The organism is Pseudomonas sp. TH39(2020) (genome assembly GCF_016650715.1).
Classification (GTDB): domain Bacteria; phylum Pseudomonadota; class Gammaproteobacteria; order Pseudomonadales; family Pseudomonadaceae; genus Aquipseudomonas; species Aquipseudomonas mandelii_C.
In genome coordinates this window covers 57100-114157 of record NZ_JAEKFF010000002.1, presented here as the reverse complement: position 1 = coordinate 114157, position 57058 = coordinate 57100, and the positions used below count along the sequence as shown (strand labels likewise).

Below are 57058 nucleotides of genomic sequence, written 5' to 3'. Positions count from 1 at the left end.
CATGCCTGAAACTCGCCCCCTTCAAGTTCATTACCTCAAGGCCGCGTGCTCCAGCTGCAGTGTGTTGGAATTGTGCTTGCCGATTGGCCTGAGCGGCGCGGAAGTCGAGCGACTGGATACGCTGATCGTGCAACGCTTCAAGGTCAAGAAGGGTGCAGCGTTGTACCGCACGGGTGATCCATTGCGTTCGCTTTACGCGGTCCGTATCGGCTCATTCAAGACCAGCGTGCTGTCAGTCGATGGTCGTGAACAGGTCACGGGTTTTCACATACCCGGCGAGATGCTCGGTCTGGACGCCATCAGCGCCGATGAGCACGCCTGCAATGCGTTTGCCCTTGAGGACAGCGAAGTCTGCCCCATCCACTTTGCGCAACTGGAGAAACTCGCGCAAAGCCTGCCGTCGCTGCAACACAACCTTAACAGGCTCCTGAGCCGTGAAATCGTGCGTGATCACAGCATGTTGATGCTCATGGGCAATATGAACTCGGATGAGCGGCTGGCGGCTTTTCTGCTGAACCTGTCGCAACGTTTTAGTATCCGTGGCTATTCCTCCAGGGACTTCGTGCTGAAAATGCGTCGTGAAGAAATCGGCTCCTACCTGGGGCTGCGACTGGAAACCATCTGCCGGGGTATTGCGCACCTGCGGGATCAGGGACTGGTAGAAATATCGGGCCGAGACGTCAAAATCCAGAACATGGAAGGGCTCAAGCAGCTGGTCGCGGGCTGTCATCGCTCCCCACGCTGACACCCGCACGTCTGGAGAATCCTCATGCGTGCCATGGTTCTGCATATTCCCGGCCAGCCGTTGCAACGGGAAGAACGCCCCATCCCGACACCCGGCCCACACCAACTGCTAATCAAAGTCCTGGCTTGCGGCGTGTGCCGCACCGACCTGCACCTGGTGGACGGTGAGTTACCACAAGCGGTACTGCCGCGGGTGCCGGGGCATGAAATCGTCGGTGAAGTCACCGCAGTGGGCGCCGAAGTTACACCCGACTGGATCGGCCAGCGGGTGGGCGTTCCCTGGCTTGGCTGGACCTGCGGCCAGTGCGAGTTCTGCCGCTCGGGCCGGGAGAATCTGTGTGATCAAGCGCAGTTCACCGGTTGTCATCTGGACGGTGGTTACGCCGAGTACACCGTTGCCGACAGGCGTTTCTGTTTCCCTATTCCCGAGGTGCTCTCGGACATTCAAGCGGCACCGCTGCTATGTGCCGGGCTGATCGGCTTTCGGGCCCTGCAAATGGCCAAAGGCGCACGCCACCTGGGCCTTTATGGTTTTGGGGCCGCGGCACATTTGGCCATTCAGGTGGCGCGGGGCCGGGGGCAGCAGGTGTATGCCTTCACCCGACCGGATGACAACGAAGGCCAGGCCTATGCCCGATCACTGGGCGCCGAATGGGCCGGCCCTTCGGATCAGCCTCCGCCACACCTGCTCGATGCCAGCCTGATTTTCGCCCCCGTCGGCGCGCTGGTGCCGGCGGCGCTGGCCGTCACAGTCAAGGGCGGCTGTGTGATTTGCGCCGGTATTCACATGAGCGACATCCCCGCTTTTCCTTATCACCTGCTGTGGGGCGAGCGCAGCGTCCGTTCGGTGGCCAACCTGACCCGCGAAGACGGCACGAGGTTTTTTGAAGAGTTGCAGCACACTCCCGTGCACTGCGACATCACCCGTTTTGCTCTGGACGACGCCAATCAGGCACTGGCGTACTTGAGGGCCGGTCGGTTCAATGGCGCGATCGTGCTCACCCCCTGATACGCGACCTGACCGCCAGAATACTGCCCGGCACCGAATACAGCGCCCGTTCTGTGTTGCTGCCGATCAATCGGTCGATCCCCACCCGGTGCACGGTGCCCATCACCACCACATCGGCCAGGTATTGCTCGACAAACTCGCTGATCACCGGCACCGGCAGGCCCATGACAAAATGCCGACGCTCCGGTGGAACGCCGTAACGATCGGCCAGGGTGACGAAGGCCAGATGCAGGGATTCACGCAGCTCCTCAACGTAGTCCACGCTCCAGCCACCGCCGACCAGCGGCGCATCGCCATTGAAGGCTGGCGACAAGTCATAGGCGTAAAGCAGGTGCAGCGGCGCGTCGCATTGCAAGGCCAGTGCGTTGGCGTTCTGAATGATGGTGTCGTTCAGGCCACTGATTTGTGTCGACGGATCAAACGGGTCCACCGCGGCGACGACCCGGTGCGGCAAACCGTAACGGGCCTGATTGACCAGGTGCACGGGGATCTGGCATTCGCGTAGCAAGTGACAATCGAGCGGAGTGATGAACACCCGCTTGAGCACAGGCTCAAGGGTGACATCCTTGATCAGCAGGTCGGGCTTGAGATCTTCGACCGCGTTCAAAATGTCCAGCAGCGGATGGGTCGTGAAAACGACTTTGACCGTCACCTCCAGCCCCAGGCCGCTAAGCCGCTCGACCTCTTCGACCTCCCAGCGGCGATAGCGGCGCAGATAGCGCTGATACCCTGCGTCGTCGACTTTCTCTTCCCACATATGCACGATCGGCGCCGGTTCGACAAAGGCTCGCACATCCAGCACGGCCCCGCTCGCCTTGGCCAGCGCGACGGCACGCAGCAAGGCTGGGGACTGATGCAGGGTTTGGTCGGCGATCAGCAACAAACGTTGATATTGACCCATCACACACCTCGACTCGACACCGGTCGCTAAACGCCGGAAGTTTCAAGATGCGCTTGTTGCCCACTCCCCCAGGTTGATTTACATCAAACACGCGCAAATGAATGCCCACATTACGTCTCTCTGATCCAGATCAGATTCTGGCGGTGCCGGCGGCGTAAAAAGGAATGAACCGCGGGGCTCATCACCCTGTGCCAACTTTTCAAACCGGATGGAGGATCACCCCATGCTCACTGTCAAAGACCACAATGATCGTGCCGCTGCCGCCTACGCCGCGGTCACCGGACAACACTGGATTGAAGCGCTCAAGGATGGTCGTCACGTGCTGATCCGGCCGCTGGCGGAAAAAGACCGCGAGCGTGAATACGCTTTTATCAAACGCCTGTCACCCGAGTCCCGGCACATGCGTTTTCTTGCACAGATCAACGAGCCCGGCGCCGCCATGCTCAATCAGTTGATGGACACTGATAACAAACAGCGCATGGCCTATATCGCGCTGGTCCACGAAAACGGCCAGTTGATCGAGATCGGCGTCAGCCGCTATGCGGCCACGGGCGAGCATGAATGTGAATGCGCCGTGACAGTCGCCGATGAATGGGCGCATCTGGGGCTGGGTACATTACTGATGGAGCATTTGATCAAGGCCGCTCGCAAAAACAACTTTCGACAGATGTATTCGGTGGACGCCTCCAGCAATGCACCGATGCGCGACCTGGCCAAATCCCTGGGTTTCGAGACGCACAATGATCCCGATGACAGCCGTCAGGTCATTCATCGTCTTTCCCTGTAAAAAATCGCCCCGCGATGTGCCGGCCAACGGTTCATTGCGGGGCGATTCAAGTTCTCAGGATTGCAGAATCTTGCCTGGTTTTATCGCCAGCACACTGCACGGCGCCCGATGCAGGAGTTGTTCGGCGGTGGTCCCCAGTAGCTTGTTCAACCCCTTGTGCTGCACCGTTCCCATTACGATGACATCGGTGCGATGGTCTGCGGCAAATTCACAAATACTCGACACCGATGCGCCCTCGATGAAGTGCCGACATTCCGGTGGCACGCCGTGACGCTCTGCCAGGGCCGCAAATGCGTCGCGCTGAGCCACGCCCAACGCTTCATAAATCCCGGTGGCCAGCGGCAGCGCACCAAATCCGATGTCCTGCGCATACACGGCCGTCCAGTCAAAGGCATGCAACAGCTCAAGCCGAGCGTCACACTGTTCAGCCAGTTTCGTCGCGGCGTCGATAATCTGGTCGTTGAACACGTGGTCCTGATCTTCACTGCGCAGCACATCGATGATGGCCAGCACATTGCGTGGTCGTGGGTTGAGGGCATTGGTCACCAGATGCACTGGCACCGGGCAATCGCGCAGCAACTGCCAGTCCAGCGGCGTAAAAAACACCCGTTTCAATGCCGATTCTTCCTGGGCATCCTTGATGATCAGCGTCAGCGGCATCTCATTGACGAAGTGCAGAATCTCCTCGTAGGGGTGCTGTACCCACACCACCTCGCTGGTGACCTCGACCCCGTGTTTGCTCATCAGCCCGGCTTGCTCCGCGAGCCACTGCCGATGGGTTTGCAAATACCCGTCCCGGGCCAGGCTGATTTGTTCAGGGGCGAACAGGCCGGCTACCGCCAGGGCCTGCAAATAATCGAACGCCACGATGTGCAACGGCAATTGCATGGCGAGCGCCAGCGCGGCAGCGCGGTCGAACGCGGGCGTGCGGGTCATGGCTGGGGGGGCTATTAACAGTAAACGCTGAGTCTGCGACATGGGACACCTCGGCACGCAGCCATCTGGATGAAGTGAACAGGCATCCAGATTGAGGCGTTCCTGCCGGAGGCGACTTGATCTTTATCAGAAACGACGTCCCGTTTGACCCTGATTACGGCAGATAAGGTTGATCTTGATCAACAGATTCCCTCCTCCATCGCCCTAGCCTGAATCAAGGCTTAACGCGTCAATGGCAATGTCGGAGGGGCAATGATCGAATATGACCAGCAGTTGTTGGTAAGAGCATTGGATGCTGCGACAAATCCGGTATTGATCACAGAGCGGACGGGGTGCATCGTCTGGATCAATAAAGCGTTCTGCCTCTTGAGTGGCTATACCAAACCGGAACTGGTGGGGAAAACCCCGCACCTGCTCTCCTCGGGAAGACAAAGTACTACTTTCTATCGGGACCTATGGCTGACGCTCCTGGCGGGCCTGACCTGGCAGGGAGAAATGGTCGAGCGACGCAAGGATGGCGGTAGCTGTATCGTCAATCAGGTCATCACCCCCGTGCTCGATCATCAAGGCGTGGTGACGCACTTCATCGCCATCTTGCACAATTTCAAATTGATGGATGACGAGCGCGCCAACATGCAGCAGCTGGCGTTCCATGACACCCTGACCGGGTTACCTAACCGCAGGTTGTTTCTGAATCTGCTCGATCAGGCGATTGACCACGCCACGAAACATCAACAGTCGTTGGCGTTGATGTTTATCGATCTGGATCGCTTCAAGTCGGTCAACGACACGTTGGGGCACGCCTGTGGAGACAAGCTGCTGGTAGCGGTGGCCGAACGCTTGGGCCGGTCCGTGCGCAGATCCGACGTTGTCTCTCGTTTAAGCGGGGACGAGTTCGCGATTCTGATCACGTGCATGGATCAAGTCGGCCAGCTTGAGGCCTTGGCCCATAAACTCATCGTCGCCATCAATCAGCCCTTCATGATCGAGGCACAGAGTATCGAAATGCGCATAAGCGTCGGTATCAGCCTGTTTCCCGCTGATGGAGTCAGCGCCGAAGACTTGCTCGGGCAAGCTGACGGCGCGATGTACCAGGCAAAAAAAGCCGGTGGCAATACCTGCCGTTTCAGCCTGCTGACGCCACCCTCTGATTGAGAACTCAATGCACGACCTCAGTGCAACAAGGTGCCCGCCCACATCGCCAGCGTCAGCAATGTCACGGTACTGGAAGCAAACCCGGAAGCGATGGCGCTGATCGCATAGCCGTAACGGCTCCCCGCAATGACGGACCGGAGGCTGATAATGGTCAACCATTTCATGATGGGCTCGGCGCGACTAACCGCACGTCGGACAGTATTTTCCCATCCCCCGCCTGTTTGACAAAAATCAATCTCGCCTCCCCGGCCAGCGACAGGATCAGCCTAAGGCTTCACTGCCCACACGCACCGTTGCCATTGAGCACAAGCGTTTCTGGATTACCCACGGGAGATTTGTCATGTCTGAGCAATCACGTTTGATGCTGGTCGTCTCACCCTTGATGGAAAACAGCCCCGCGTTCGACCGGGCCGCGGCGTTGGCGAAGGCTTCGGGGGCGGCACTGCATATCGTGGCGTTCGATTACCTCGAAGGGTTGGCGACCGCCAGCATGGTCAACGAACAGGCGCTGGAGCAGATGCGCCTCGGGTATGTCGAGCGCCATCGCCAGTGGCTGGAAGAACAGGCCCGTCCCTTACGCAAAATCGGAGTGCAGGTCACCACTGAAGTGGTTTGGGTGGAAAGACCCTTGCAGGAAATCCTCATTCACCTCAAAGAACAGCCGATGGCCGCACTGATCAAGGCACTTGAGTACGAATCGCCGCTGTCACGCCTGATGTTCACACCCCTTGATATTCATTTACTGCGCGAATGCCCCGTGCCTTTGCATTTTGTCAGTCATGTGCAGCACGCCCTCCCGCGCAAGATCGTTGCAGCGGTTGATCCGTTCCATTGTGCTGGTCAGTACAAAAGTTTCAACGACCGGATTCTGCACGAGGCCGCAAAACTGGCGAGCACCTGTAATGCGACGCTGGATGTGATCTATGCCCATGACCTGTCCTCGATCAGCGCCGACGAGTTCGGCTTCGACAACGCCTCTGCATTCTTTTCCTCAGGTACCGCCAAGACGCTGTTCGATGCACAGGGCGATGCCTTCCGCGAACTGGCAGAGCGCAACGGGATCCCGCCAGAGCGCCAGCACATGATCATGGGCAATCCGACCAAGGTTCTTTCCAGCTACGCTGACGCCTATGACATCGACGTAATCGTCATGGGCCGGGTCGGCCATCGTGATATTGGTCGACTGATCGGCAGTACGGTGGAACATCTGCTGTACAAAATGCCGTGCAGCGTGTGGGTGGTTTCACCGGAAGAACTGGCTGAGTGAAATGTACTGCTCGGGTGAGATCGAGCAGGCATACGACAAGCACCTGGGAGGCGTCAGCGACACGAACAGGAAGCGGTTCAAGCTCTATGCGCTGCCTTAACGGCGAAGGAGAAAGCGCCAGTCGCCAACCTCTTGGCAGAAGGACTTTACGATGCGTATCGTCATTGCTCTGGGCGGTAACGCCCTGCTCCGCCGTGGTGAACCCATGACCGCGGACAACCAGCGCGCCAACATCGTATGCGTAGCAGCATCCCAAGCAGCGCGGCAGCGAACAGGCACGCGAAAACGATGGCGCCGATGATGATGGAGCTCAATGTGTGATCTCCCTGGTCATTGCCTGCCCGACCAGAGACGGGACAAACAGCAGCCCCACGCCAGTGGCTGCCTCGATGATCGCGGCGAAAACAAGCAGTCCGTTCATCACGTGGACGCTCCGTCTCGGGCTGTGCGGCCACGTACCTGCACTACCCGGGGAATGGGTTAATCCGATTGCGACTAATACTTAGTGCTTATCGTGATTAACCTCGGTGGAAAGTTCCGGTCCAGCAGCAATACTCCACTCTGCTTCGAAAACTATTCGAGTATAGCGTGGGGCAATAAGTCATGAACTTAACCGTCTCCGAACTTAAAGCATCTCGATTCTCGTTAATAAAGCGATGCCTTCGCCAGCCGTTACTGCATTTTTTAATCGCCGGTTTTGCACTCTTTTTGCTGTACGGAGGTTTGCACCGTTCCACTGTCAATCAAGATCCGCAACGCATCGAAATCACCCCTGAAGTTGTTCAGCGGATCGCGATTTCCTGGCTGGCACGATGGCAACGGCCTGCATCGGAGCAACAGTTGCAGGGCCTGATTGATGAATATGTGAAAGAGGAAATCCTCTATCGCGAAGCACTGAAACTTGGCCTGGATAAAGACGACACCATTATTCGCCGCCGACTGGCGCAGAAAATGGATTTCCTCGCCGAAGATGTCGCATCACTTCGCGAACCGGCACTTGGTGTACTGGAGGCCTGGTACAACCAGCATCAGGACCAATATGCCCCGCCACCACTGGCGACCTTCCATCATCTGTTCTTCGCGCTGGACAAACGCGGTACGGATGCGCAGGCCCAGGCTCAGACCGCGTTAAGTGGGCTGAGTGACAAGAACAGTGGTGAAGGCGATGCCTTCATGTTTAAAAGCGCCTACACAGAGCAATCACAGGATCAAGTGGCGCGAGTCTTTGGCTCAAAGTTCGCCCTTTCATTGTTCAAGCAAACACCGGGTAGTTGGGTGGGGCCTGTGGAGTCAGGTTTTGGCTGGCATCTGGTGTGGGTTGATGCGCTGGCCAAGCCACCGGCACCGCCCTTCGAAACCGTGGCCCAGCAGGTCAAGTCCGACTGGTTGTCCGAGCAACGCAGCGAGTCGAAACGCACGAGTTTCGATGCGCTGAAAGCACGCTATGAGGTCGTGGTGATGATGCCGGCGTCCACCAGCGGAATCGCCGCCACGCAAACGGAGCCGCCGTGATGAGGTGCAGAGTCTGGCTGCTGTTGCTGCTCTGGTTCATGGGGCTGACGGCCATGGCCCATGAGTCCCGTCCTGCTTACCTGGAGCTCAACGAAACGGCCGCCGGGCGCTATGACGTACTGTGGCGCACGCCGGTGCTTTCCGGCATGCGCTTGCCGATTGCGCTGAGGTTTGCCGACGGTGTGCGCACTGTCGTTGAGCCGGTTGAAAGTGAACTGAACGATTCACTGATCGAGCGCCGGACCATTGATGCGGGCGCCACAGGACTGGTCGGACAACGCATCGAATTCATCGGTCTGCAAGCGAGCATCACCGATGTGCTGGTGCGTGTCTCGCGCCTGGACGGCAGCCTGACGACCACCCTCGTCCACCCCGCGCAACCCTGGATAGACATTGCTGCCACGTCGGGAGCGTTCTCGGTGGCCGGTGCATTTTTGGCCCACGGCATCCAACACATCCTGGGCGGGTTCGATCACCTGCTGTTCGTCTTTGGCCTTCTGCTGCTGGTGGGTAATGGCTGGATGCTGGTGAAAACCATCACCGCGTTTACCCTCGCCCACTCCATCACCCTGGCGCTCGCGACATTGGGTGCGGTGCGGCTTCCCGGCCCGCCTGTAGAAGCGACGATTGCGCTGAGCATTCTGTTGCTGGCGGTGGAAATCGCCCGCAAGAACCGTGGTGAAACCAGTTTCACCATCCAGTGGCCCTGGGTGGTGGCGTTCTGTTTTGGCTTGTTGCATGGCTTCGGTTTTGCCGGCGCGCTGGCGCAAATCGGTTTGCCGCAGCGTGACCTACCGCTGGCGCTGTTCACCTTCAATGTCGGCGTCGAGATCGGCCAGTTGATGTTCGTCGCCGTCGTGTTGAGCCTGCGCGCACTGTTGCTGCGTTGTCGACTGCCACGGCCCGCGCTTCTGTATGCCCGACCGATCGCTTCTTATGGGCTGGGTACGTTGGCGGCCTTTTGGTTTTTTGAACGAGTCTCGAGTTTCTGGTCCTGAGTTTCACCCTGTCACTGCCGTTTTCCGGAGGCGTGGAATATGAAAACCCCTGCACACTTCACCGCGTCAGCACTGATCGGTTGCGCCGCACTTACTGTCAGCACGCTGGCATTGGCAGAGGGCAACCTGGATCGAGAGGTTTACTTTGGCCAGACGCACTCCCACACCTCCTGGTCGATTGATGCCTACCTGATCGGCAACCATCAGGTCGATCCCGAGCAGGCTTACCAATACTCACTTGGGATGCCGGTCAAGCATCCGATGGGGTTTGAAGTGCAGCTCAAGGGCCGACCGCTGGATTTCCATGGTGTGACCGACCATTCGGAATACGTCGGCGTGATCGCCCTGGCCAACGATCCGAAGTCAGACTTCAGCAAGCTGCCCATTGCGCAAAAGCTGATTGTCAAAACCCCGGAGGATTTCAACCGGGTGTTCAAATGGATCGCCAGCAGCTTGAACAATCCCATCAAGGAGCTGATTGATCCGAAGGTTGCCGGCAACATTTGGCAGCAGAACATCGCCATCGCCGACAAGTATTACAAGCCCGGCAAGTTCACCACCTTCGTCGCCTATGAATGGACCTCGGCACCCAATAATCAAAACATGCACCGCAACGTGTTTTTCCGCGATTCGAAGAAGGTGCCGGACCTGCCCTTCACCGCACTCGACTCGAACAAACCGGACGACCTGTGGGGCTGGATGGACGATCAACGCAAAAAGGGCAACGAGGTGCTGGCGATTTCCCACAATGCCAACCTCAGCAACGGCCTGATGTTCCCGGTGGACGTCGATGAGCGTGGCCGCCCCATCGATGCCGCCTGGGCGGAAGCGCGGATGCGCAATGAATCCCTCACCGAAATTCATCAGGTCAAGGGCACCTCCGAAACCCACCCCGAACTGTCGCCGACCGACGAATTTGCCAATTACGAAATCATGAGTTTCCTGCTTGGCATCGACAACAGCACGTCGAAACTCAATGGCAGTTACATCAGGCAAGCCTGGCAAAACGGCATGGCCCTGCAGGAAGCCCGCGGATACAACCCCTACAAAATGGGCGTGGTCGGCGCCAGCGACTCGCACAACGGAGTCATCCCCTATTCGCAGAACAACAACTTCGGCTCCCACGGGTTTACCGACAGCACCCCGGCAGCGCGCATTTCCGGCAAACAGAACTCGGGCATGGTGGCCTTGCAAACCAGCACGTCGGGTTTGGCTGGCGTGTGGGCTGAGGAAAACACCCGTGAATCAATCTTCGATGCCATGAAGCGTAAAGAAGTCTACGGCACCAGCGGCGTGCGCATTCCCGTGCGCCTGTTTGGTGGCTGGGGCTTCGACAGCAATGTGTGGAACGAGAAAGACTGGGTGCATGCCGCTTACGCCAAGGGCGTTCCCATGGGCAGCGACTTGCCGACAAAAACGGGTAAACAGGCGCCGTCCTTCGTGGTGTGGGCGGTCAAGGATGCCGACGATGGCAACCTTGACCGAATCCAGATCATCAAGGGCTGGACCAAAAACGGCCAGACCTTCGAGAAGATCTACGACATCGCCTGGTCCGGTGATCGCCAACCGGACCAGGCCACCGGCAAGATCCCGCCAGTGGGGTCGACGGTCGATGTGTCCAAGGCGACTTACACCAATACCATTGGTGCCACCGAGCTGAAAAAAGTCTGGGTCGATCCGGATTTCGATCCGGCGCAGCACGCGTTCTACTACGCCCGCGTGCTACAGATCCCGACACCGCGCTGGAGTACCTACGACGCGGCCAAGCTACAAATACCACCGCCGGCCGGCGTCTCGGCCACCGTCCAGGAACGCGCGTGGACCTCGCCGATCTGGTACACACCGAATGCCGAGGACAGCAAGTCTATCGCAGGCGGTAAAACCATCGATCAACTGAAATCCGAAGGGGCCAAAGCGCTCACCAACGAGCAGTTGCAAACCTACGTGGTGGGCAAAACCATCAAGGTGCGCAATACCGTCACCGGCCAGACCTTCGAGATCATCTATGGCACCGACGGCCAACGCCTGGTCACCAGCGTCGATGGTAAGCCGCCCGCACAAGGGGAATACCTGAACATGCTGCATGACGGCCAGTTTGGCGTGCCGGCCAAATATGAAATCAAGGACGGACATCTGGTGACGACACTCGGCGGCACGCCCTTCGAGGCCACGGTATTCGAGCAAAACGGCAAATACATGACGGCCCGCAGCAACGAGTTTGGCTACGTGAATTATGAGGTCGAGGAGGTCAAGTAGTGCGATGGGGGTTCCATCGACGGTGTAGGTGCTACTGCCCTCGGCGATGGGAAAGATCCAAACCATTGGATTTAGAAACCCAAAACCACTCAGCTTTCGTGGACTGAGCAGTCTTGGGGCTGTCTTGCGACAACTCGTTCAGGGCTGTGCTTCTAACTCACGGGCATACCCCTTGTGCAATTCGGCCGCTAGCTTCTCTTCGTCCAGCGCCCCTTCCCACTTGGCAATGAACAGGGTGGCGACACCATTGCCGATGACATTGATCAACGCCCCGCCCTCGGAAATAAACCGGTAGACCCCAAGCACCAGCACCAGCCCCCATGCCGCCAAAGGCCCCCAGCGGCGAGACATACATTACGAAAAAAAGACTGTTTAAGACGCGAGTAGCGTTTGCAAATCCGATGTCACGCAGCAACTTTTAAACCGCCGCTATCTATCCGTGAATGAAGCACCCCATCGGTTGCATCCAGCCTTTGAGGTGCAATTCATCAAACCATCAAGAGCGCCCTACGGAACCTGTGACCGGTAGATTCCCCAGCAAGTGGAGCCCGGTACTCTTCACGAAAGCGTCATAGTCCATCGGTCTCTCGATACGGGTTTCAGCGTTGGGTAGTACGTAAGCCCAGGCACGCTTGGACGATGCGTCGTAAACCAGCTTGAATAGGCGGCTCGGCACCCAGACCTTGTTGTCGCCGATGGTGGTGTGGCCTGAGTCAAAGAGCGGGCCGGTAAAGACAAAAACATTGCCATCGGCTCGCTTGGCAAATTTTCTGACATCCGCCTCGACCTTGCTCCAGATCTTCCGGTTGTTGGTGGGGTCTTGCGGCACCATGTTCGACAGCGCAAAGGATTGGGCCATTGCATTAGGGTTCGGTGCATCGGCTGCCGGGGATTGATGGCCACGGTCCACGGCCGGATGTTGGCTACGGTAGTCGCTCAACTCTGCCCGCCCACTCTTGGGGATGCGTGGGTCCGGGTAGAACTGGTTGGTGCGCTCCTCCCCTTTGGCATCTTGCAGCTGGGCGGCATTAAGGCGTTCGACCACTACCAACGGCGTCTTGCTGGTTTGCGAGTACAGCACCGCGAAGTTGTCGGAACACAGGGCCAGGGGTTTCATGGTTGCGGGCACAGTGGCCATGTTGATCGGTTTGGCTGCCGGGAACAGATCTGCACAGCCGTCGAACGATGCCTGCTTCTGCTTGTTTGAATAGAGGTCCAGCGCCGCGTTCTGGCTGATCGAGCCCGAGTGGGACGCTTGTTCCTGATGCTGGGTGGGCGGCTTGAGGAGATCCAGCAGACTGCGGGCTTCTGCCCCGGTCGAGAGCAAAACAAGGGCCGACAGCCCAACTGCAATTTTGCGTAGGTGCATGCTTTTAATCTTCGAATTGGATTGAGGGGTAAACGTACGGCGAGTCCCGATTCACGGAACCAGGTGGCGGCGGTTGCTGATTATCTTGCGGCGAGCATGCGTTCACTGTCCTTGATCAAAATGCCGATGCGGATCCGGTCGGCTCCGAGCAGTACGACCGCTGACGGTCGTGCGGGATTAATTGACCATGACAAGTCACATAAGTGCTGAGCAGCGTTTAGATTCTATTGGCCAATGTCTAAGCGGGCTCCTTAACTGGCGCGAAGCGTTGCGCGTACTCCTTTGGACTCACCCCCATGCGTCGCACGAAGGCTTTTCTTAGCCCGTCGACACTGTGGTAGACGCATCGGCGCGCAACCTCTTCCATCGACCGCCTTCCCAGCTCTATTTGCCGACTGGCCGCTTCGACCCGTACGTCCTCGACGTACTTTGCAGGCGTTGCACGCCTTCATGCGGTGCACAAATTTCATCACCAAATCATCCCTGAAAATAGCCTGATCGCCGCTCGGCGAGCTAATCGAAGAACGGATCAACCGACGCCCGACTGCCGACAAAAAAGCTGTCGGCGACCAGTCGCAGCGGCTGGAGGTCCAGGTCACTGGCCTTGTCGCCAATCAGCTGTTGAAAATGCCGATACACCGCCGCGTACTCGCCCTCCTCCGATACGGCTTGGCGCACGCCGTCAATACTCAACAGTGCGCCACCGTTGTCCAGTCGCAGGATGCCTTCAGTGCAACGAATCTCGATGCTCCAGAGTTCCTCATGACCGTGATCAAAATCGAACTCCGCGCGGACATCGAGGTGGCGCGCGTCAGACATCTTGATGGACGCGGCAATCGGCGACTGGCAGTTGCTGGGGACTCGCAGTTCGGCAGACTCGACAAACAGCGGCAGCGCCAGCAGATGGGTGGCTATCGACAAGGCATTGATGCCGGGATCGAAGACGCCCAGGCCTCCGGGTTGCCAGATCCATGCCTGGCCGGGGTGCCACTTGCGCACGTCTTCCTTCCAGTCGATCTGTACGCTTTGCAAGGTGCGGCGGGCCAGCCAGTCACGAGCCGCTTCGATGCCGGGCGCGTAGCGTGAATGCCAAGCGAACAAACCGCTGACGCCTTGCTCCCCAACCTGAATCACCAACGCCATCGCTTCACCCAACGTGGCGCACGGCGGTTTTTCTACCAGCACGTGTTTGCCAGCGGCCAGCGCTTGTTGCACCAGAGCGAATCGTCCTTGCGGTGGTGTGCAAAACGCAATCGCATCGACGTACGGGCCGTTTTCGAGCAGCTCGCTCAAGGACTGAAAGTTCTCTACCCCGGCGCAGGGCTGCCCTTGCGTGGCGACAGACATCAACTGGAACGCGGGATTGGCATTAATAGCGGGGACGTGTTGATCCTGAGCAATCTTGCCGTAGCCCACCAGACCGAGACGGATCGGTTGCATCAATGACTCCTGATTATTTTTCTTATCTGGGTAAGCGAGCGGGCAAGGTTACACCGCCCGGATCATTGATCGCAGCCCCCACCGAACCTTTACCCCGCAAACGCCGTCCGAACTAGGGCATCAATGCTCACCCTTCACCGCGAGGTCGCCGTTTGAAAGCCGCCATCATCAAAAAATACCGCCTGATCATCAAGACCATGGGCTATGTGGGCTGGGCGCTGTTCTGGTTGCTGCTCTGGGATATAGCCGTCACCGTGGACTTCATGCTGTTTCTCAACAGCAAGATCAATCTGCCGCTGATGCCTCTGACCTTGCTCGGTTCGGCGTTGGTGGTGCTGATCAGTTTTCGCAACAGCAGTGCCTATAATCGCTGGTGGGAAGCGCGCACGTTGTGGGGGGCGATGGTCAATAACTCCCGTAGCTTTGCGCGGCAAGTACTGACGCTGCTGGATGATCCGGGTAATGAGGTCAATCCGATGAAGTCAACCCTGCTGCGCCGTCACGTGGCGTACGTAAATTGCCTGGCGGCGCATCTCAGGGGCCAGCCGTGCCCGCTCGAAGTACAGGCGTTTATTCCCGCCGGGGAGTTCGCACGCAGCGGCACCACCAATAATTTTGCCAACGATATCCTCAACGGTTCCGCGGCTCTGCTGGCCCAGGAATACAAGGCCGGGCGCCTGGACAGCATTCGCCTGGCGCGGCTGGAGTCGACTCTGGTTGATCTGTCCAACAGCCAGGGCGGCATGGAGCGGATCGCCAATACGCCGCTGCCCTACCCTTATGTCTATTTTCCACGGCTGTTTATTTCGCTGTTTTGCCTGATTGTGCCGGTGGGGCTAGTAGAGTCCCTGGGCTGGTTTACCCCGCTGGCCTCGACAGTGGTGGGCTTCATGCTGCTGGCCATCGAACGCATCGGCACTGACCTGCAAAGCCCGTTTCGCGACAGCGAACACCAGATCCAGATGGAAACCCTCTGCGAAACCATCGAAAAAAACCTGCACTCAATGCAACGCGATTCACTGAGTAGCGATCAACTCAGCGACCCCAGTGCAGCGGTGATTTAACAAAAAAAACGGAGGGTGGTGAATTATTCAGTGTCCTCATGTATCTGAACCAAACAGCGCGCGCCATTAAATCAATGGCATCGAGAGGGTTCAGGGACAGAGTAATTCTCATGAAATCAAGCAAGAAAACCGTCAATCCCATCGGATTGGACGACATCACCATTGTCGACGACGCCAAGATGCGCAAGGCGATCACGGCCGCCGCACTGGGCAATGCCATGGAATGGTTCGACTTCGGCGTCTATGGCTTTGTCGCCTATGTGCTCGGCAAGGTGTTCTTTCCCGACGCGTCCCCCAGCGTGCAGATGATCGCCGCGCTGGCGACCTTTTCGGTGCCCTTCCTGATCCGCCCTCTGGGCGGTTTGTTCTTCGGCGCATTGGGCGACAAATATGGCCGGCAGAAAGTCCTGGCGGCCACCATCGTGATCATGTCCCTGAGCACCTTCGCCATCGGACTGATTCCGTCCTATGACTCAATCGGCATCTGGGCCCCTATCCTGCTGTTGCTGGCCAAGATGGCCCAGGGCTTTTCGGTAGGCGGCGAATACACCGGCGCCTCGATCTTCGTCGCCGAGTATGCCCCGGACCGCAAGCGCGGCTTTCTCGGGAGCTGGCTGGACTTCGGCTCAATCGCAGGGTTTGTACTCGGCGCAGGCCTGGTGGTGCTTATTTCCGCCGTGATCGGCGAAGAGCAGTTCCAGGCGTGGGGCTGGCGCCTGCCGTTCTTCCTCGCCCTGCCCCTGGGCATGATCGGCCTCTATTTGCGTAACGCGCTTGAAGAGACCCCGGCCTTCCAGCAACATGTCGAAAAACTCGAACAAGGCGACCGCGAAGGCCTGGCGCGCGGCCCGAAAGTGTCGTTCAAGGAAGTGGCGACCAAGCATTGGCGCAGCCTGATGACCTGCATTGGCGTAGTCGCGGTCACCAACGTCACCTACTACATGCTGCTCACCTACATGCCGAGCTACCTCTCGCACAACCTGCATTACAGCGAAAACCATGGTGTGTTGATCATCATCGCGATCATGGTCGGCATGTTGTTCGTACAGCCACTGATCGGCTTTATCAGCGACAAAATTGGCCGCCGGCCCTTTATCCTCTTCGGCAGCATCGCGCTGTTCTGCCTGGCCATTCCTGCCTTCATGCTGATCAACAGCGGTAAGCTCGGGCTGATATTTTCGGGCCTGCTGATCATTGCCGTGGTGCTCAACTTCTTCATCGGCGTGATGGCCTCAACCCTTCCGGCCATGTTCCCCACCCACATCCGCTACAGCGCCCTGGCCAGTGCCTTCAACGTCTCGGTGCTGATCGCGGGCCTGACTCCAACCTTGGTGGCCTGGCTGGTGGAAAGCACCAACAACCTGTACATGCCGGCGTACTACCTGATGGTGATTGCCGTGGTGGGCCTGGTGACCGGCATTACCATGAAAGAAACCGCCAACAAGCCCTTGCATGGTGCAGCCCCGGCGGCGTCCGACCTTGAGGAAGCGCGGGAACTGCTGCAGGAGCATGAAGACAATATTGAACAGAAGATCGAAGACATCGACGCGCAGATCGCCGCGCTGGAGGCCAAGCGCGAAACTCTGGTGCAACAGCACCCGCGCATCGACTGACGGGGCGATCCGTCATCAACCCTGGCAACCAACCAGCGAGCTCGCCAATAACGCCTCCAACCCCATCGGCTTGGCAAAATAATAACCCTGGGCCTGCCCTGCGCCGATTTCGCGCAGCAGGTCCAGGGTCGCTGCATCCTCGACACCTTCGGCCACCACACTCAGGTCCAGCGATTCGGCCATCCGCACAATCGCCCGGACGATCGCGCGACTGCGGGGGCTGGTGGTCAGTTCGAGGATGAACGACTTGTCGATCTTCAAGCCGCTGAACCGGTATTGATGCACATAGCTCAGGGATGAAAACCCGGCGCCGAAGTCATCGAGCACCACCGACATGCCGTTGTCGGCCAATTGCTGCATGGTCAGTCGGGCAATGGCCGGCTCAGCCACCAGCGCACCTTCGGTCAACTCCAGGCAGATCCGCGACGGCGCGACCCCGTGCCGCGCCAACAGTGCGAGCACATCACTGGCGAAGTCCGGGCGCGTCATGCTGTAGCTGGAGCAATTGACGTGCACCGGCGGCCAATTGGCGTGCCGGGGTTGTGCGAGGATCACTGCAATGCTGGTGAGCATGTACAGATCCAGTCGACCGATCAGGCGCAAGCCCTCGACATCCGGCAAAAACTCCCCGGCGCGATCACCCGCCCGCCCGGCTGATGCCAGCGGATCAGCGCTTCAAGGGCCAACAATTCGCCGGTTTCGACGCTGACAATCGGCTGGAAATACGGCAGCAGTTCGTCAGTGCGTTTGAGCGCATTGCGCAAGGCACCTTCACGCTCGACCTGGTCCGAGACTTCACGGCGCACTTCCTGGTTGAACACCGCGTAGCTGTCGCGCCCGGCACTCTTGACCCGGTACATCGCCGCATCGGCATCGCGCAACAAGTCGGCTGGCTCGTGATGGAACTGACTGTCGGCGCTGACAATGCCGATACTGCAGGACGAAAAAACCTGATGGCCATTGATGACAAACGGCAGGTCAAACGCCACCAGGATCCGTTCGGCGATGTCGATCACCACGTCCAGCGGTGCCTCGGGAGCGAGCACCGAAAACTCATCGCCCCCCAGGCGCGCCAGCATGTCGGTGTCGCGCAGACAACCGCGTAAACGGTGGGCGGCCTGCCTCAACAGCAGGTCACCAAAATGGTGGCCAAGGCTGTCGTTGACCATCTTGAAACGGTCGAGGTCGATGAACATCACCGCCAGGTGCCCGCCTGCGCTGCCGAACTGCGACCAAGCCAAATTGAGGCGCTGTTGCAGGTAGGTGCGATTCGGTAGCCCGGTCAGCGCATCATGGGAGTTTTCGTGTTGCAACTTGGCATTGGCGTGATCGAGCTCGCGAGTGCGGTTCTGCACCCGGGCTTCCAGCATGAGGTTGGCAGCATGGATCGCTTCGGCGGCGGTGCGTCGCGACAACGCGGTGTCGATGTGCCGCGACACGAACGTCAGCAATTCCTGGTCACGCAGGGTATAGCGCACCTGCGAGGTATAGCTTTGCACCGCCAGCACGCCACGCACTACATCGCCATCGAACAATGGAATGCCCAGCCAGGAATAGGCTTTGACAGACTCATGGGCCATTGCGATTTCACCGTGCGCAGACAATCGGTCAGCTTCGCCTGCATCAATCAGGCAAGGTCGACGCTGACGGATAACGTACTCGGTCAAGCCCCGGCGTCCACGCCGTGCCACCGGGCGGGTCGTCTGCCGCTCATCGATGTAATACGGAAAAGTCACTTCACCGGTCGCGTCGTCGAACAGCGCAATATAGAAGTTCTGCGCGAACAGCAGATCACCGACGATGCCATGCAAGGTTTGAAACAACTCAGCCATGTCGCCAGGCTGGCTCGACAGTTCAGCAATCTGGAACAGCGCACTCTGCAGATGTTCGGCGCGTTCCCGGTCTGCCACTTCCTGCCTCAATGCGTCGTTGAGTGCTGAAAGCTCCAGGGTGCGACGCATCACCGTCTCTTCCAGGTCCGCTCGGTGCAGAATCCGGTCCAGCGCCATGGCCACGTGGCGGGCCACCACCAGAAACAGCGCGCGGTCTTCAGCGCTGTAGGTACGAGACACGTCGTAGACCTGCATCGCCAGCATGCCGAACACCTCATCCGAGGCGTTTTTCAACGGTGCGCCCATCCAGAACTCGGGACGATCACCCACGCAGTAGAAACGCCCCTCAGCCTGGGCCGCGAGAATGCCGGCGGCGTCGATCAGCAACGGCTGGCCAGTGGTCAACACCTGCCCGGTCAACGACAGGTGCGAACGGTCCAGGTATTCGTAGTTCTCGGACTCCAGGGCATCAACGTCGATGATGTCAACGTAATACGGGTAGTCAATCTTGCCACTGTGCGGGTCATACAGCGCGAGGTAGAAGTTCTCGGCGTCGATCAGGCTGGCCAGCAGCCGGTGGACCCCCACCAGAAACACTGAGCGGTCGCGGGTCGAACTGGCCAGGTAGGTAATTTCATACAGCACACGCTGAGTAATCTGCGCACGGGCCAAGGTATTGGTCTGAACCTCAATGCCCAGGCGCTGGGCAAACTCGGCGAGCGTCGGGTCCGCGGCATCATCGACTGGCGCGAGTAACCAACCCAGCACACATTCGCCTCGACCGGTCGGCCAGCGGTGCAAGCGCCGGGTCAGGCAAAAGGCTTCAAACTCATCATTGGCAACGATTGACGGCCACTGCTCCAGGGCGTCGCCCTGTCCGACCAAATGCAGTTGTTCACCGGCGCGGTAAACCACCCACGCGGTGGTATGGGCCCAGTTGCGCGCCGAGTCCAGCAAATGCTCAATCGTGTCCTGGGTGCCGGCGCAGGCCATGCCGACAGTATCCGAGATCCCTTTAAGTTGAGGGACGACCCCGTCGCAATCGTTCGATTGCCACGGGGAGTCAGTCAATGGACGAACACTCATCAGCGCTCCCTGAGCCAAAAACCGGCGATACTCACTTACTGATTGCTAGCAATTTGCCGGCGAGCTTTCCGTTTAAAGCTTATGGGAGTTTTTATCAATAGTTTTATTCGCATAGTGCCAACTAAGGGGCAAACAACGAGTTATTCGCTACTTGTTACCTTCGCCGACGAAAAAAAGCCCCACCACCGAATGCGGTGCGGGGCGAAAATTGGTTGGTTGCGGCCAACCAAAGGAGCGCTGTGAGAAGCGTTTACGGGCCGGGGTCAGATGCAATCCTGCGCGGCGCGTTCAAAACTCGAAGGCAGGAAGTTCGAGGCCAGCAAATGTCGCTCGTAGATGAACACTTTGCCGCCGTTCCCGGCCTTGTAGGCTTCCAGCACGTTGTCCGCCGAAACTTTGCTCGGCACCACGATCCGGTAGCTGCGCTGGGTTTGCGAGACAGTCGGGTTCAACGCACTGCCCTGCAATTTAGGTATGACGCAGTCGGCGTATTGGGCCGGGGTCTTGCTGGTCTGCAAGGTCAGGGTCGGATCGTTCGGCGCGGAGGCACAACCGGCGAGCAGCAAAGAGGCAAACGCCATGGCAGGCACGAATAAAGGGCGCATCGGTCTCATCCTGAAAATAAAAGGTTCGGTTCAACAAGCAACGGAACTGCGTCGAACGTCGTCATTGCCATCGGGTCAATGTCTTCATCACGCAAATTTTTTGAGCCGCGTGTTCGATGGAGGTGATTTTCCGCCTACTGCCGACAAAGCAGAACTTGCGTTTCGTAATGGTCACTATTACTTCTAGCGATAGTTGCGCGCCGTGCAGACGCATGCACACTCAATCACAACCAGAAAAGATTGATGAGGATCTATCCTTGAGAACATTTGACCTGATCCGTGACGCCGTTTTGCCCGATTTCCGAGACCGGGTGGCCGAGTACCTGACCCAATACGAAACCGTACTGTTGAGCGAAAACGCGCCCGACCCGGAGCTTGTACGGGCCACCGCCAATCAGTTGCGTGGCTATTTGCGTGGGTTGAACACCACACGGGTGTTGGGCATGGCGGATTGGGAGGAGCTGGATAGACGAGTGGTGAATACGTGGCTTTAGCCTCTGCGCGCACCTCAATCCAAATGGCCACCGCTCGATCACACAAAAAACTACTTACCGATATGCATAAGCGCAGTCCGCGACGGGACATCCGAAACATGGATGACACCAATGTAAGGATGAGCCATATCGACCACCAGAATCACCGCAGCAGCAATCGACAAGGCGCAGACAAGCATGCCCCCTATGACCGTAGGATTTGCCGGCGCCTGAAGACCGAACGTCGCGAATAGCCAGGCCAGCCAGCAGGTCAGGATGACAAGAAACGCCGTAGGCAGACCCTCCGTATTGCTCTCGACCAGAATCCAATGGGCTTCCGCCAACTGAGTGCTGACTTCCAGTGCGCGGGGTACGTGACTGCACTGCCAGGGGAGTGGGTTAATCCGATTGCGACTAATACTTAGTGCCTATCGTGATTGACCTCGATGGAAACTTCCGGTCCAGCAGCAATACTCCACTCTGCTTCGAAAACTATTCGAGATAGCGTGGGGCAATAAGTCATGAACTTAACCGTCTCCGAACTTAAAGCATCTCGATTGTCGTCAATCAAACGATGCCTTCGCCAGCCGTTACTGCATTTTTTTAATCGCCGGTTTTGCGCTCTTTGTGCTGTCAAGATGTGGAGCGCCATATCGTGGCCACTCCGCATTCACACAGTGCGACAAGGGGACGGGCGACGATTGCTTCATCGCCCTCCTCCAGTCCGTTCGAGGGGCAGTTAGATCACGCTGCTCGACTGCCTCAACGGATACGTTGAACCACCGCGACCGTCAGCCCCTCTTGGGCAGGTGCCGCCGGCCGCCGATGGCTTAAGGCTCTTACTCGGTCACACCAACGATGTGCTCAGGTGCAGGCTCGGCATTGCCGATCGGTGCGTTGAGCAGCAGGAAGTACGCCAGAGCCGAACACAGCGCCACCACCGCACTGATCATGAACGCGGTATTGAACGAACCCGAGTACTGGATGCTGAAGCCGGTGACGATCGGCGCGACGGAACCGGCGATGTAGCCGCCGAAGTTCTGGATCGAACCAAACGAGGCGACCCGGCGGCTGTCGACGATGGTATTGACGATCATCCAGGCCGTGGCGCTGGCCATGTTGATGCTGAACAGCGCCAGGCACAGCAGGATGATGCAACCGGTAAGACCCGTGACATACGACAGCGGCAGGGTGAAGAGCGCAGCCAGCACCAGGCCCGTGATCACGCCGAATTTTCGGCTGGCCAGGATGCTCATGCCACGGCGCACCAGCAGGTCGCAGAAGCGTCCGGCGACGATGGTGCCCACCGCGCCGAAACCATAGGCCAGCGACACCAGCCACGCGGTCTTGTACAGGTTCAAGCCATGCTCACGCTCGAAGTAACCGGGCAGCCAGGTCAGGTGCAGCCACAGCATGTAGATCACGCCCATAAAGCCCAGGACCGCACCCCAGGTGCTGCGGTGCTTGAACAGGTCGAGCCAGCCGGCAAAGTAGGAGACCTTCGGTGCCTGCGAGGTGGCCGCTTGCACTTGGCGCTTTTTCTCGGTTGGCAAGGGCTTGCCTTCAGCCGCGAGCTCGGCCAGGTACCGCGCCTTGCTCTTGTAGAAGGTCAACCAGCACAAGGCCAGAACGATACCGATCGCGCCGGTAATGACGAACATTCCGCGCCAGCCGAAGTTGACCATGAACAGCGTCAGCAAGGGAGGCGCCAAGCATGGGCCCAGGCACGTCGACGACCAGACGATCCCGGTCGGAGTGCCGCGCTCGTTGGCATCGAACCATTCGGACAGGGCTTTGGCCGCCGAAGGAAACATCGGTGCCTCGCCAATCCCTAGCAGCACGCGTAGGCCCATGAAACCGGAAAAGCTGTTGACCATGCCGCACATGGACTGAGCCACCGACCAGGCCAGCAACGAGGCGCCCAGAGCGATCTTGCTGCCCAGGCGGTCGATGATCAGGCCCATTGGCAACTGCGCAAAGGCATAGGCGATGGAGAAGGCCGACAACAGAATGCCCATCTGCGAGGGGCTGATCATCATGTCCTTCTGGATCGAGGTATTGGCGATCGACAGCGCACTACGGTCCAGGTAGTTGACGATGCCGATCAACAGCAGGAAGACAACGGTGATGCTTTGATACTTCTTCAGTGTGTTCATCTGATGGCCTTTATTATTGTTATTGCAGCGGTTTCAATGCCCGGTGCTCCTTCAACCGGTGACACACTCATCCTTGGGGTATGACGAAAAAAATCAGGGCTGACGCGCCGTCACTGCCGCCTCGAGCAGGCCACGCCGACTCAGGCTCTCGATCAGCGAGCGCAGGCCGAAATTCCACTGCGGCGCCTGGTCGCTGGTGGTCACGCGGTTGCTCAAGGTGCCCAGTTGCGCGTTGCTGATGGCCACCATGTCGCCCAGCTTGTGGGTGAAACCGTTGCCCGGCTGGTCGCGGTCCTGCTTGGGGGCGAACAGGGTACCGAGAAACAGCACCAGGCCATCGGGATATTGGTGATTTTCGTTCAGGGTTTGCTGGACCAGGTCGAGCGGGTCGCGACTGATCTGGCGCATCGAACTGTGGCCTTCAAGAATGAAACCGTCCTGGCCTTCGACGCGCAAATCCACTTGCGCGTTACGCACGTCATCCATGGTGAAAGTCTCGTCGAACAGGCGCAACAAGGGACCCAGGGAGGTGGATGCGTTGTTGTCCTTGGCCTTGCCCAACAGCAAGGCGCTGCGCCCTTCGAAGTCGCGCAGGTTGACGTCGTTGCCAAGCATGGCGCCCTGTACGGTACCGTTGCTCGACACCGCCAACACCACTTCCGGCTCCGGGTTGTTCCAGCTCGACTTGGGGTGAATGCCGATGTCGGCACCGTGGCCGACCGCCGACATTGGCTGGGCCTTGGTGAAGATTTCGGCGTCCGGGCCGATGCCCACTTCCAGATACTGGGACCACAAGCCCTGCTCCACCAGTACCTTGCGCAAGGCTTCGGCCTGGGCCGAGCCTGGGACGATTTGCGAAAGGTCGGCGCCAATGCGGCTGGCCAGGGTGTCGCGGATCGCATCGGCCTTGGCCGGATCACCCTTGGCCTGCTCTTCGACCACACGCTCAAGCAGGCTGGCGGCGAAAGTCACGCCAGCAGCCTTAACGGCTTGCAGGTCGATCGGCGCCAGCAGCCACGGCAAGTTTTCGTCGCGCAGGCTCGGGTCGCTGTTGCCCAGCAACGCAGGCAACTCGATCAGGGCCTGGGTCAAGGGTAATGCACGCAGATACGCCACAGGGTCAGCCACTTCAAGCAAGGCCGAGACGGTTGCCACATGGGCGCTGATATCGTGCACGGCGCCGGCCTTGACCAGCACCACTGCCGGCCCCTGGCTGGGCAGCCAAACGCGCCCGACCCAACTGCCGGTATTGAATACGGCGGCGTTGTTGCTCAACTGCAGCGGTGCTTGGGCTCTTGATTCGTTTGTCATGTCTGCACTCTTGTTGTCGTTGTCAGTCATTGAGAAAGCGCTGGAAGCTGCAACTGCCCGGCGCATTGGTTGAGATCATCGATCACCTTCTGCGACAGGCTCACGCCTTCGCGCAGGGCTTGCTCGCGCAGCTTCAGGCCGGCCTGGCCAGGCAAGCGCACCGGGCGCTCGGGGTCGGCCGGACGGCTGGCCAGGATCAGCTTGCTCAGGAACGAACTTTCGTCGGTGAAGGCTTCCAGCCCGCCGAAGAAGCGCGGGTCAATCACCACAGCCGTGGCCGAAGCGCCCCACTGGTCCGGGGCATCCTTGCGCCCGTGGCCAGCTAATCCCGAGGTCAGGGCCTCGACCAGAATCGCCAGGGCAAAACCTTTGTGGCCAAAGGCCTGACCGCCCAGGGGCAGGATGCTGCCCGGCGGGGTGGTGAAGAAGTCGGTCGGGTCGTCGCTCAGACGGCCATCATTGCTCATCAACACCGGGTGAGGCAGTGCGCTGCCGGCATCGCGGCACTGGCCGATCAGGCCCAGGGTTACGGTGGACATGCTCACATCCAGCAGGATCGGCTCGCCTCGGGTCGGGATGCCAGCGGCAATCGGGTTGGGCGTGTAGATCGGATCGATCCCGCCATGAGCACACACCAGCCCCACCGACGGGTCCGAGGAATACACCATCGCCACCAGGCCACGGTCAGTGAACGGTTTCAGGTAAGCGGCCAGGCAACCGATGTGCGAGGCACGACGCACCACCGCGATACCTATGCCCTGCTCCGTGGCGCCTTTGGCCGCGCAGTCCAGGGCGCGGCTGACACAATAAGGGCCGAGCAGATAGTGGCCATCGAACAGAGCCGAAATGCCGCTATCCGAGACCTGCTCGAGCAACTGGGCACTGGCCTTGACCTGCCCTGTCAGCATGCCGCCGATATAGCGGCTCACCAGGTTGAGGCCGTGAGTGCGATGGCCCAGCAATTCACCTTCGAGCAGTACCCGGGTCACCACCTGGGCGACTTCGGCATCAGCCCCGGCTTTTTCGAACAGTTGCTCGACGAACGTGGTCAGCGTTTGTGCGTCGTAGTGTTTGGCTTCAGTCATGCTGGCTGTTCCGTCATCAATTCAAGGCGGCAGTGCTGTTCTCGCCATCGACCAGGCGCTGTATGCCCAGTGGATTGGCGTTCTTCAAGGCATCGGGCAGCAACGCATCGGGCACGTTCTGGTAGCACACCGGACGCAGAAAGCGATCGATCGCCAGCGTGCCGACCGAAGTGCCGCGGGCATCGGAAGTGGCCGGGTACGGGCCGCCATGGACCATCGCATCGCACACCTCGACACCGGTCGGGTAGCCGTTGAGCAGCACTCGGCCGACCTTCACTTCCAACGCACCGAACAGGTGACCAAAAGCGGCCAAATCATCGTTGTCGGCCAGCAGCGTGGCCGTGAGCTGGCCACGCAAGGCCTCGACCGCGCGCAACAGTTGTGCTTCATCCGCTGCCTGAACCACCACCGTGCAAGGGCCGAAGACCTCTTCCTGCAGCAGTTCATCCTGTTCCAGCAACAGGCTGATATCGGCCTCGAACAGCTGCGGCTGCGCCTGGTTGCCCGTTTGCGCGAGGCCGCTCAAGTGTTTGATGCCCGGGTGAGCAAGCAACGCCTGCAAGCCTTTGCCGTAGCTATTCAAGGTGCCGGCATTGAGCATGGTCTGCGGCGCCTGCTCGGCCATGTGCCCGGTCAAACGCTCAATGAAAGTACTAAACGCCGGTGAGCGAATCCCCAGCACCAGACCAGGATTGGTGCAGAACTGGCCACAGCCCTGCACCACCGAGGCAGTCAGTTCCTTTGCCATCTGCCCGCCGCGGTTGGCCAGGGCCTGTGGCAAGACCACCACCGGATTGATGCTCGACATCTCGGCAAACACCGGGATCGGTTGCGGCCTTGCCGCCGCCATGTCGCACAGGGCACGGCCGCCTTTTAGCGAGCCAGTAAAGCCCACCGCCTGGATGCCCGGATGCTTGACCAGGGCCTCACCGACGCCGGCACCAAAGATCATGTTGAACACGCCGGCCGGCATACCGGTGCGCTCGGCGGCACGGATCAGCGCTTCGGCGACCCGCTCGGCTGTCGCCATGTGACCGCTATGGGCCTTGAATACCACCGGACAACCGGCCGCCAGGGCTGCGGCGGTATCACCTCCGGCCGTGGAGAACGCCAGGGGAAAGTTGCTGGCGCCGAATACCGCCACCGGGCCAACACCGATGCGGTACTGACGCAAGTCAGGACGCGCAATGGGGGTGCGTGTCGGCAGAGCCTGGTCGATGCGTGCACCATAGAAATCGCCACGGCGCAGCACTTGGGCAAACAGGCGCATCTGGCCACTGGTACGACCGCGCTCACCCTGAATACGGGCGCTCGGCAGCGCTGTTTCCTGGCAGGTCAATGCGATGAAATCCTCGCCCAAGCCGTCGAGCTCGTCGGCGATGGCTTCAAGAAATTCCGCCCGGCGTACCGCGGGCAGATTGCGAAACAGCGGAAATGCCGCGCTCGCAGCTGCCACCGCCGTATCGACCTCCGCCAGAGTTGCCTGATGGAAAGCGCCTGGCAGTCGTTCGCCAGTGTGGGCGTCGACGCTGTAGACCAGGGTGTCGCCCAGCGCACTGCGCTGGCCGGCAATAAAGTTGTATCCGGAAACTTGCATGTACTTTTCGCCTCGTGAAGGTTGCAGGGCTGTCAATCAGGTCACAGCACCGATCTGCCAGGGCACGAACTCGTTCTGCCCATAACCGTGTTGTTCGCTCTTGCTGCGCTCGCCCGAAGCGATGCGCAGCATCTGTTCGAAGATGAAGGCACCGCGCTCTTCAATGCTGGTGGAACCGTCGGCGATGCCGCCGCAGTTCACGTCCATGTCTTCTTCCTGGTGCTCGAATACCCGGTTGTTGGTCGCCAGCTTGATCGAAGGTGTCGGCGCGCAGCCGTAGGCCGAACCCCGGCCCGTGGTGAAGGCAATCAGGTTGGCGCCGCCGGCGACTTGCCCTGTGGCCGAGACCGGGTCGTAGCCTGGGGTGTCCATGAACACCAGGCCCTTGGCCCGGACCGCTTCGGCGTACAGATACACATCCACCAGGTTGCTGGAACCGGCCTTGGCCACCGCACCGAGGGATTTCTCCAGGATGGTGGTCAGGCCACCGGCCTTGTTACCGGCCGAGGGGTTGTTGTTCAGTTCGGCGTTCATGCGCTGGCAGTAGTCTTCCCACCAGTGGATGCGCGCGATGAGTTTTTCCCCCACCTCGCGGCTCACGGCGCGGCGCGTCAGCAGGTGCTCGGCGCCATAGATTTCCGGGGTTTCCGAGAGAATTGCGGTGCCACCCGCCGCCACCAGGCGGTCAACGGCATTGCCCAGCGCAGGGTTTGCGGTGATGCCCGAGTACCCGTCCGAGCCACCGCATTGCAGGCCGACGATCAAGTGGCGAGCGCTGACCGGTTCGCGCTGCACCTGGTTAGCCTTTGGCAGCAATGCCTTTATCTGCTCGATGCCACTGGCGATGGTTTTCGAAGTGCCGCCTATGCCTTGGATGGTGAAGGCGCGCAACTGGTCGCTGGCCTTCAGGCCCTGAGTCTCGAGCAGGCTCTCGATCTGGTTGGTTTCACACCCCAGGCCGATGATCAGCACTGCCGCAAAGTTAGGGTGAACGGCGTAGCCACCGAGCGTGCGGCGCAACAAACCTAAAGCCTCACCGCTGGGGTCCACTGCGCACCCGGCGCCGTGGGTCAGCGCCACGACGCCGTCGATGTTCGGGAAATCAGCCAGCGCCTCGGGGTGGATATCCCGGCGAAAGTAATCGGCCACGGCCCGGGCCACGGTCGCCGAGCAGTTCACCGAGGTGAGAATGCCGACGTAGTTGCGAGTCGCGACGCGGCCATCGGCACGCACGATGCCCTGGAAAACGGCTTCGGTGCCTGGCGTGGCGTGGGCATCGACGCCGAAGGCGTAGTCACGGGCAAAGTCGCCCATCTCCACGTTGTGCACATGCACGTGGTCGCCGGCTTCGATGGGTTGCGAAGCAAAACCGATGATTTGCCCATAACGGCGCAGCGGCTGGCCCTGCTCCACGCGTTGGCTAGCGACTTTGTGCCCGGAGGGAATCGGCTGGCGCACGGTGATTGCTTCGGCTTCCAGGCTCAAGCCTTGAGGCAGGGCCTGGCGTGCAATCAGAACGTTATCCAGGGGGTTGAGGCGGATCACGGCAGCGTCGCTGGTCCGGGTTCTGGCAATCAGTTGCATGGGACCTCTCAGGGCAGTACGGCAGTCTTCTTGTTATGGCGTCGCCCTTTCTGTGAAGGGCGAATCTGCGATAACTGTATGGACCCTGCCTGAACATTCCCAATGAGATGATCCGATCAATCGATAACCTGGCGTTATCGAACTGTCTTATTGACCGTCGTTAATCAATCAGTCGCCCCCTCCTCCTCCCGTCGTTGGCGCGCGAAATCGAGCAGGATGTCGGCGAACTCCCGGGCAGAACCGGTAAGCGGCTCGTCCTTGCGGGTGATGATGCCGTACTCCAGTGGCGCCAGGCGCAGCGGGGTCTGCAGCTCTTTGAACTGGCCGCTGTCCAGCTGCGCCGCCACCATGGATCTGGGCAGCATGGCGATCAACGGCCCCGAGTGCAGCAATTGCAGGAACATCTGCATGGAGATGGTTTCGACGCTGTCAGCCGGAGAGGCGATGCCCGCGGCCTTGAAGGCCAGTTCCAGGCGATCGCGAATCGGCGTACCGACCGGGTACAGCACCCACGGCCACTGGCCCAGCGCTTCAAGCGGTGTGCAGTCCAGCTCGTTCAGCGGATGGCTGCGGTTGACCACCAGGCTGAAGGGCTCAGGTTCCAAGGGCTCGAAGTCGAAAACCTGGCTGTAACGCTCTTCGGTAAAGCGGCCAATCATCAGGTCGAGCTTGTTTTGCTCAAGCATGGCGAGCAAATGATCACTGGATTGCTCCACCACTTCGATCGACAGCAAAGGGCTGCGCGCCTTGATCGCGACGATGGCTTCGGGCAGCACCACAGAGGTTGCCGCGAAAATCCCGCCCACCTTGAGAAAGCCATGGCCGCCTTTGCGCAGGCGATTGACCTGGTCGACGAACTTGTGTGAATCGGCCAGTGCACCCTGTGCATAGCGCACCACGTACTCGCCAAGCTCCGTGGGCGGCATGCTGCGAGGCAGGCGCTGGAACAGGGCAAAGCCGAACTGCTCCTCCAGGTCGCGCAGCATCTTGCTCAAGGCTGGTTGGCTAAGGTTCATCCGTATCGCGGTGGCGTGCATGTTGCGCGTGCGCGCCAAGGTGTCGATCAGTACCAGGTGCTTGAAACGCACCCAATTGCAGAAGCTGGAATGGGTAATGTCCGACGGCATCGGGTCAGCGCCTCGTTAAAGATGGAATGCAGTGTCTGTCAGTTCATCCGCCCGAACAGACGACGTCAAAGCTATTGCCCCCGCAAATACTGCAGCAGCGTATTCAACGCCATCGACCTTGGCCGCGAGCGCAAGGTCAGCAGGCCAATGTTGGCCATGGAGATCGGCAGCTCGACCGGCAGGATAGCGACCATGCCATAGCGCGCATAATGCTCGGCCACGTCATTGGGCACCACCGCGATCATGTCCGAAGCCTCCAGCATTGCGGTGGTCGCCAGGATCGAAGCGGTCTCAACAATGTCCAGCGACTGCACCAAACCGCCGGCCTGCAGGGCCGTTTCCACTCGGCGGCGCATGGGGCTGCCGATGGGGTGCAGAATCCAGGTCAAGGTGATCAGGTCGGCCAACTGCAAGGGCGAAGAACCCGCCAACGGGTGACCCGCCCGGGCAATCACGCGCATCTGCTCGCCGTTTTCGAACAGTTCGATGTCCAGGTCTTGACTGTCGCTCTGGTCCGGCAAGCGCCCCAACACCACATCGAAATCGCCGCGCAGCAACGCAGGCAGCAAGGTATCGCTGGTACCGACTTCTATGGAAATCCGCACCTTGGGGTGATCGCGTTTGTACGCCAGCACAGCGTTGGTCAGCAGACTGGGCACCGGCCCCATCACGCTGCCGACGCGCACCAGTCCCGTGGCCCCGCGCGCCAGTTCCGCAATCTGCGCCTGGGCATGCTCGAACTCATGCACCGCGCCTTGGGCGTAGCGGATCATCACCTCGCCATAAAGGGTCGGCTGCATACCGCGCGGCAAGCGTTCGAAAAGGCGCACGCCGAGGCGCTCTTCGAGTTGCTGCAACAGCAAGCTGGCGGCCGGTTGCGTGGTGTGCATCGCCGTGGCCGCCCGGCGCAGGTTGCCGAATTCACCCAGGGCATTGAGCAAGGTGATCTGCCGGCTGGAAATTTTCAGGGTGCCGAGGTTACGTGGCGTGAGCGTGGGGACTTCTGGATTTTCATACATATCAAATCCGGTATACATACTTAGGAAACCGTGATTATGCATGTATCGCTCAGCGACCTACAGTCGAGTCTTCCTAAGGTCACCAAGAACAAAAATCCATCATGAGCATTCGAATTACTCACCTGAGCGTTCGCGACATCCGGTTCCCCACTTCCCTGTCGCTGGACGGATCCGATGCGATGAATAGCGCACCGGATTACTCCGCATCCTACGTCGTGCTGCACACCGATGCCCCTACCGGCGTTGAAGGCCACGGCCTGACGTTCACCATCGGCCGTGGCAACGAAATCTGTGTGGCGGCCGTGCAGTCCCTGGCACCGATGGTGGTCGGCTGGACCCTGGAAGAGATCATTGCCGACATGGGTGCCTTCTGGCACAACATCACAATGGGCGACAGCCAACTGCGCTGGCTGGGCCCGGAAAAGGGCGTTATCCACCTGGCCACTGCTGCCATCGTCAACGCCGTCTGGGACCTATGGGCCAAACACGAAGGCAAGCCCGTGTGGAAGCTGTTGGCCGACATGACGCCGGAACAACTGGTGCGCTGCCTGGACTTCAGCTACGTCACCGACGTGCTCACACCCGAAGAAGCCATCGCCCTGCTGCGTCGCCAGGCGTCGGGCAAAGCCCAGCGCGAGGCGCAGATGCTGCGCGAAGGCTACCCCGGCTACACCACCGCACCGGGCTGGCTTGGCTACAGTGAAGAAAAAATGCGCCAACTGGCCCGAGCAGCGGTCGAGGATGGCTGGACCCACATCAAGCAAAAAATCGGCGCCGATTTGGAAGAGGACATCCGCCGCGCCACTATTCTGCGCGAAGAAATCGGCTGGGAACGCAGCCTGATGATGGACGCCAACCAGGTCTGGGGCGTCGATGAGTCGGTCGCCAATATGCGCCGCCTGGCGGCTTTCGAACCCCTGTGGATCGAAGAGCCGACCAGCCCCGACGACATACTCGGCCATGCAAGCATCCGCCAGCGCATCGCACCGATCGGCGTCGCGACCGGTGAGCACTGCCACAACCGGGTGATGTTCAAGCAGATGTTCCAGGCCGGCGCACTGGACTTCTGCCAGCTGGACGCGGCCCGCTTGGGTGGTCTCAATGAGGTGTTGATCGTGCTGCTGATGGCCGCCAAGTTCGACGTGCCGGTCTGCCCCCATGGTGGTGGTGTCGGTTTATGCGAGTATGTGCAGAACATCGCCCTGTTCGACTACATCGCCGTCTCGGCCTCGCTGCACAACCGTGTACTCGAATACGTCGACCACTTGCACGAGCATTTCCTTGATCCCGTTGTGATCCGCCGCGGCCGCTACATCCCTCCCCTGCGCCCGGGCTATAGCATCGAAATGACCGCTGAAACCCTGGAGCGTTATCAGTACCCCAACGGACAAGTGTGGATCGATATTGCCCATACCTGATCGCCACGCACCTTGCTGGCGATCATGACCTCGATGTCCGGTTCGTCGCGCACCCTGTATCAGGCGTCGGTCGATGGCTGGCTGCCGAAATACCACGCTGATCGCGGGTGTACTGGTGGTGTACGGCTGCCATCAACTGGTAGCCTGAGCGCCCTTGCCTGCAGGTCTATGATGGATCATCGGGGCGCAACGACGCCTCGATGATCACTTCGCCCCCTATCAATCAAGACGACGGTGACTCTTTTGATCAGCACCACCCCTGCACTTGCCCGCGTTATCGACGGCAAAGCTATCTCTGCCCAGGTTCTCGACGAAGTTCGAGAAGAGGTTCTGGTCCTGGCCGGGCAGCAGATTTACCCCGCCCTGGCCGTGCTGCTCGTCGGTGAAGACCCGGCCAGCGAGGTCTATGTGCGCAACAAACTGCTGCGGGCCCAGGAAGTCGGGATTCGCTCCCTTGAATACCGTCTGCCGGACGACGCCAGCCAGGCGCAAGTACTGGAACTGATTGCCCAACTGAATGCCGATGCCACGGTGAACGGCATTTTGGTGCAGTTGCCCCTGCCGGGACATATCAACGAGGCGGCAGTGATTCACGCCATCGACCCGATCAAAGACGTGGACGGTTTTCATCGGGAAAACGTCGGCGGCCTGGTGCAAGGCATAGAAGTCCTGACACCCTGCACACCCAGCGGCTGCATGCGTCTGCTGCACGAAACCTGCGGTGACTTGAGCGGCTTGCACGCGGTGGTCATCGGTCGTTCGAACATTGTCGGCAAACCCATGGCGACCCTGTTGTTGCAGGCCAACTGTTCGGTCAGCGTGGTGCACTCGCGCAGTGTCGATGCACCGGCGTTGTGCAGAATGGCGGACATTGTGGTCGCGGCGGTGGGTCGACCTGAGCTGATCGACGCCAGCTGGCTCAAACCCGGGGCGGTGGTGATCGATGTCGGCATCAATCGCATTACCGACGAGTCGGGAAATCGTATGGTCGGCGATGTCGATTACGCCAGTGCGCGCACCGTCGCCCGTGCGATCACGCCGGTTCCGGGAGGCGTGGGGCCGATGACCATTGCGTATCTGCTAAAGAACACCCTGATCGCCAGTCAATTGCAGCGTGCCGCCCAAGCGCGAGCGAAAGTCGATCAGTGATGCAGCGTTGAGCTGAGCACCACGAAAACGGCCCACGCGAAGGTGGGCCGTGTCAGTCAACATTAAAGATCAGTGGTTGTACGCACTCTCATTGTGCTCCGCCAGATCCAGCCCCATCTCCTCCTCCGACTCGTCGGCACGCAAGCCGATCACCGCGTTGATCACCTTGAGAATGATCCAGCTGATGACGAAGCAGTACACCGTCGTCAGCAACACGCCCTTGATCTGCGCCACGACCTGAGCGCCCATGCTCACGCCTTCCACCAACCCGCCCAGGGACGGCACGCAGAACACGCCGGTCAACACCGCGCCGATCATTCCGCCGATGCCGTGCAAGCCAAACACGTCGAGGCTGTCGTCATACCCGAAGCGGCGTTTCAGCACAGTGACGCTCAAGTAGCAGAACACTCCGCACAGCAGACCGATGGCCAACGCTCCGCCTACGCCCACATACGCACACGCCGGAGTAATGCCGACCAAACCGGCCAAAGCACCGCTGGCCAGGCCCAAGGCACTCGGCTTGCCGACCTTGAACCACTCGGTGAACATCCAGCCGAGAATCCCGGCGCAGGCACCCAGTTGCGTATTGAGCATGACAATGCCCGAAGTGCCATTGAGTCCGCCGCCGGAACCGATATTGAAGCCGAACCAGCCAACCCAGAGCATCGCCGCGCCGGCCATGGTCAGGCTCAGGTTGTGGGCCGGCATCGGCGTATTCTGGTAACCCTTGCGCTTGCCGAGAATCAGGCACGCGGCCAACGCGGCAACGCCAGCATTGATATGCACCGCAGTGCCGCCGGCAAAATCGAGGACACCCCAGTTATGCATCAAAGCGCCAGAACCACCCCAGACCATATGGGCGACGGGCGCATAAACCAGGGTAAACCACAGCGCCATGAACCACAGCGCCGCCGAGAACTTCATGCGCTCGGCGAATGCGCCGGCAATCAGCGCCGGGGTAATGATCGCGAAGGTCATCTGGAAGGTTACAAACACGCCTTCCGGGATGTCACCGACCAGGCTCTGCGGGGTCATGCCAGCCAGAAAGGCCCGGCTCAAACCACCGACGAAACTGTTGAACGTCACCTGTCCCTCGACCATGCCGGTGCTGTCGACCACCATGCTGTAGCCATAGATCACCCACAGCACGCCGACCAGGCCGGCGATGCCGAAGCACTGGGTAAACAGCGAGAGCATGTTTTTCGCCCGCACCAGACCGCCGTAAAACAAGGCGAGGCCCGGCAGACACATGAACAGCACCAGCACCGCGGCGGTCACCATCCAGGCGGTGCTGCCGGTGTTCAAGGTGGGTGCGTCGGCCGCTTGGGCTAGCGGCGCGAGCGCGCCGGCCGCCAATAAGACCAGAAGGGATTTGCCGAGAAGACGATTGACCATTTTCAAAGCTCCTGCAAAAGAATGGAAAGTGTCTGGCAGCGAGCAATAAAGAATGAGATACGGGCCTTTTCGGCCTCTCGAATATAAATGCCATGAACAGGACTTGTGGGAGCGAGCCTGCTCGCGATGGGGTTGGTTCAGCAGCCTTTATCTGACTGATACACCGCTATCGCGAGCAGGCTCGCTCCCACAGGTTTCGTCTCAGTACCCAGAACCCGGAATCCAGTTAGTTCCCGCCAGCGGCACCCGCGCCATGGCAGCCGACTCCACCGTCAGCGCTACCAAATCCTCAGGATCGAGGTTGTGCAGGTGCGACTTGCCGCAAGCCCGGGCCATAGTCTGGGCTTCCAGCACCAACACGCGCAGGTAGTTGGCCAGACGCCGACCACCTTCCACCGGGTCCAGACGCTTGGACAGCTCCGGGTCCTGCGTGGTGATCCCGGCCGGGTCGCGGCCGTTCTGCCAGTCATCGTAGAAACCGGCGGCCGAGCCGATTTTCTTCAGTTCCTCGTCCAGGCGTGGATGGTTATCGCCCAAGGCAATCAGGGCCGCCGTCCCGATGGCCACCGCATCCGCACCCAGCGCCATCGCCTTGGCGACGTCGGCACCGTTGCGAATCCCTCCGGAAACGATCAGTTGAACCTTGCGATGCATGCCCATCTCTTGCAAAGCCTGTACCGCTTGGGGAATGGCCGACAAAATCGGAATCCCGACGTGTTCGATGAACACTTCCTGAGTCGCTGCGGTGCCGCCTTGCATGCCGTCGAGCACAATCACGTCAGCCCCGGCTTTTACCGCCAACTTGACGTCGTAGTACGGTCGGCTCGCGCCGATCTTCACGTAGATCGGTTTTTCCCAATCGGTGATTTCCCGCAGCTCGGCAATCTTGATCGCCAGGTCATCCGGGCCGGTCCAGTCCGGATGACGGCAGGCGCTGCGCTGGTCGACACCGATCGGCAAGGTGCGCATACCAGCCACGCGCTCAGTGACTTTCATGCCCAGCAACATACCGCCGCCACCGGGTTTGGCGCCCTGCCCCAGGACGATTTCAATGGCGTCGGCCTTGCGCAGATCGTCCGGGTTCATGCCGTAACGGGACGGCAAATACTGATAAACCAAATGCTCCGACTGGCCGCGTTCTTCCGGGGTCATGCCGCCGTCACCGGTGGTGGTGCTGGTGCCGGCGATGGTCGCGCCACGGCCCAGGGCTTCCTTGGCATTGGCCGACAAAGCACCGAAACTCATGCCGGCGATGGTCACCGGAATCTTCAGGTGGATCGGCTTCTTGGCGAAGCGGTTGCCGAGGATCACATCGGTGCCGCACTTCTCCCGATAGCCTTCCAGCGGGTAACGTGAAACGCTGGCGCCGAGCAGCAGCAAGTCATCAAAATGCGGCAGTTTGCGCTTGGTGCCGCCGCCGCGAATGTCATAGATCCCGGTTTCCGCGGCACGCTGGATTTCCTGGATGGTCAGGCGGTCGAAGGTGGCCGACTCACGCAGTACCGGAGCCGCTTTTTGGCTGATTGGGTCGCTCATATCTGTTCTCCTCGCGCGGATCAGTACGCGGACGCGTTATCGACTTTGAAGTTGTACAACTGACGGGCCGAACCGTAGCGCTTGAAATCAGCCGCCTTGTGCTCGAAACCAGCGCGGTTGAGCAGCCCTTGCAGCTCTTCCAGGTGCTCGGCGCGCATCTCTTTTTCGATGCAATCCGAGCCCAGGGACTCAACGGTCCCTTTCACGTAGATGTGGGTTTCATACAACGAATCGCCCAGCGCATCGCCGGCATCGCCGCAGACCACCAGACGACCGGCCTGTCCCATGAAGCAGCTCATGTGGCCGATACTGCCGCCGACAACGATGTCGATGCCCTTCATGGAAATCCCGCAACGCGCCCCGGCGTCGCCTTCAATCACCAGCAAGCCGCCATGTGCCGTGGCACCGGCCGCCTGGGAGGCGCTGCCTTTGACCCGGACGTAGCCGGACATCATGTTTTCGGCGCAACCGACACCGACGTTGCCGTGGACAGTGATCGAGGCCTTTTGATTCATGCCGGCGCAGTAGTAACCGGCGTGCCCCTGGATATCGATGGACACGGCTTCATTCACCCCGACCGCGAGGTTGTGCTTGCCATCGGAGTGAGTCACCACCCACTCGTGATCGGTCACGTTGTTGACCTGATCGTGCAGCGCCTGATTGAGGTCACGCACGGTAGCAGTAGAAAGATCGATGGTTTTCATGTGTGCGCTCCTTAAGCTGACTCGCGTTCCCAGATGTACAGGGTGGCCGGTGCGGGCTCCCAGATTCTGGCGTTTTCGATTCCCGGCAGGCTCGACAAGGCCTGATACTCGGAAGCCATGGCGACGTAGTCGTCCGTCTCGGCGAGGATCGCCGGCTTGCAGGCGATCGGGTCGCGGATCACCGCAAAACCGTTGCGGGTGCCGATGGCGAAGGTGAAGAAACCGTCGAGATCCTCCAGCGAGTGATCCAGCGCTTCTTTCAGCGAGTCGCCTTGCTGCAGGCGCCAGGTCAGGTAGCCGGCGGCCACTTCGGTGTCGTTGTCGGTTTCGAAGTGAATGCCTTCGCGCTTGAGTTCCTGACGCAGGCGGAAGTGATTCGACAGCGAGCCGTTGTGCACCAGGCACAGGTCGGCGCCGGTGGAAAATGGGTGACTGCCTTCCATGGTCACCGCGCTTTCGGTGGCCATGCGGGTGTGACCAATGATGTGGCTGCCCTTCATGCCGGCCAGGCCGAAGCGTTGGGAAATCTCCTGGGGCAAGCCCATACCCTTGAGGATTTCGATGCTTTGCCCGGCGCTCATGATGCGCAGGCTCGGTGCCAGTTCGGCGAGGGCCAGACGTACCGGCGCCTCTTCGGCATGAATCTTCAGCACCGCGGCACTGGCGTTCTGGAACCAGTCCAGCGAACAGCCAAGGCGCCCTTCCAGTTCGCCCATCAGAGTTTTCCAGTCGAAGCCTTCGGTGGTCGCCTGCAAGGTCAGCTTGACCCAGCCGTCCGCCACTTCATCGCCGTAAATGGCGAAGCCGGCACTGTCCGGGCCACGATCGGTCATGGCCTGCAACATCGGTTCGAAGAGCTTGCCGAGCTGGGATTCCAGCTGCGGATTTTTCAGGTAAAGACCTACGATTCCACACATATCAAGTCTCCTTCGGAGGCAGTGAACGCCCGACGCCGTGCCGGGTGCCCGAATGGTTGTCGATGCAACAAATCAGAAAAATTCGGTGTAGCGCTGGATCTCCCAGTCAGAGACGTGGCGGCTGTATTCCACCCATTCCATGCGCTTGAGCTTGATGAACTCGCCAACGATTTGCGGGCCGAGCACCTCGGCGAACAACGGGTCGGCTTCGAGCGCGTCGCAGGCTTCCTTGAGCGATTGCGGCAGGGTCTTGATGCCCCGCGCGGCGATCTGCTCGAGGCTCAGGCTGTAGAGGTTTTCGTTGCAGACATGGTCGATTTCCAGCTGGCGGTCGATGCCGTCCAGGCCGGCAGCGATGATCGCGGCGCTGACCAGATAGGGATTGCACCCCGCGTCCGGCAGACGGAATTCAAGACGGCCGTAAGGCACCCGCACCATGGCTGAACGGTTGTTGGCGCCGAAGGCAATGAAGGCTGGCGCCCAGGTCGCTCCGGACAACGAATTGCCCACCACCAGACGCTTGTAGGAGTTGACCGTCGGTGCGGCGAAAGCACACAGCGCCGGGCCGTGGGCAAGCAAGCCGGCGGCGAAGTGATAGGCCATTTTCGATAGCCCCATGCCGCTCGGATCGCTGGCGTCATGGAACAGGTTCTTGTTGTCGGCGCTGCTGATCGACAGATGAAAGTGCATGCCATTTCCCGCGCGCCTCGGGTCCGGCTTGGGCATGAACGAGCAGATCATCCCCAGGTCATTGGCGATCTCGCCAGCGGCCATGCGAAAGAAGGTGAAGCGGTCCGCCGAGGTCATGGCGTCGCTGTAGGTGTAGTTGATCTCGAACTGGCCGTTGGCGTCCTCGTGGTCGATTTGATAGACCTCGAAATCTACCGCCTGCAAGGCTTCGGTCAGGCGTTCAAGAAACACCCGGGAGCGCGACAGACCTTTGTAGTCGTAGCAAGGCTTGTCCAGGTTGTCGCTGAGGTCGACCAGTTGCAGTTTGCCCAGCTCGTCGCGACGCATCAGGTTGAACTCGGGCTCCAGACCGGTGTTGAGGGTCCAGCCCTTTTCTTCCAGGCGTTGCACTTGTTGCTGCAGCACATAACGGCTGTCATACGGATGCGGCTTACCATCGACGTGGCCGACGCACACCACCCGTCCGTAACCCGGCTGCCACGGCACTGGAGTCAGGGTGGACAAGTCGCCGCGAGCCATGAAGTCCGGACCGTGGGGCTCCATGCCCATGCCACTGATCGCGAACCCGGCAAAACCCGCCCCCTCTTCGGCGACGGTCTTGAGCCCACAAATCGGCACCGACTTGGTCTTGGCCGCACCGTGAATATCCACAAATTGCGCAAGCACGTACTTGATCCCGTGCTTGTCGATGATGCGCTGGGTTTCTGCTGGCAACATTGCTCGTCACTCCTCGCGAAAGGCAAAACATTCTGGATGGGCCTTGACCGTCTTTTTATTCCTAAAAAGAAAGTTATTTTCCCAATAGGAATGCAAAGCCCTTGCCAGATTCGCGAGTGAAACGTCGAAACGCCGTGACAGGCGCTTTTGTGCTGTATATATGGGAATATTCTTTTCCCTGTGGGAATACTGCCCGCAGGGCATGCGTCAAGCGTCGCCATTTGCACTTTCTCAGTGCGAAACTAATATTACTGAACGGAAAGTGTGCAGGATCTGATGACTATGTCGACCGAAACCGCCCCGCGCCTCAAGCTTGAGCAATACCTGGGAATGCAGATCAAGCGCCAGCGCCAGGCTCAGGATCTGAAATTGTCTGACGTGGCCAAGATTGCCGATATCAGTCAGGGCATGTTGAGCAAGATCGAAAACGCCCAGGTGTCCACCAGCCTCGATACCCTGAGCCGTCTGTGCGACGTGCTCGGCCTGCCCCTGTCCAAGTTGTTCAGCGAATACGACCAGCAGGACGGCAGCGCGCTGTTGGTCAAGGCCGATCAGGGCATGGAAGTGGTGCGCCGCGGCACCGAGAAAGGCCATACGTACCATCTGCTCAACCACACCCGCGGGCCGAAGAAGAGCTTCGAGGCTTACATGGTGAGCATGGATGACGCGAGTGAGGAGTTTCCGACCTTCTCCCACCCCGGCACCGAATTCCTCCACCTGCTGGAAGGTGAACTGATCTATCGCCACGGCAATCAGCTGTACCGCATGGAGGCTGGCGACAGCTTGACCTTCGAAGGCGAAATTCCCCATGGGCCTGAGGAGTTGGTGCAGGTGCCGATTCGGATGTTGTCGATTATGAATTATGGGAGTGATAAGGAGTGAGCTCGGAGGTTTGGGGCTGACCCTTCGATTTTGATGGTGTACATATCCGTTTCTGCTGTAGCGGCTGATTACGGTTTCGCTTTTACAGCGAGTCACTTGGAAATACGGAATTCCGCCCAACCCCAAGTAACCAAGGGCTCTTGCCCCGCCATTCGATGCCTCGCTTAGGCTCGGCACCGAATGGAGGGGTGAAGCTTTTTGGTTCCTTTTTGGCGTTTGAAAAAGGGACTCGCTGTAAGAGCGAAACCGCCAGCAGCCGTTACCGCAGAAACGGATATGCACCCCAACCTTAAGTGAACAGCATTACGGCAAGTGGGCCGGCCTTTCTCGTTTCGGGGGGTAGGCTCAATGGAGCTGGCGTTGTCTCTGTAGCTCCGTCTTCAGCCAGGTACTCGTCGGCTGGACGCCTGTTGAGCAACGCACTTCATAGGCTTTGCCACTCATGCTGCTTTTAGTGGCAGCGAGGTCGATGAAGTCCTCTGCGCTGCTCACCAGGCTCTTGCCTTCAAGATAATTCAGCTTCTTTTCGAGATGTGCCCGAGCCTGGGGCCCAGGGTATTCACTGCCGTTGCGCACGAACTTGCACTCACTGCGCTCCACAAAATCCAGCAAGCCTTTTATCTCCTGGTTTGCCTGTGGCGTGGTTTGAGCCTGCGCACCGCCCACCACTGCAAAAAAGCCGATAGAAGCAGTGATCAGCCATTGGCGGAAAACGGGTCGAGTCACTGCTGCTTTCAAAATCCACATGATACTTCCTTGTCCTGAAAGGGCTGACTGTAGCGCGGCATCGCCCGAGCAGCCATCGCTGGGCCAGTTCGCATGCACTCCCCTGCGCGATGTTCTTCGTTCGAAAGGATCAACCTGTGGAAAGGAAAGGGGATCAATGAGCCCAATGTCTGTGCGCGAGCAGTTGGCCAAAGTCGCAGTTACTTATCCCTGTATCGGCATCAGACCCATTGATCGTTGCCCAGCTCAATGTTGGGCGATTTCCATCTAACCGAATGGAGATGCATTGGCGCGTCAATAGCAGCCATGCACTATTTTTTTAACAAAACAACTTCTGCACGTCTAATCACCTTTTCCCCGGCCTTATAGGTTCCTTATAGGCTCAGGAAATATCCCCTTAAAAGCCAACCACCACCATTCGTCGCATCAGAAACGTAGCGCGATTTTTTTGACAACGTCTGGCTCAAGGTTTGCAGAAGACGCTCGTAGCAGCCCCAGAACGACGTAATTCTGACGCGGCAGCACTTTAATTAACGCTTAGGACGCCAGCGATGCGCTTGGTCAGTCACCGGGAGATGTAACGTGTCAACTCTCAACGAAATCGCAGCGAACCACGCGAGAATGGCCAAGGCTCTTGTCGAAGAGTCGACCGGGCTGAGTGAGCGCCACACCCAGATTGTGGATAGTTTCGAAGTTCCCTCCATGGATGCGCAACACATGCCTCTGCACCTTATCGCCGGAGTGCAGGACAACCATTTCGGGCAAGCAACGGCCTACTTGCTCTGACGGTGTTTGATCCGGGCAGCCTGTCGGGCAGGCGGTAAAGTCGAGTACCACTTCTTGGCCTAAACTCAACTGACTAGCCCGTTGGGGAGCTGCCGGAGTGGCATTCCCATGCTCGAAATTTCAGAGATGTCGCGTGTTAAGCGTTTCGCCGCAAACGTTGCCGGCCGAGATTTCGCGGTCGGTGACATTCATGGCCATTTCACTCGGTTGCAGGATGCTCTGGATGCCGCCGGGTTCAACTGCTTGGTAGATCGCCTGTTCAGTGTTGGCGATCTGATTGACCGTGGGCCCGAGTGCCATGATGCGCTCGATTGGCTGGACAAGGCATGGTTCCACCCGGTGCGAGGCAACCATGACGACTACGTGGTGTACTTCGATACCTGCGACCTCGACAGCTGGCTCGACAACGGCGGCTCATGGTTCGTGGGCCTGTCGCTGTTCGAGAAGCAAGCATTCGCGGCGCAGTTCGCCAAGCTCCCTATCGCGATCGAAGTCGAAACAGCCTATGGCCTGATCGGCATCGTGCACGCCGATTGTCCATTTCCAGCATGGCATCAACTGCGAAAGGAACTGGAGTCGCCGGAAAGCAACAGGCGCCTGCAGGAGTTGCAGCACTACTGCATGTGGTCACGAAGGCGGATCGATCAGCAGGAGACGCATGGCGTTGAAGGCCTGCGCGCACTGGTCGTAGGGCATACGCCGCTTTATATGCCCGTCAGCCTTGGCAACGTCATTCACATCGATACGGGTGGCTGGAGGCCGGACCGTGGTTATTTCACCCTGCTGGATCTCGAAACGCTCGAAACCATCCCGGCAAGCTGACTCAACACGGGTCGGCCAATGCCATTCACTCAAAAAAAACCCGGCCTCATCAGCCGGGTTCTTTATTTAGCTATTCAGGTGGCATCACTGCCACCGTCCATCAACAGCACTTCGGCCCAGCCTTGCTTCCGTAACGAGCTTCCTGACGTTCCCGAAAGAACACCTCATAACTCATCACCGGTTTGTCCGGGTGCTTGGTTTGCATGTGCTCGACGTAGGTGTCGTAGTCGGGCATGCCGACCATCAGGCGCGCAGCCTGACCGAGGTATTTACCGAGGCGACTCAGGTCATTGAACATGCTGAAATCCTCGATTACGCATCCGGCAGAGCCTGGAATGGCGCTTCTTTATCCGTACGTTCTTTAGTACCCCAGGCGGCGATACCGACCTTGAGAGCAAAGAACAGGATGCTGAACACCACCAGCAAGAACAGCGCGGTCAGCGTTGCGTTGGTGTACGCGTTGTAGATCACGTGCTGCATCTGGTCGATGCTCTTCGCCGGGGCGAGGATCTGACCGTTGGCCAGGGCATCGCTGTACTTCTTGGCCAGGGCCAGGAAACCGATCGCCGGGTTGGCATCGAACAGCTTGATGAAGCCGGCGGTGGTGGTGCAGATCAACAGCCACACAGCGGGCAACATGGTGACCCAGACGTAGCGCTGGCGTTTCATTTTGATCAGCACAACAGTCGCCAACATCAGCGCGATACCGGCCAGCATCTGGTTGGAGATACCGAACAACGGCCACAAGGTGTTGATGCCGCCTAGCGGATCGATCACGCCCTGATACAGCAGATAACCCCACATCGCCACACAACCGGCGGTTGCGATCAGGTTGGCGGTCCAGGATTCAGTGCGTTTCAGCGCCGGCACGAAGGAACCGAGCAAGTCCTGCAGCATGAAACGGCCGGCACGGGTACCGGCATCCACCGCCGTCAGGATGAACAGCGCCTCAAACAGGATCGCGAAGTGGTACCAGAACGCCATGGTGTTTTCACCCGGCAGAAGGTGGTGCAGGATCTGCGCGATACCGACTGCCAGGGTCGGTGCACCGCCGGCACGGGCCAGGATAGTGGTTTCACCGATGTCCTTGGCCACCGCTTGCAGCGCTTCCGGGGTAATTGCAAAACCCCAGCTGCTGACGGTCTGAGCCACCGAAACAGCGTCAGAGCCGACAAGCGCCGCCGGGCTGTTCATGGCGAAGTACACGCCGGGCTCGATCACCGACGCAGCGACCATTGCCATGATGGCCACGAAGGATTCCATCAACATGCCGCCGTAACCGATGTAACGGGCATGGCCTTCGCTGGCCAACAACTTCGGCGTGGTGCCGGAAGCAATCAGCGCATGGAAACCGGAGACTGCGCCACAGGCGATGGTGATGAACAGGAACGGAAACAGACCGCCCTTCCATACCGGCCCGGTACCGTCGACGAACTGGGTCAGCGCCGGCATTTTCAGCTCGGGCATGGTGATCAGGATGCCGATCGCCAAGGCCACGATGGTGCCGATTTTGAGGAAGGTCGACAGGTAGTCCCGCGGGGCCAGAATCAGCCAGACCGGTAACGAGGCGGCCACGAAACCGTAGCCGATCAGCATCCAGGTGATCTGGATCCCGGTGAAGGTAAAGGCCTTGGCCCAGACCGGATCAGCGGCAATCTGCCCGCCCAGCCAGATCGAACCGAGCAGTAGAAGTACCCCGACAACGGAGATTTCACCGATGCGGCCCGGACGGATGTAGCGCATGTAAATGCCCATGAACATCGCGATCGGGATGGTCGCCATCACCGTGAAAATCCCCCACGGGCTCTCGGCCAGGGCCTTGACCACGATCAGCGCCAGCACCGCGAGGATGATGATCATGATCAGGAAGCAGCCAAACAGCGCGATGGTCCCGGGGATGCGGCCCATTTCTTCACGGACCATGTCGCCCAGGGAACGGCCGTTGCGGCGGGTGGACATGAACAGGACCATGAAGTCCTGAACGGCACCGGCCAGCACCACGCCGGCAATCAGCCACAGCGTACCGGGCAGGTAGCCCATCTGCGCCGCCAGGACCGGACCGACCAGCGGCCCCGCACCAGCAATGGCGGCGAAGTGGTGACCGAAGAGTACGTGTTTGTTGGTCGGCACGTAGTCCAGACCGTCATTGTTAACGACAGCGGGCGTGGCACGATTGGGGTCGAGTTGCATCACTTTGGTAGCGATGAACAGGCTGTAGTAGCGGTATGCGACGAGATAGATAGCGACTGCTGCGACTACGATCCAGAGGGCATTGATCGCTTCGCCGCGGCGCAGGGCCACGACACTTAGCGCAAACGCTCCCAGGACAGCCACGGCAAACCAGGCGAGGTGTTTAGCCAGACGGGGCATAGCGTGTCTCCTGCCGACAGCCAGTGGACTGCGGCGGTAATTTTTATAATTGTGTCCGCTGTGCGGAGCTGGCCCAATATCCCCGCATGCCGTCTACAAATAAATCCGCGTTACTACGTACGCGGCGCCTACGTAGTTCTACGTAGATGAGAGGGAATGGTGTACACCTGCGAGTAATTGGTCGGCTGTCAGGCCGCCTTCGCGAGCAGGCTCGCTCCCACAATAAATCGGCATACACCGCACCGCCCCTCACCACTCAACAGGCCGAGCGTTAGCTCGCCTGCAGCTTGTGATCTTGATCCACCCGCCCCTTCGGGAGGCTGAGTGGAGGTGTGCATCCGGGGAGTGGCGCGCAGCGCCGTTCGACGCAGTCGAACACGCTGCATGTAGGTCGTCGCGAAGCAGACCGGAGGGCAGTGTCCCCGGATGGATACCGGAGCGAAGGAACGCCGAGCCCTGGCGAGGGGCCGGACGCTCGGGGCGAGCGTTTTTTTGCTTACTTTTTTTAGGCGTTTGTAAAAAAAGTGAGTCGCCGTAAGGGCGAAACCCTAAGTGGCCGTTACCGCAGAAATGGATATGTACTCAGTCAACAACAGCATGGTCGGCCCTAAGGCCGCCATCGCAGCGATGCAGCGACCCGACAAACCAGCCACAGGTCATTCCGTCCAGCACCGCTACTGGACGCGCGTATCTTTGGCATATGATGCCGGGCCTTCGCCTTCCCTCGGTCCGGACAGGAGCAGAGATGCAGCTCAAACACAAAATCGTCGCGCTCGGGATTCTGCCGCTGGTACTGGCCATCGCCGTCATCTGCGCGCTGGTGATTTCCATGAACCGGCAACTGGGTGAACAACAGGCGCAACTGATCGAAGACAGCATTCTGGCGAGCAAGCGCGCAGAACTTAAGAACTACGTCGAAATGGCGCAAAGCCTGATCGAACCGCTGTACGACGACGGCCACGGTGACGAACACGCACAGCAACAAGTGCTGGAAGAACTGCGCAAGCTCAGCTTTGGCATCAATGGCTACTTCTTCGTCTACGACCACGAAGGCCGCAGCCTGATGCACGCGCGCCAGTCAGAGCTAGTGGGCAAATACCTGTGGGACATGAAGGACCCTCACGGTTTGCCCGTGATCCAGGCGCTGCTCAAAAGTGCGCAATCGGGCGAAGGCTTTCAGCGCTACGCCTGGAACAAACCCTCTTCCGGCAAAGTGACGGACAAGCTCGCCTATGTGGTGATGCTCGATCGTTGGGGCTGGATGCTCGGCACCGGCATCTACCTTGAAGACGTTGAGCGCGCGACCCAGCAGGCGCGTGACGAAGTGGCCCAGGGCATTCGTAAAACCATGCTGGCGATTGCCGCGGTGGCCCTCGTGGCGGTGCTGTTTGTCTTCGCCAGCGGCATGACGCTGAACGTCAGCGAGCATCGTCTGGCCGACAAAAAACTTCAGCGCCTGACTCAGCGTATCGTCAGCTTGCAAGAGGAAGAGCGCTCTCGGGTTTCCCGTGAACTGCACGACGGCATCAGCCAGCTACTGGTCTCCATCAAGTTTCAGTTCGAACTGGCCAGCCATCTGCTCGAGAATGGGCAAGCACACGACAAGGGTTTGAGTACGCTGAGAGACGCCACGGAACGCCTGGGGGAAGCGATTGGCGAGGTTCGCAGCCTCTCCCACGACCTGCGTTCCTCGCTGCTCGACACCCTGGGCCTGCCGGCGGCGATCGGTCAACTCGCCGCAGAATTCGAGCAACGCAGCGGCCTGGTGGTGACCTATAACGACAACGAATTCGACTGTCACCTGGTCGATGGGGCAGCGGTCTCGCTGTTTCGCATCGTGCAAGAAGGCCTGACTAATATTGAACGACACGCCCAGGCTAAAAACGTCTCCATTACCCTGCACGGGTCCGACGATTCCATACGGTTGACGGTGGTCGATGACGGTATCGGTTTCAACGTCGCCCAGGTCGAACGTCGTCATGCGGGCATTGGCCTGCGTAATATCCGTGAGCGTGTCGAACATTTTGGTGGACGATTCGACCTGATCTCGATGCCGGGAAGAAGCGAGCTAGACGTTTGGCTGCCTATGAAAATGCCCGGTACAACACGCTGACTCGCCCCCTGACAACAAGAGTGAATACCCGCGATGAACCTGCCCTACCCGATCCGCGTCGCCCTGGTCGACGATCACGCCCTGGTCCGCGACGGGATCAAAGCGCTGCTGGCGGTCATGGCCCCCCTGGAAGTGGTGGGCGAAGCCGAGAGTGGCGCGGAGGCCATTGAAATGGTCGGGCGCTGCCAGCCGGACCTGTTGCTGGTCGACATCAGCCTGCGGGACATGAACGGGCTCGAGCTGACCCGGGTGTTACGCAGCCAGTACCCGTCGCTCAAGGTGCTGGTGCTCAGCATGTACGACAATAACGAATACGTGAGTGAGTCCGTTCGCGCGGGGGCCAGCGGCTATGTGCTGAAGAACTCACCGTCGCGGGAAATCATCGCGGCGATCGAAGCCATCGCCAGTGGCGGCACGTTCTACAGCGCCGAGATCGCCCAGCGGCTCATCGCCGATAAAAATACCGACAACGAGCTGACACCGCGCGAGAGCCAAGTGTTGTACAAGATGGCTCAAGGGCTGAACAACAAGGAGATGGCCCGCGAACTGGACATCAGCGTTCGCACGGTAGAAACCCATCGCCTGAGCATCCGTCGCAAACTCAACATCGACAAACCGGCGGCCCTGGTCAAATACGCGATCGATCACGGGATCATCTCGCGGTAGCAGGCATTAATACTCAATGGAAAACCCGGCCTCATCAGCCGGGTTTTTTTTTGGTTTTTTATTGGCAACAGCCATTCCCTCCTCCCTTTTCACCACCGTCCGACCAGAAACCCGTTTCAGGGACTTGCGCTACCGGTATTATGGTATACCATCAGACGCACAGACACTCTCACCCTAAACGGAGCAGCTCATGAGTTTCGAAATCCGCAAGATCGTCAGCTATGTCGAAGAAACCTTTATCGAAGGCGGCAAGGCCACCGATAAGCCAGTGACCATGGTCGGCCTGGCCGTCGTGATGAAAAACCCTTGGCTGGGTCGCGGCTTTGTCGAAGACCTGAAACCGGAGATTCGTGCCAACTGCTCCGACCTCGGTGCACTGATGGTCGAGCGTCTGGTGGGCATCATCGGCGGCGCCGAGAAAATCGAAGCCTACGGCAAGGCCGCGGTGGTCGGCGCCGACGGTGAAATCGAACACGCTTCCGCCGTCATCCACACCCTGCGCTTTGGTAACCACTACCGTGAAGCGGTGAAAGCCAAGAGTTACCTGAGCTTCACCAACAAGCGCGGCGGCCCGGGCACCTCGATCCAGATCCCGATGATGCACAAGGACGACGAAGGCCTGCGTTCGCACTACATCACCCTGGAAATGCAAATCGAAGATGCACCGCGTGCCGACGAAATCGTGGTGGTACTGGGTTGCGCCGATGGCGGCCGCCTGCACCCACGCATCGGCAACCGTTACATCGATCTGGAAGAACTGGCTGCCGAGAACGCCCAGTAATCAAGGTCGGTAACAACAACAAAAAGGCATGCAGGAGCGCTCCATGATTCGGCTCACCGCTGAACTCACCCCGGCTGGCACCAGTTACCTGGCGACCGGCCAAGGCCAGCCCGTGGTTTTGATCCACGGCGTGGGCCTGAACAAAGAAATGTGGGGCGGCCAGGTCGTTGGCCTGGCCACGAAGTACCGCGTGATTGCCTACGACATGCTGGGCCACGGCGCCAGCCCGCGCCCGGAAAGCGGCACCCCCCTGCTCGGCTATGCCGACCAGTTGCTGGAGCTGCTCGATCACCTGCAAGTGCCTCAGGCGACGGTGATCGGCTTTTCCATGGGCGGGCTGGTCGCGCGGGCATTTGCCTTGCATTACCCGCAACGCCTGCAAGGTCTGGTGGTGCTCAACAGCGTGTTCAATCGCAGCCCCGAACAGCGTGCCGGCGTTATCGCCCGCACCGCTCAAGCGGCCGAGCACGGACCGGATGCCAACGCCGAAGCTGCCCTGTCGCGCTGGTTCAGCCGTGAATATCAGGCGGCCAACCCGGCGCAGATTGCGGCCTTGCGCCAAACCCTGGCAGACAATGACCCGCAGGGTTACCTGACCACCTATGAGCTGTTCGCAACCCAGGACATGTACCGCGCTGACGACTTGGGCAGCATCCAGGTGCCGACACTGATCGCCACCGGTGAACTGGACCCGGGTTCCACACCGGAAATGGCCGAGCAATTGGCCGCACGCATTCCCGGCGCGACAGTTGCCGTGCTCGCCGAGCAGCGGCATATGATGCCCGTAGAATCACCGCGCCTGGTCAACCAGCTGCTGCTGGAGTTTCTCGACACGGCGTACTCCCGACAAAACCAAATAAAGGGGATCGTTGCATGACACTCGCACGCTTCCAGATGTGCATCGGCGGTGAATGGGTCGATGCCCTGTCCGGCAAGACCTTTGAAAGCCTGAACCCGGCCCTGGCCCAAGCCTGGGCCGAACTGCCCGATGCCGACGAAGCCGACGTCGAACGCGCCGTACAGGCTGCGCAGACGGCTTTCGACAGCCCGGCCTGGCGCGGTCTGACCGCCACCGCCCGGGGCAAACTGCTGCGGCGTCTGGGCGATCTGATCGCTGAAAACAAGGAGCACCTGGCGCAGCTGGAAAGCCGTGACAACGGCAAGCTGATCCGCGAAACCCGTGGCCAGGTCAGCTACTTGCCGGAGTTCTTCCACTACACCGCGGGCCTGGCGGACAAACTCGAAGGCGGCACCCTGCCCCTCGACAAGCCGGACCTGTTTGCCTACACGGTGCACGAAGCCATGGGCGTGGTCGCCGCGATCATTCCCTGGAACAGCCCGCTGTACCTGACCGCGATCAAACTCGCCCCGGCCCTGGCGGCGGGCAATACCATCGTGATCAAACCGTCGGAGCACGCCTCCGCCACCATTCTCGAACTGGCCCGTCTGGCGCTGGAAGCCGGCATTCCGCCGGGCGTGGTCAACGTCGTTACCGGCTACGGCCCAAGCACTGGCGCGGCCCTGACCCGCCATCCGCTGATCCGCAAAATCGCCTTCACCGGCGGCGCCGCGACGGCACGGCACGTGGTGCGCAGCAGCGCCGAGAACTTCGCCAAGCTGTCGCTGGAACTGGGCGGCAAATCGCCGAACATTATCTTCGCCGATGCCGACCTCGACAGCGCAATCAACGGCGCGATTGCCGGGATCTACGCGGCCTCCGGTCAGAGTTGCGTTTCCGGTTCTCGATTGTTGGTGCAGGACGAAATCTACGATGAGTTCGTCGATCGTTTGGTCGAACGCGCCAAACGCATCCGCATCGGCAACCCGCAGGAAGACAGCAGCGAAATGGGCCCGATGGCCACCGCGCAGCAACTGGCCGTGGTCGAAGGCCTGGTCGCCGACGCCATCGCCGAAGGTGCGCGCCTGCGCCTGGGCGGCAAGCGTCCGCAGAATCTGGGCGATGGCTGGTTCTACGAGCCGACCTTGTTCGAATGCGACCGCAACTCGATGAAGATCATGCAGGAAGAAGTCTTCGGTCCGGTGGCCTCGGTGATTCGCTTCAAGGATGAAGCCGAAGCGTTGGCGATTGCCAACGACTCGCAGTTCGGCCTCGCCGCCGGCATCTGGACTCGCGATCTGGGCCGCGCTCATCGACTGGCCCGGGACGTGCGCTCCGGGATCATCTGGGTCAACACCTACCGCGCCGTGTCGGCCATGGCACCAATCGGCGGCTTCAAGAACAGCGGCTATGGACGCGAGAGCGGCATCGATTCGGTGCTGGCCTACACCGAGCTGAAAACGGTGTGGATCAACCTTTCCCAGGCGCCCATGCCTGATCCGTTTGTGATGCGCTAGGAGATTGACGAAATGATCGAACCCGGCATTTACAAAGACGTCATGAGCTCGTTCCCCTCCGGGGTCACAGTGGTCACCACCCTGGACCCGGACGGCGGCATCGTCGGCATTACCGCCAGCGCATTCAGTGCGCTGTCGATCGATCCGGCACTGGTGCTGTTCTGCCCCAACTATGCCTCTGACACGTACCCGATCCTGCGCGACAGCAAGCAGTTCGCGATTCACTTGCTGTCCGCCGACCAGACCGCCGAAGCCTATGCGTTTGCCGGTAAAGGCAAAGACAAGGCCAATGGCATCGACTGGCACTTGAGCGCGCTGGGCAATCCGCTGCTGGGCAACGCTACGGCGATCATTGAGTGCGAACTGTGGCGCGAATACGACGGCGGTGACCACGCGATCATCGTCGGCGCGGTGAAGAACCTGATTCTGCCCGAGCAACCGGTGACGCCGATGATCTATCACAAAGGCAAGCTGGGCCCCCTGCCCACCCTGGCCTGATATTTTTCTTTTGGGCGCAGGTCCATGTGGGAGCGAGCCTGCTCGCGATGACGGCGGCACATTCAACATCAATGTGACTGACACACCGCTATGGCGAGCAGGCTCGCTCCCACATAGAGCGCCCCCACTTTCTTGGGAGCCGGTATGAACCCAGCAGCTTCGCAACTGTTCCGTCAGCAGGCCTATATCGACGGCCAATGGCTGGATGCCCCGGGCGGCGCTTGTCAGGACATCTTCAACCCGGCCACCGGCGAGCTGATCGGCCGGGTGCCGAACCTGGGCGCCGAGCACGCTCGTAAGGCCATCGCCGCCGCCAACAAGGCCTGGCCGGCCTGGCGTGCGCTGACCGCCAAAGAACGCAGCCAGACGCTGAAACGCTGGCACGCGCTGATGATTGAGAATGCCGATGCGCTGGCAGAAATCCTCACCCTCGAACAAGGCAAGCCACTGGCCGAAGCCAAAGGTGAAATCCTCTACGCCGCAAGCTTTATCGAGTGGTTCGCCGAAGAAGCCAAGCGCATCTACGGCGACACCATTCCCAGCCACAAAGGCGATGCGCGCATCGTCGTTAGTAAAGAACCGATCGGTGTCGTCGCGGCCATCACGCCGTGGAATTTTCCCGCCGCGATGATCACCCGCAAGGCCGGCCCTGCGCTCGCTGCCGGTTGTCCGTGCATTGTTAAACCGGCACCGGAAACGCCGTTTTCGGCATTGGCCATGGCCGCGTTGGCTGAACAGGCCGGCATTCCGCCGGGCATTTTCAATGTGATCACCGGCGACGCGGTGGCCATCGGTGGCGAACTGACCGCCAGTCCGCTGGTGCGCAAACTGTCGTTTACCGGCTCGACCGCTATTGGCAAATTGCTGATGGCGCAGTGCGCGCCGACGCTGAAAAAAGTCTCGCTGGAACTGGGGGGCAATGCGCCCTTCATCGTGTTCGACGACGCCAACCTGGAGCGTGCCGTAGAGGGTGCGCTGATTGCCAAATTCCGCAACGCCGGGCAGACCTGCGTGTGCGTCAATCGCTTCCTGGTGCAGGACGGCATTCACGACGCCTTCGTCGCTCGCCTGGCCGAGCGGGTCAAGCAACTGCACGTCGGCAGCGGCTTCGACACCGGCGTGAATCAAGGCCCGCTGATCAACGATCGCGCCGTGGCCAAAGTCGAAGACCATGTTCAGGACGCGCTCGCTCAGGGTGCGCAACTGCTCTGCGGCGGTGAACGTCATGCGCTGGGGCACGGGTTCTTCCAGCCGACGGTGCTGGCCGGCGTGACCGCTTCGATGAAAGTCGCCCAAGACGAAACCTTTGGTCCTCTGGCAGCCGTGTTCCGCTTCGAGACTGAAGCCGAGGCGATCCACATGGCCAACGACACTGAATTCGGCCTCGCCGCCTATTGCTTCACCCGCGATCTCGGTCGCGCGTGGCGCATGAGTGAAGCGCTGGAGTATGGCATGGTCGGGATCAACGAAGGGCTGATTTCCACCGAAGTCGCGCCCTTTGGCGGCATCAAATCCTCGGGCCTGGGCCGTGAAGGCTCCAAGTACGGCATCGAGGATTATCTGGAACTCAAATACACCCTGATGGGCGGGCTGGACGACTTCGGGAGCACACCGCGATGAGCAACGAGAAATATAAAGAGGGGCTGAAAATCCGCACCCAGGTGCTGGGCGAAGCCTACGTGAAACGCTCCATCGAGAACGCCGACGACTTCACCCGGCCACTGCAGGAAATGGTCACCGAGTACTGCTGGGGCCATGTCTGGGGCCGTGAGGGTTTGTCGCTTAAAGAGCGCAGCATGATAAACTTGGCCATGATTTCGGCCCTCAATCGGCCTCACGAACTCAAGCTGCATGTACGCGGCGCCTTGCGTAACGGACTGACTCGTGAACAAATACGCGAAATTCTGCTTCAGGTCGGTATTTATTGCGGTGTCCCCGCTGCCGTAGACAGTTTCCGGCTCGCCCGTGAAGCGTTCGCCGAAGCCGATGCCGAGGCCTCCAGTTAACCCTTGGCTGTTTGACCTGACCGAGCACAGAGATTCTTGCGATCGAAGTGCTCTTTTTGCATGGACAGCCACATTCAGAGCGGACCCCATGAAACGCCTGCCACTCGACGACAGCTTCAAGGTCAATCGCAACCCCGTTACCCTGCGCGAAATCGTGCTGGATAAACTGCGAAGCGCCATCATGAACTTCCAGCTCATGCCGGGAGACCGCTTGGTCGAACGCGATTTGTGTGATCGCCTGGGCGTCAGCCGCACGTCCGTACGCGAGGCCTTGCGTCACCTGGAATCCGAAGGCCTGGTGGAATTCGCCGATGCCAAAGGGCCCAGTGTCGCCATCATTACCCTGGCCGATGCCGTCGATATCTACGAACTGCGTTGCGTGCTCGAGGGTTTGATCGTCCAACTGTTTACCCTGCGTGCCAAGGCCAAGGACATCAAGGCCCTGGAAAAAGCCCTGGAGGAAAACCGCAAGGCCCTCAAGGAAGGTGAACTGCAACAGGTCATCGACTCGGTTCAGGGTTTCTACGATGTCCTGCTCGAAGGCTCCGGCAACCATGTGGCGGCCACTCAGCTGCGCCAGTTGCAGGCACGAATCAGCTACTTGCGGGCGACATCGGTGTCCCAGGAAAACCGTCGTGGCGCCAGCAATCAGGAAATGGAACGCATGGTCGCGGCCATCAAGAGCGGCGATCCGCTGGCCGCCCATCAGGCGTGTGTCGACCACGTCCGCGCCGCCGCAGCCGTCGCTCTGGATTACCTCAAGCGCAAACAGGAGGAGACCGGAAAAATCCCCGACATCACCCTGCCGATCGCGCTTAAAGAACCGCGCATAGGTCGCTAAAGATGTTCAGCCCGAGCTTTTGTCCAAAGTGCGGCGGCAATGACCTCAGGTCTCAGCTGCCGCCGGGCGATACGCACGAGCGCCTGATGTGCCGCGGCTGCGGCTACATCCATTACGTCAATCCGAAAATCATTGCCGGCTGCATCATCGAGCAGGACGGCAAGTATTTGCTGTGTCAGCGCGCCATCCCGCCGCGTCCTGGCACCTGGACGCTGCCGGCCGGCTTCATGGAAGGCGGCGAGACCACCGAGCAGGCGGCGCTGCGCGAGGTCTGGGAAGAGAGCGGCGTGCGCGCGGAAATTCTCTCGCCCTACTCGATCTTCAGCGTGCCGAAGATCAGCGAGGTGTACATCATCTTCCGCGCCATCGCCCTGGAGATCACCGGCCAGTACGGGCCGGAAACCCTCGACTACAAATTCTTCGCACCCGAGGACATCCCTTGGGACAGCATCTACTACCCGGCGATCCGGCAGATCCTCGAACGCTATATCGAGGAACGCCAGGCCGGTGTGTATGGCATCTACATCGGCAACGACGACACCGGCAAGATCCACTTTATTCGCTGAGTCTGGCTCAGGGCGCCACGCCCTCGACAATGATGATCTGGGCCCGGGCCACGCCCTCGCGGTGCCGTTTCGCTTCTTGATATTCCTCCGACTGGTAGCAGGCCAGCGCCTGTTCGTACGAGTCGAATTCAATCACCACGTTGCGCTGCGGCGTGGGCCCGCCTTCCAGCGCTTCGCTGCGCCCGCCACGGGCCAACATCCGCCCGCCATACAACGCGAAGGCCGCTGGCGCCCGCTGGGTGTATTGGCTGTATTGATCGGGGTCGGTGACATCTACATGAGCAATCCAGTACGCCTTCATAGTGACCTCTCGGTTTATTTTGTATTATGGTATACCACAAAATAATTCAACCAAACACTGAGAATCCCAGCATGGCCTTCAACAGCATCGAAGAAATTATCGAAGACTATCGACAAGGCAAGATGGTGCTCCTGGTCGATGACGAGGATCGGGAAAACGAAGGCGACCTGCTGCTGGCCGCCGATTGCTGCACGGCCGAGGCGATCAGCTTCATGGCCCGGGAAGCTCGCGGCCTGATCTGCCTGACCTTGACCGACGACCACTGTCAGCGCCTCGGGCTGGAACAGATGGTGCCGAGCAATGGCAGCGTGTTCAGCACAGCGTTTACCGTGTCCATCGAGGCCGCCGTCGGCGTGACCACCGGCATTTCCGCCGCCGACCGGGCGCGTACCGTGGCAGCCGCGGTCGCCGTTAATGCCGGGCCCACCGATCTCGTGCAACCCGGTCATATTTTTCCACTGCGTGCCAAGGAAGGCGGCGTGCTGACCCGCGCCGGTCATACCGAGGCCGGTTGCGACCTGGCACGCCTGGCCGGCTTTACCCCGGCCTCGGTGATCGTCGAAGTGATGAACGATGACGGCACCATGGCCCGCCGCCCGGACCTGGAAGTGTTCGCGCGCAAGCATGGGATCAAGATCGGCACCATCGCCGACCTGATCCACTATCGCCTCAGCACCGAACACACGGTGGTGCGGATCGGTGAACGTGAACTGCCTACGGTGCATGGCACCTTCCGGCTGATCACCTTTGAAGACCGCATCGAAGGCGGCGTCCACATGGCAATGGTCATGGGCAAGTTGCACCGCGACGAGCCGACGCTGGTGCGCGTGCATGTGATCGATCCGCTGCGCGATCTGGTCGGCGCCGAATACAGCGGGCCGTCAAACTGGACGTTGTGGGCGGCGTTGCAGCGAGTCGCCGAGGAAGGTCGCGGCGTGGTGGTGGTGCTCGCCAATCATGAGTCATCGCAAGCGCTGCTGGAGCGTGTGCCGCAGCTGACCCAGCCGCCACGGCAATTCAGCCGTTCGCAATCGCGCATCTATTCTGAAGTGGGTACCGGTGCGCAGATTCTGCAGGATCTGGGCGTGGGCAAGCTGCGCCATCTTGGTCCTCCGCTGAAATACGCGGGTTTGACCGGTTACAACCTGGAAGTCGTGGAAAGTATCCCTTTCACCGAATGATTCCTGGCTTCTTTCTATAAACGTGAAGGCCACTACCCGTGGCCTGACGGTAAAAAAAACCTTTTTTGGCTGATAGCCGGTAAGGCAAAGTGCTTGCACAAAGTTTGGAATACCATAATATGATATTCCATAGACCGGATGCTTCAGCCAAGTGCGCCCGACAGGGAAAGCACCAATAACAGCCCTTGGCACGGTCGCCTTTAGAGGCCAGATAGACCTACTGCTCCCGATAGGCGGGCATTACCAAGCCCGCTCAAAAACACAACAAATGAGGGCGTGAAAATGGTGTTGAACAAACGTGCAACCGCAGTACTGTTCGCCGGCTTACTGGCCACGGCCAGTCACGTGGCAATGGCGGCTGAAAGCGTCAACTTCGTCAGTTGGGGCGGCAGCACCCAGGATGCACAAAAGCAGGCCTGGGCCGATCCGTTCAGCAAAGCCAGCGGCATCACCGTGGTTCAGGATGGCCCGACCGACTACGGCAAACTCAAAGCCATGGTCGAAAGCGGCAACGTGCAGTGGGACGTCGTCGATGTCGAAGCCGACTTCGCCCTGCGCGCCGCCTCCGAAGGCCTCCTTGAACCCCTCGACTTCACGGTCATTCAGCGCGATAAAATCGACCCGCGGTTTGTCTCTGATCACGGCGTAGGCTCGTTCTTCTTCTCCTTCGTCCTCGGCTACAACGAGAGCAAGCTCGGCGCCAGCAAACCTC

The 57058-nt window shown here is 59.7% G+C and carries 52 protein-coding genes and 3 pseudogenes (1 of these 55 cut by a window edge); 29 read left to right on the top strand and 26 right to left on the bottom strand.

Going from position 1 to position 57058, the window contains the following annotated elements:
• The first annotated feature begins 1 nt into the window (after position 1).
• The gene (gene fnr / locus JFU47_RS00565) at positions 2 to 745 is read left to right on the top strand and encodes a fumarate/nitrate reduction transcriptional regulator Fnr (protein ID WP_201180181.1); all 744 of its coding nucleotides are present in this window, start codon (positions 2 to 4) and stop codon (positions 743 to 745) included.
• Positions 746 to 769: 24 nt separating this feature from the next.
• Complete coding sequence (locus tag JFU47_RS00560) at positions 770 to 1753, top strand: zinc-dependent alcohol dehydrogenase family protein (RefSeq protein ID WP_201180180.1); 984 nt, start codon at positions 770 to 772, stop codon at positions 1751 to 1753.
• Here JFU47_RS00560 and JFU47_RS00555 read toward each other — a convergent pair.
• Positions 1743 to 2654, bottom strand: coding sequence for a universal stress protein (locus tag JFU47_RS00555; protein WP_201180179.1), 912 nt, complete (start codon positions 2652 to 2654; stop codon positions 1743 to 1745). The genes JFU47_RS00560 and JFU47_RS00555 overlap by 11 nt on opposite strands.
• A 223-nt stretch (positions 2655 to 2877) precedes the next feature.
• On the opposite strand from JFU47_RS00555, the gene JFU47_RS00550 reads away from it, so the two are divergent.
• Entirely contained in the window at positions 2878 to 3441 is a 564-nt protein-coding gene (locus JFU47_RS00550; protein ID WP_201180178.1) for a GNAT family N-acetyltransferase, read from the top strand.
• A 54-nt stretch (positions 3442 to 3495) separates the two neighbouring features.
• Here the strand turns inward: JFU47_RS00550 and JFU47_RS00545 are convergent, their stop codons facing one another.
• On the bottom strand, positions 3496 to 4419 hold the full coding sequence (locus JFU47_RS00545) for a universal stress protein (protein WP_201180177.1): 924 nt from the start codon (positions 4417 to 4419) through the stop codon (positions 3496 to 3498).
• Positions 4420 to 4629: 210 nt separating this feature from the next.
• On the opposite strand from JFU47_RS00545, the gene JFU47_RS00540 reads away from it, so the two are divergent.
• Entirely contained in the window at positions 4630 to 5532 is a 903-nt protein-coding gene (locus JFU47_RS00540) for a GGDEF domain-containing protein (RefSeq protein ID WP_201180176.1), read from the top strand.
• Positions 5533 to 5549: 17 nt separating this feature from the next.
• On the opposite strand, the gene JFU47_RS00535 is transcribed toward JFU47_RS00540, so the two are convergent.
• Complete coding sequence (locus tag JFU47_RS00535; RefSeq protein ID WP_201180552.1) at positions 5550 to 5696, bottom strand: hypothetical protein; 147 nt, start codon at positions 5694 to 5696, stop codon at positions 5550 to 5552.
• A 176-nt stretch (positions 5697 to 5872) separates the two neighbouring features.
• On the opposite strand from JFU47_RS00535, the gene JFU47_RS00530 reads away from it, so the two are divergent.
• The 5 genes and pseudogenes from JFU47_RS00530 (at position 5873) to JFU47_RS00510 (ending at position 11565) form a co-directional block, all read left to right on the top strand.
• The gene (locus JFU47_RS00530) at positions 5873 to 6799 is read left to right on the top strand and encodes a universal stress protein (protein WP_201180175.1); all 927 of its coding nucleotides are present in this window, start codon (positions 5873 to 5875) and stop codon (positions 6797 to 6799) included.
• Between the two features lie 151 nt (positions 6800 to 6950).
• Positions 6951 to 7076: pseudogene (locus JFU47_RS00525) on the top strand (carbamate kinase); the annotation flags it as partial.
• Between the two features lie 326 nt (positions 7077 to 7402).
• Entirely contained in the window at positions 7403 to 8311 is a 909-nt protein-coding gene (locus JFU47_RS00520) for a peptidylprolyl isomerase (RefSeq protein WP_201180174.1), read from the top strand.
• Positions 8311 to 9309, top strand: a complete 999-nt coding sequence (locus JFU47_RS00515) for a HupE/UreJ family protein (RefSeq protein ID WP_201180173.1) — start codon at positions 8311 to 8313, stop codon at positions 9307 to 9309. Before JFU47_RS00520 ends, JFU47_RS00515 begins: the two co-directional genes overlap by 1 nt.
• Positions 9310 to 9348: 39 nt before the next feature.
• Positions 9349 to 11565, top strand: a complete 2217-nt coding sequence (locus JFU47_RS00510; protein ID WP_201180172.1) for a DUF3604 domain-containing protein — start codon at positions 9349 to 9351, stop codon at positions 11563 to 11565.
• A 138-nt stretch (positions 11566 to 11703) separates the two neighbouring features.
• Here JFU47_RS00510 and JFU47_RS00505 read toward each other — a convergent pair whose 3' ends face one another.
• The 4 genes and pseudogenes from JFU47_RS00505 to JFU47_RS00490 form a co-directional block, all read right to left on the bottom strand.
• Complete coding sequence (locus JFU47_RS00505) at positions 11704 to 11916, bottom strand: hypothetical protein (RefSeq protein ID WP_274609973.1); 213 nt, start codon at positions 11914 to 11916, stop codon at positions 11704 to 11706.
• Positions 11917 to 12061: 145 nt separating this feature from the next.
• Positions 12062 to 12934 carry a DNA/RNA non-specific endonuclease gene (locus JFU47_RS00500; protein WP_201180171.1) on the bottom strand — a complete coding sequence of 291 codons (873 nt, stop codon included), beginning with the start codon at positions 12932 to 12934 and terminating at the stop codon, positions 12062 to 12064.
• Between the two features lie 238 nt (positions 12935 to 13172).
• Positions 13173 to 13379 (bottom strand): annotated as a pseudogene (locus JFU47_RS00495) (helix-turn-helix domain-containing protein); the annotation flags it as partial.
• A gap of 68 nt (positions 13380 to 13447) precedes the next feature.
• On the bottom strand, positions 13448 to 14374 hold the full coding sequence (locus JFU47_RS00490; protein ID WP_201180170.1) for a Gfo/Idh/MocA family protein: 927 nt from the start codon (positions 14372 to 14374) through the stop codon (positions 13448 to 13450).
• A 152-nt stretch (positions 14375 to 14526) separates the two neighbouring features.
• On the opposite strand from JFU47_RS00490, the gene JFU47_RS00485 reads away from it, so the two are divergent.
• Positions 14527 to 15438: a bestrophin family protein gene (locus JFU47_RS00485; RefSeq protein WP_201180169.1), complete on the top strand. Its 912-nt coding sequence runs from the start codon at positions 14527 to 14529 to the stop codon at positions 15436 to 15438.
• 110 nt (positions 15439 to 15548) lie between these two features.
• Complete coding sequence (gene proP, locus JFU47_RS00480; protein ID WP_201180168.1) at positions 15549 to 17051, top strand: glycine betaine/L-proline transporter ProP; 1503 nt, start codon at positions 15549 to 15551, stop codon at positions 17049 to 17051.
• Positions 17052 to 17066: 15 nt separating this feature from the next.
• On the opposite strand, the pseudogene JFU47_RS00475 reads toward proP, so the two are convergent.
• Both JFU47_RS00475 and JFU47_RS00470 read right to left on the bottom strand, forming a co-directional pair.
• Positions 17067 to 19969, bottom strand: a pseudogene (locus JFU47_RS00475) (sensor domain-containing phosphodiesterase).
• Between the two features lie 263 nt (positions 19970 to 20232).
• A complete protein-coding gene (locus JFU47_RS00470; RefSeq protein ID WP_123366010.1) occupies positions 20233 to 20574 on the bottom strand; it encodes a hypothetical protein in 342 nt (113 codons plus the stop codon).
• A 257-nt stretch (positions 20575 to 20831) separates the two neighbouring features.
• Between JFU47_RS00470 and JFU47_RS00465 the strand changes: the two genes are divergently transcribed.
• Entirely contained in the window at positions 20832 to 21068 is a 237-nt protein-coding gene (locus tag JFU47_RS00465) for a hypothetical protein (protein WP_140683896.1), read from the top strand.
• 50 nt (positions 21069 to 21118) lie between these two features.
• Here the strand turns inward: JFU47_RS00465 and JFU47_RS00460 are convergent, their stop codons facing one another.
• The 8 genes from JFU47_RS00460 to JFU47_RS00425 all read right to left on the bottom strand — a co-directional run bounded on the left by JFU47_RS00460 (position 21119) and on the right by JFU47_RS00425 (position 30926).
• Positions 21119 to 21409 (bottom strand): bestrophin-like domain, encoded by a 291-nt coding sequence (locus tag JFU47_RS00460; protein WP_446739624.1) that lies wholly within the window; start codon positions 21407 to 21409, stop codon positions 21119 to 21121.
• Between the two features lie 477 nt (positions 21410 to 21886).
• Complete coding sequence (locus tag JFU47_RS00455; RefSeq protein ID WP_140893135.1) at positions 21887 to 23203, bottom strand: MFS transporter; 1317 nt, start codon at positions 23201 to 23203, stop codon at positions 21887 to 21889.
• 93 nt (positions 23204 to 23296) lie between these two features.
• Positions 23297 to 24514 carry a fumarylacetoacetate hydrolase family protein gene (locus JFU47_RS00450; RefSeq protein ID WP_201180167.1) on the bottom strand — a complete coding sequence of 406 codons (1218 nt, stop codon included), beginning with the start codon at positions 24512 to 24514 and terminating at the stop codon, positions 23297 to 23299.
• Between the two features lie 26 nt (positions 24515 to 24540).
• Positions 24541 to 25599 carry an Ldh family oxidoreductase gene (locus JFU47_RS00445; RefSeq protein WP_201180166.1) on the bottom strand — a complete coding sequence of 353 codons (1059 nt, stop codon included), beginning with the start codon at positions 25597 to 25599 and terminating at the stop codon, positions 24541 to 24543.
• A gap of 16 nt (positions 25600 to 25615) precedes the next feature.
• Complete coding sequence (locus JFU47_RS00440) at positions 25616 to 27196, bottom strand: aldehyde dehydrogenase (NADP(+)) (RefSeq protein WP_201180165.1); 1581 nt, start codon at positions 27194 to 27196, stop codon at positions 25616 to 25618.
• A 36-nt stretch (positions 27197 to 27232) separates the two neighbouring features.
• Positions 27233 to 28780, bottom strand: a complete 1548-nt coding sequence (locus tag JFU47_RS00435; protein ID WP_201180164.1) for a UxaA family hydrolase — start codon at positions 28778 to 28780, stop codon at positions 27233 to 27235.
• A gap of 164 nt (positions 28781 to 28944) precedes the next feature.
• Complete coding sequence (locus JFU47_RS00430; protein WP_201180163.1) at positions 28945 to 29907, bottom strand: LysR family transcriptional regulator; 963 nt, start codon at positions 29905 to 29907, stop codon at positions 28945 to 28947.
• A 71-nt stretch (positions 29908 to 29978) separates the two neighbouring features.
• The gene (locus tag JFU47_RS00425; protein ID WP_201180162.1) at positions 29979 to 30926 is read right to left on the bottom strand and encodes a LysR family transcriptional regulator; all 948 of its coding nucleotides are present in this window, start codon (positions 30924 to 30926) and stop codon (positions 29979 to 29981) included.
• Positions 30927 to 31027: 101 nt separating this feature from the next.
• On the opposite strand from JFU47_RS00425, the gene JFU47_RS00420 reads away from it, so the two are divergent.
• Both JFU47_RS00420 and JFU47_RS00415 read left to right on the top strand, forming a co-directional pair.
• Positions 31028 to 32344 (top strand): L-fuconate dehydratase, encoded by a 1317-nt coding sequence (locus tag JFU47_RS00420; protein ID WP_201180161.1) that lies wholly within the window; start codon positions 31028 to 31030, stop codon positions 32342 to 32344.
• Positions 32345 to 32587: 243 nt separating this feature from the next.
• Entirely contained in the window at positions 32588 to 33493 is a 906-nt protein-coding gene (locus tag JFU47_RS00415; RefSeq protein WP_201180160.1) for a bifunctional 5,10-methylenetetrahydrofolate dehydrogenase/5,10-methenyltetrahydrofolate cyclohydrolase, read from the top strand.
• A 69-nt stretch (positions 33494 to 33562) separates the two neighbouring features.
• Here JFU47_RS00415 and JFU47_RS00410 read toward each other — a convergent pair whose 3' ends face one another.
• The 5 genes from JFU47_RS00410 to glnT form a co-directional block, all read right to left on the bottom strand.
• Positions 33563 to 34888, bottom strand: a complete 1326-nt coding sequence (locus JFU47_RS00410; protein WP_201180159.1) for an ammonium transporter — start codon at positions 34886 to 34888, stop codon at positions 33563 to 33565.
• Positions 34889 to 35089: 201 nt separating this feature from the next.
• Entirely contained in the window at positions 35090 to 36424 is a 1335-nt protein-coding gene (locus JFU47_RS00405) for an FMN-binding glutamate synthase family protein (protein WP_201180158.1), read from the bottom strand.
• A 20-nt stretch (positions 36425 to 36444) separates the two neighbouring features.
• Positions 36445 to 37128 (bottom strand): GltB/FmdC/FwdC-like GXGXG domain-containing protein, encoded by a 684-nt coding sequence (locus tag JFU47_RS00400; RefSeq protein ID WP_201180157.1) that lies wholly within the window; start codon positions 37126 to 37128, stop codon positions 36445 to 36447.
• Between the two features lie 11 nt (positions 37129 to 37139).
• Positions 37140 to 38045, bottom strand: coding sequence for a class II glutamine amidotransferase (locus JFU47_RS00395; protein ID WP_140683854.1), 906 nt, complete (start codon positions 38043 to 38045; stop codon positions 37140 to 37142).
• Positions 38046 to 38117: 72 nt separating this feature from the next.
• Positions 38118 to 39452 carry a type III glutamate--ammonia ligase gene (glnT, locus tag JFU47_RS00390; protein WP_201180156.1) on the bottom strand — a complete coding sequence of 445 codons (1335 nt, stop codon included), beginning with the start codon at positions 39450 to 39452 and terminating at the stop codon, positions 38118 to 38120.
• 282 nt (positions 39453 to 39734) lie between these two features.
• Here glnT and JFU47_RS00385 point away from each other — a divergent pair, with 282 nt between their 5' ends.
• Complete coding sequence (locus JFU47_RS00385; protein ID WP_201180155.1) at positions 39735 to 40334, top strand: helix-turn-helix domain-containing protein; 600 nt, start codon at positions 39735 to 39737, stop codon at positions 40332 to 40334.
• 345 nt (positions 40335 to 40679) lie between these two features.
• Here JFU47_RS00385 and JFU47_RS00380 read toward each other — a convergent pair whose 3' ends face one another.
• The gene (locus JFU47_RS00380) at positions 40680 to 41081 is read right to left on the bottom strand and encodes a DUF5329 domain-containing protein (RefSeq protein WP_201180154.1); all 402 of its coding nucleotides are present in this window, start codon (positions 41079 to 41081) and stop codon (positions 40680 to 40682) included.
• 561 nt (positions 41082 to 41642) lie between these two features.
• Here JFU47_RS00380 and JFU47_RS00375 point away from each other — a divergent pair.
• Complete coding sequence (locus JFU47_RS00375) at positions 41643 to 41846, top strand: hypothetical protein (RefSeq protein ID WP_046049793.1); 204 nt, start codon at positions 41643 to 41645, stop codon at positions 41844 to 41846.
• A 108-nt stretch (positions 41847 to 41954) separates the two neighbouring features.
• Positions 41955 to 42668 (top strand): metallophosphoesterase, encoded by a 714-nt coding sequence (locus tag JFU47_RS00370; RefSeq protein ID WP_201180153.1) that lies wholly within the window; start codon positions 41955 to 41957, stop codon positions 42666 to 42668.
• A 100-nt stretch (positions 42669 to 42768) separates the two neighbouring features.
• Here JFU47_RS00370 and JFU47_RS00365 read toward each other — a convergent pair whose 3' ends face one another.
• Both JFU47_RS00365 and JFU47_RS00360 read right to left on the bottom strand, forming a co-directional pair.
• Positions 42769 to 42966 (bottom strand): YbdD/YjiX family protein, encoded by a 198-nt coding sequence (locus JFU47_RS00365; protein ID WP_007900300.1) that lies wholly within the window; start codon positions 42964 to 42966, stop codon positions 42769 to 42771.
• A 14-nt stretch (positions 42967 to 42980) separates the two neighbouring features.
• Entirely contained in the window at positions 42981 to 45038 is a 2058-nt protein-coding gene (locus JFU47_RS00360) for a carbon starvation CstA family protein (RefSeq protein ID WP_201180152.1), read from the bottom strand.
• 745 nt (positions 45039 to 45783) lie between these two features.
• Here JFU47_RS00360 and JFU47_RS00355 point away from each other — a divergent pair.
• From JFU47_RS00355 to JFU47_RS00310, 10 genes are all read left to right on the top strand, one after another.
• Complete coding sequence (locus JFU47_RS00355) at positions 45784 to 47151, top strand: cache domain-containing protein (RefSeq protein WP_201180151.1); 1368 nt, start codon at positions 45784 to 45786, stop codon at positions 47149 to 47151.
• 33 nt (positions 47152 to 47184) lie between these two features.
• The gene (locus tag JFU47_RS00350; RefSeq protein WP_201180150.1) at positions 47185 to 47817 is read left to right on the top strand and encodes a response regulator; all 633 of its coding nucleotides are present in this window, start codon (positions 47185 to 47187) and stop codon (positions 47815 to 47817) included.
• A 190-nt stretch (positions 47818 to 48007) separates the two neighbouring features.
• Positions 48008 to 48598 carry an amino acid synthesis family protein gene (locus JFU47_RS00345; protein WP_003182108.1) on the top strand — a complete coding sequence of 197 codons (591 nt, stop codon included), beginning with the start codon at positions 48008 to 48010 and terminating at the stop codon, positions 48596 to 48598.
• 43 nt (positions 48599 to 48641) lie between these two features.
• Positions 48642 to 49475, top strand: a complete 834-nt coding sequence (locus tag JFU47_RS00340; protein ID WP_201180149.1) for an alpha/beta fold hydrolase — start codon at positions 48642 to 48644, stop codon at positions 49473 to 49475.
• Positions 49472 to 50953: an aldehyde dehydrogenase gene (locus JFU47_RS00335; protein ID WP_033057762.1), complete on the top strand. Its 1482-nt coding sequence runs from the start codon at positions 49472 to 49474 to the stop codon at positions 50951 to 50953. Before JFU47_RS00340 ends, JFU47_RS00335 begins: the two co-directional genes overlap by 4 nt.
• A 12-nt stretch (positions 50954 to 50965) precedes the next feature.
• Positions 50966 to 51451 carry a flavin reductase family protein gene (locus tag JFU47_RS00330; RefSeq protein ID WP_046049785.1) on the top strand — a complete coding sequence of 162 codons (486 nt, stop codon included), beginning with the start codon at positions 50966 to 50968 and terminating at the stop codon, positions 51449 to 51451.
• 144 nt (positions 51452 to 51595) lie between these two features.
• On the top strand, positions 51596 to 53071 hold the full coding sequence (locus JFU47_RS00325) for an NAD-dependent succinate-semialdehyde dehydrogenase (RefSeq protein ID WP_201180148.1): 1476 nt from the start codon (positions 51596 to 51598) through the stop codon (positions 53069 to 53071).
• Positions 53068 to 53457, top strand: a complete 390-nt coding sequence (locus tag JFU47_RS00320) for a carboxymuconolactone decarboxylase family protein (protein ID WP_140682312.1) — start codon at positions 53068 to 53070, stop codon at positions 53455 to 53457. Before JFU47_RS00325 ends, JFU47_RS00320 begins: the two co-directional genes overlap by 4 nt.
• 88 nt (positions 53458 to 53545) lie before the next feature.
• Complete coding sequence (locus JFU47_RS00315; protein ID WP_201180147.1) at positions 53546 to 54298, top strand: GntR family transcriptional regulator; 753 nt, start codon at positions 53546 to 53548, stop codon at positions 54296 to 54298.
• Positions 54299 to 54300: 2 nt separating this feature from the next.
• Positions 54301 to 54864, top strand: a complete 564-nt coding sequence (locus JFU47_RS00310; RefSeq protein WP_019690464.1) for an NUDIX hydrolase — start codon at positions 54301 to 54303, stop codon at positions 54862 to 54864.
• Positions 54865 to 54871: 7 nt separating this feature from the next.
• Here JFU47_RS00310 and JFU47_RS00305 read toward each other — a convergent pair whose 3' ends face one another.
• The gene (locus JFU47_RS00305; protein WP_033057753.1) at positions 54872 to 55165 is read right to left on the bottom strand and encodes a DUF1330 domain-containing protein; all 294 of its coding nucleotides are present in this window, start codon (positions 55163 to 55165) and stop codon (positions 54872 to 54874) included.
• A gap of 71 nt (positions 55166 to 55236) precedes the next feature.
• Here JFU47_RS00305 and ribBA point away from each other — a divergent pair, with 71 nt between their 5' ends.
• Positions 55237 to 56346, top strand: coding sequence for a bifunctional 3,4-dihydroxy-2-butanone-4-phosphate synthase/GTP cyclohydrolase II (ribBA, locus tag JFU47_RS00300; RefSeq protein WP_201180146.1), 1110 nt, complete (start codon positions 55237 to 55239; stop codon positions 56344 to 56346).
• 282 nt (positions 56347 to 56628) lie between these two features.
• On the top strand, positions 56629 to 57058 hold the start of the coding sequence (locus JFU47_RS00295) for an ABC transporter substrate-binding protein (protein ID WP_123368010.1). It continues 596 nt past the right edge of the window; the window shows 430 of its 1026 coding nt (coding positions 1-430); the start codon lies at positions 56629 to 56631; the stop codon falls past the right edge of the window.

Bases quoted from the DNA above. Each gene is read 5' to 3' on its own strand.
- JFU47_RS00520 (WP_201180174.1), top strand. From the start codon at position 7,403: ATGAACTTAACCGTCTCCGAACTTAAAGCATCTCGATTCTCGTTAATA.
- JFU47_RS00430 (WP_201180163.1), bottom strand. From the start codon at position 29,907: ATGCCGTCGGACATTACCCATTCCAGCTTCTGCAATTGGGTGCGTTTC.
- JFU47_RS00320 (WP_140682312.1), top strand. From the start codon at position 53,068: ATGAGCAACGAGAAATATAAAGAGGGGCTGAAAATCCGCACCCAGGTG.
- JFU47_RS00325 (WP_201180148.1), top strand. From the start codon at position 51,596: ATGAACCCAGCAGCTTCGCAACTGTTCCGTCAGCAGGCCTATATCGAC.
- JFU47_RS00365 (WP_007900300.1), bottom strand. From the start codon at position 42,966: ATGTTCAATGACCTGAGTCGCCTCGGTAAATACCTCGGTCAGGCTGCG.
- JFU47_RS00560 (WP_201180180.1), top strand. From the start codon at position 770: ATGCGTGCCATGGTTCTGCATATTCCCGGCCAGCCGTTGCAACGGGAA.
- JFU47_RS00435 (WP_201180164.1), bottom strand. From the start codon at position 28,780: ATGCAACTGATTGCCAGAACCCGGACCAGCGACGCTGCCGTGATCCGC.
- JFU47_RS00405 (WP_201180158.1), bottom strand. From the start codon at position 36,424: ATGAGCGACCCAATCAGCCAAAAAGCGGCTCCGGTACTGCGTGAGTCG.
- JFU47_RS00350 (WP_201180150.1), top strand. From the start codon at position 47,185: ATGAACCTGCCCTACCCGATCCGCGTCGCCCTGGTCGACGATCACGCC.
- JFU47_RS00345 (WP_003182108.1), top strand. From the start codon at position 48,008: ATGAGTTTCGAAATCCGCAAGATCGTCAGCTATGTCGAAGAAACCTTT.
- proP (WP_201180168.1), top strand. From the start codon at position 15,549: ATGAAATCAAGCAAGAAAACCGTCAATCCCATCGGATTGGACGACATC.
- JFU47_RS00315 (WP_201180147.1), top strand. From the start codon at position 53,546: ATGAAACGCCTGCCACTCGACGACAGCTTCAAGGTCAATCGCAACCCC.
- JFU47_RS00370 (WP_201180153.1), top strand. From the start codon at position 41,955: ATGCTCGAAATTTCAGAGATGTCGCGTGTTAAGCGTTTCGCCGCAAAC.
- JFU47_RS00545 (WP_201180177.1), bottom strand. From the start codon at position 4,419: ATGTCGCAGACTCAGCGTTTACTGTTAATAGCCCCCCCAGCCATGACC.
- JFU47_RS00400 (WP_201180157.1), bottom strand. From the start codon at position 37,128: ATGAAAACCATCGATCTTTCTACTGCTACCGTGCGTGACCTCAATCAG.
- JFU47_RS00360 (WP_201180152.1), bottom strand. From the start codon at position 45,038: ATGCCCCGTCTGGCTAAACACCTCGCCTGGTTTGCCGTGGCTGTCCTG.
- JFU47_RS00555 (WP_201180179.1), bottom strand. From the start codon at position 2,654: ATGGGTCAATATCAACGTTTGTTGCTGATCGCCGACCAAACCCTGCAT.
- ribBA (WP_201180146.1), top strand. From the start codon at position 55,237: ATGGCCTTCAACAGCATCGAAGAAATTATCGAAGACTATCGACAAGGC.
- JFU47_RS00505 (WP_274609973.1), bottom strand. From the start codon at position 11,916: ATGTCTCGCCGCTGGGGGCCTTTGGCGGCATGGGGGCTGGTGCTGGTG.
- glnT (WP_201180156.1), bottom strand. From the start codon at position 39,452: ATGTTGCCAGCAGAAACCCAGCGCATCATCGACAAGCACGGGATCAAG.
- JFU47_RS00535 (WP_201180552.1), bottom strand. From the start codon at position 5,696: ATGAAATGGTTGACCATTATCAGCCTCCGGTCCGTCATTGCGGGGAGC.
- JFU47_RS00500 (WP_201180171.1), bottom strand. From the start codon at position 12,934: ATGCACCTACGCAAAATTGCAGTTGGGCTGTCGGCCCTTGTTTTGCTC.
- JFU47_RS00550 (WP_201180178.1), top strand. From the start codon at position 2,878: ATGCTCACTGTCAAAGACCACAATGATCGTGCCGCTGCCGCCTACGCC.
- JFU47_RS00355 (WP_201180151.1), top strand. From the start codon at position 45,784: ATGCAGCTCAAACACAAAATCGTCGCGCTCGGGATTCTGCCGCTGGTA.
- JFU47_RS00425 (WP_201180162.1), bottom strand. From the start codon at position 30,926: ATGTATGAAAATCCAGAAGTCCCCACGCTCACGCCACGTAACCTCGGC.
- JFU47_RS00455 (WP_140893135.1), bottom strand. From the start codon at position 23,203: ATGAACACACTGAAGAAGTATCAAAGCATCACCGTTGTCTTCCTGCTG.
- JFU47_RS00450 (WP_201180167.1), bottom strand. From the start codon at position 24,514: ATGACAAACGAATCAAGAGCCCAAGCACCGCTGCAGTTGAGCAACAAC.
- JFU47_RS00305 (WP_033057753.1), bottom strand. From the start codon at position 55,165: ATGAAGGCGTACTGGATTGCTCATGTAGATGTCACCGACCCCGATCAA.
- fnr (WP_201180181.1), top strand. From the start codon at position 2: ATGCCTGAAACTCGCCCCCTTCAAGTTCATTACCTCAAGGCCGCGTGC.
- JFU47_RS00380 (WP_201180154.1), bottom strand. From the start codon at position 41,081: ATGTGGATTTTGAAAGCAGCAGTGACTCGACCCGTTTTCCGCCAATGG.
- JFU47_RS00470 (WP_123366010.1), bottom strand. From the start codon at position 20,574: ATGCGCCCTTTATTCGTGCCTGCCATGGCGTTTGCCTCTTTGCTGCTC.
- JFU47_RS00410 (WP_201180159.1), bottom strand. From the start codon at position 34,888: ATGGTCAATCGTCTTCTCGGCAAATCCCTTCTGGTCTTATTGGCGGCC.
- JFU47_RS00310 (WP_019690464.1), top strand. From the start codon at position 54,301: ATGTTCAGCCCGAGCTTTTGTCCAAAGTGCGGCGGCAATGACCTCAGG.
- JFU47_RS00445 (WP_201180166.1), bottom strand. From the start codon at position 25,599: ATGACTGAAGCCAAACACTACGACGCACAAACGCTGACCACGTTCGTC.
- JFU47_RS00490 (WP_201180170.1), bottom strand. From the start codon at position 14,374: ATGCAACCGATCCGTCTCGGTCTGGTGGGCTACGGCAAGATTGCTCAG.
- JFU47_RS00440 (WP_201180165.1), bottom strand. From the start codon at position 27,196: ATGCAAGTTTCCGGATACAACTTTATTGCCGGCCAGCGCAGTGCGCTG.
- JFU47_RS00395 (WP_140683854.1), bottom strand. From the start codon at position 38,045: ATGTGTGGAATCGTAGGTCTTTACCTGAAAAATCCGCAGCTGGAATCC.
- JFU47_RS00540 (WP_201180176.1), top strand. From the start codon at position 4,630: ATGATCGAATATGACCAGCAGTTGTTGGTAAGAGCATTGGATGCTGCG.
- JFU47_RS00330 (WP_046049785.1), top strand. From the start codon at position 50,966: ATGATCGAACCCGGCATTTACAAAGACGTCATGAGCTCGTTCCCCTCC.
- JFU47_RS00515 (WP_201180173.1), top strand. From the start codon at position 8,311: ATGAGGTGCAGAGTCTGGCTGCTGTTGCTGCTCTGGTTCATGGGGCTG.
- JFU47_RS00340 (WP_201180149.1), top strand. From the start codon at position 48,642: ATGATTCGGCTCACCGCTGAACTCACCCCGGCTGGCACCAGTTACCTG.
- JFU47_RS00385 (WP_201180155.1), top strand. From the start codon at position 39,735: ATGTCGACCGAAACCGCCCCGCGCCTCAAGCTTGAGCAATACCTGGGA.
- JFU47_RS00335 (WP_033057762.1), top strand. From the start codon at position 49,472: ATGACACTCGCACGCTTCCAGATGTGCATCGGCGGTGAATGGGTCGAT.
- JFU47_RS00530 (WP_201180175.1), top strand. From the start codon at position 5,873: ATGTCTGAGCAATCACGTTTGATGCTGGTCGTCTCACCCTTGATGGAA.
- JFU47_RS00420 (WP_201180161.1), top strand. From the start codon at position 31,028: ATGAGCATTCGAATTACTCACCTGAGCGTTCGCGACATCCGGTTCCCC.
- JFU47_RS00510 (WP_201180172.1), top strand. From the start codon at position 9,349: ATGAAAACCCCTGCACACTTCACCGCGTCAGCACTGATCGGTTGCGCC.